Genomic DNA, 55,797 nt, shown 5'->3' on the forward strand with positions numbered 1-55,797 from the left:
GATAGAGAGTCTCATCGATACATTTAAATCGTATTATTTTTATAGAAAGATTAAATGTTAATTAATTACATTTAAAACGGTATGGAGGGGTAGAAGTATGTTTCAAGGGAAATTAAGGAGTAGTAGTTTAAAAACAAAGTTACTTGTATCATTTATTATTATTTTAATTCTTCCAAGTATTGTAATTGGTTGGACGTCTTATCAACAGGCGAAGACGAATTTTAATGAAACGATTTTAAACTCGGCGAAAGATAATATAAAAATTTTGGATAATGTAATTAATAAAGAATTGGATAGTAAAAAAGTAGATGCAACTTATTTTACGAAATTATTCACACAATCAAGTTACCAAGCAGATCAAATTCAAAACATACAAAATAAACTAGAAGAATACAATAAACTGCATCCAGAAATGGAAGCAATCTATACAGGATCTAGTAATGGACAGTTCATTCAATCACCAGCTACTCAGATGCCAGATGGATATAATCCTACAGAAAGAGATTGGTATAAAGAGGCCGTGAAGAAAAGTGGAGAGGTAATTGTAACTGCTCCATATAAGTCCAAAACGACAGGGAATATTGTTATTACACTAGCAAAACAAAACGAGGATAAAAGTGGAGTTCTTGGGATTGACTTAATCATTAATAATATTGTTACTACTTCCAAGATGGTTAATATCGGTAAGGAAGGATATGTAGCGATATTTGATCAAGATAAAAATGTAGTAGCGCACCCGAAAATGAAGCCAGGAGAGAAATTAGAAGAGAAACTTAGTAAAGAATTGTATAAACAGGAAGCTGGAGATTTTTATTATTCATTAGATGGTGAAGATCGCAATATCACTTTTAAAACGAATAAGAAAACTGGATGGAAAATAGCAGGAATTATGCCTTCAAAAGAAATTATCGAAGCAGCTAACCCTATTTTCTATAAAACAATAACTGTTATTGGTATTTCATTAGTAATTGGTGGGATTTTAATTTACTTCATAATTGCTTCTATTATTAGTCCGTTAAAACAACTTGTTATATCATCGAAAAAGATTAGTGAAGGCGATTTAACAGAGTCAATTACAGTTCATTCTAAAGATGAAATTGGACAGCTAGGAGAAAGTTTTAACGAGATGGCTGCATCGTTACAAAGTGTCATTTCCAATATAAACACTTCAGCAAGTCATGTAGCGGCATCTTCAGAAGAATTAACAGCTAGTATGAAGCAGACAAGCGAAGCAACGGAACAAATTACACAGGCGATAGAGCAAGTATCAAGTGGTGCAGAAATACAAACGAAAGAAGTTGAAGAAGGAGCAACATTGTTAGAAGAGGTTACAGAAGGAATTCAGCGTGTTGCAGATAGTTCTTCATTAGTATCTACAGCCTCTATGTATACGAAGAAAAAGGCTGAAAATGGTGGGAAGTTAGTTGAACAAACTGTGAATCAAATGCAATTAATTCATGAGTCTGTTTCGCAGTCAGACAAAATCATTGGTTTGTTAGACGATAAGTCGAAACAAATTGGAGCAATCCTTGAAGTGATTCAACATATTGCTGAACAGACAAATTTATTAGCGTTAAATGCGGCAATTGAGGCTGCGAGAGCTGGAGAGCAAGGAAGAGGATTTGCAATTGTAGCAGATGAAGTGCGAAAGCTAGCAGAACAATCAGGACAGTCTTCTACGGAAATTGGGAAACTAGTGAAAGAGATTCAATTTGATATAAAAGAAACAGTAAGCTCTATGAATCAAGTTGGAGTAGAAGTACAATCAGGACTTGTAGTTGCAAATGAAACGAAGCAAAGCTTTGCCGAAATATTGAAGTCTACAAATGATACAGTTGTACAAATTGATAGCATGGTAGATGTAGCAAAACAAATGACGGTAGATGCAAAACAAGTAAGTGCATCTATTAATGAAATTGCAGCTACGATTGAAGAAAATGCAGCAAGTGTTCAAAATATTGCTGGTTCCTCTGAGGAACAATTAGCTTCAGTAGATGAAATAAATGCAGCAGCAGTTCATTTATCACAAATGGCAGAAGAATTACAAGAGATGATTGGTAAGTTTAAAGTGTAATAACGAATGTTAAGAAACGAGGTAGTAATTTTACTTCGTTTCTTTTTTTATGAAGAGAAAAAGAAAGAAATATAGAGTAACCGTGTTATGATTAAGTATAATTAAAGAGACTGTATATTCTTTAAATTCCATCTTTAATCATGTTAGGGGAATGGTTTTGAAATTTAAAAAATTAAAACTCCAACCGAGAATTACATTAACTATAAGTACACTTATTTTAGTTGTACTTATGCTAACGAGTTATTTATTTTATTACATATTATCTGAAACGGTAGAAGAGCAAATTGGGAAACGAGCTTTGCATGTTGCGAAAACAGTTGCTGCTATACCTGAAATAAAGGAAGCTTTTCAAAAAGAAAACCCAGCTTCTATCATTCAGCCGATTGCAGAAAGAATTCGAATGGATACAGAGGCTGACTTCATTGTAGTTGGAAATAAAGAGGGGATTCGATATGCACATCCTGAGCGAGATAAAATAGGAGAAGCGATGATTGGTGGAGATAACAAAGGTGTTTTATTAGAAGGAAAATCATATGTTTCGAAAGCAACTGGATCATTAGGCCCTTCATTACGTGGAAAAGTTCCAATCCGTAATCAGGAAAATGAAATCATTGGTGTGGTGTCTGTTGGATTTTCAATGGACGATATTCATGGAGCGGTAGACGTGTATGGAAAGCGTGTATTTTGGATTACAATAATAGGGCTATTAATTGGAGTAATTGGCTCTATATATTTAGCGGCAAGTATAAAAAGAATGATGTTCGGGATGGAACCAGAAGAAATTTCATCTTTATATGAAGAGCATAGTACAGTGATTCAATCTGTACGTGAAGGGATTATTGTAATCGATAAAAATGGCATGATTAGTTTAGTCAATCAAGCAGCTTATGATATTCTTTCGCTAGATAAACAAAAAAATATTATTGGGGAATTTATTTTAAATGTAATTCCTAATTCAACGATACTAGATGTACTTCAAACTGGTGAAGAACAGTTTGATCGCCAATTAAATATAAAAGGACAGGCTGTTATTGCGAACCGTCTACCTATTAAAGTAAAGAATAAAGTAACTGGCGTTGTATCGAGCTTACGTTTGAAATCTGAAATGGATCAGTTAACAGCAGAATTATCTCAGACGAAGCAATATACAGAGGCATTACGAGCGCAAGCGCACGAATATAACAATTTATTGTATACGCTTTCAGGTCTTATCCAATTAGAATCATACGAAGATGCTTTAGAGCTTATTCATAAGGAAACAGCGGTATATCAAGATTTTGTTCAATTTATTATGAAGCGGATTCAAAATCCATGGCTAGGTGGAATTTTAATTGGATTTTATAATAGAGCACGAGAGTTGAAGATTGATTTTATGCTAGATAGAGAAAGTGGTTTAGACAAATTAAGTCCACATATTGAGAGTAATTATGTCGTTTCTATTTTAGGAAATTTAATTACGAATGCATTTGAAGCAATTGAAAAAAATGAAGAGAATGATAAGACAGTAAGGATGTTTGTAACTGATATTGGAGAAGAAATAGTAATTGAAGTGGAAGATTCAGGGCAAGGGATTCATGATGAAATAATTACTAGCATATTCTATAAAGGCTTTTCGACGAAAGAAGGAGGAGAGCGAGGATATGGATTAGCAAAAGTGAAAGAGTTAGTAGAAGATTTAAATGGAAGTATTGCAATTGAAAAAGGGGATTTAGGTGGTGCGTTATTTATTATTGCACTACCTAAAGAGAGAGGCGAATAGTAATGGGTGAGGAGATTGAAGTATTAATTGTAGAAGATGATATTCGGATTGCTGACATTCATCGTCGTTTTACTGAAAAAATTGAGGGATTTAAAGTAATTGGAACGGCAACGACTGGAGAACAAGCGAAAGAATGGCTAGAGCTTGTGAAGCCACAGCTTGTGTTATTAGATGTGTACTTACCTGATATGCAAGGAACGGAACTTGTCACATATATTAGGCATCATTTGCACGATACAGATATTATTATGATTACAGCGGCATCGGAAACAGATGTAGTGAGGCACGCCCTGCGGGGCGGAGTAACAGATTATATTGTAAAGCCACTAATGTTTGATCGATTTAAGGCGAGCTTGGAAAGTTATCAAAAAAAGATTGTGCAGCTGAAGAAAAATAATCAATTATCTACGGAACAAATAGAACATTTATGGTCTCAAAGAGGCGTAAAGGGAAATGAAATGGAATATGCCCCGAAAGGGATAGACCCCTTAACTTTAGCAAAAATAAAAAAACATATGTTAACAGTTAATGAAGAAGGGATTACAGCAGAGGTACTAAGTTCAATGGTAGGCGTAAGTCGATCAACTGCAAGGCGCTATTTAGAGTATTTGATATCTGGGAAGAAAGTCCACGCAGAGCTAATATATGGGAGTGTGGGGAGACCGGAGAGACGGTATTTTCTTGTTTCTTCATAATAAAAAACAGTAGAGGATTTATTTCTTCTACTGTTTTTTGCGTCTTATATTGGAATAATCCCAATTACAATGCCAGTAATCAACATCACCATTGTCGTTCCAACTGCCCACAATAAAGTAAAACGTTGATGTTCACCAAAATCAACTTTTGCCATCCCAACTAATAAATAAGTGGATGCAACAAGAGGACTTAATAAGTGAACGGGTTGCCCAAGTAAGGAAGCACGTCCCATTTCAGCTGCACTAATTCCGTAAGTAGCAGCAGCCTTAGTTAAAATAGGTAATACCCCAAAGTAAAATGCATCATTGGACATGAAAAATGTGAATGGCATACTAAGAAGAGCTGTAATAATTGGCAATTGTGGTCCAAGTGCATCTGGTATAAGAGTTACTACACTGTTAGCCATTGCATCTACCATTTTTGTTCCAGATAAAATACCAGTGAAAATACCGGCAGCAAATACGAGAGAAACAACTGCTAATACATTCCCTGCATGAGAAGCAATACGTTCTTTCTGTTGCTCTAAGTTTGGATAGTTAATCATAACAGCAATAGCAAAAGCGACTGTAAATAAAACAGGTAACGGCATAACTTCTAGTATGAGACAGACAAGTAATGTAGCGGTTAATAAAAAGTTAATCCATAGAAGTTTAGGACGTTTATGCACTGCGGCTTCGACAGTTGCAGCTTGCTCATCCATTGTTTGCATTTGTTTTAAATACTGTACATCCATAATTCCTAAACGTTTTCTTTCTTTTTTTCCAAGATAGTAAGCAACGAAAACAACCCAAATTGCACCAGCAATCATTCCTGGAATAAGAGGTGTAAATAATTCGGAAGCCTCAAGTCCAAGTGCGCTCATAACACGAGCTGTGGGTCCACCCCAAGGTGTAAGATTTGTTACCCCCGCCCCTAACATAACAACTCCAGCTAATATGAGGGGGTTCATTCCAAGGCGCTTATATAGTGGATACATTGCGGAAACTGTAATCATGTATGTTGTTGTACCGTCACCATCTAGAGAAACGATAATAGTCAATATAGCCGTTCCGATAACGATTTTTAAAGGATCTCCTTTTACAAATTTTAAAATCTTACTAATGACAGGATCGAATAAACCGCTATCAATCATAATCCCAAAATATAAAATAGCGAACATAAGCATAATACCAGTAGGTGCTAATTTTTGAATTCCCTCTAACATCATAGGCCCCATATTGGCATAGAATCCGCCAATTAATGCAAAAACACTCGGAATTAATATTAATGCTACTAGCGCTGACATACGTTTCGTCATAATTAAAAACATAAAGACAAATACCATCGCAAATCCAAGTAGTGCTAACATGTGATTTCCCCCTCAAAAGAATGATTGCGCTTTCAAAATAGAATAAAAATTCAGAAAAATGTTTTTTATTTATAATAAAAGCATCTATTCAAATGGTAAATAATTTGAAAAATAACATCATTAGAAGCATAATTTTTATTTTGTTCATTTTGTTCACGGTAGTTAATTTGAATTTTTAAAAAGTAAGCTGCTCCTCGTAAGAATGGTAGAATAAGATGAAAATAGTGAAGTGTGAAATAGGGAGTAGATGTTATATGAAAACGAGAATTGAAGAGATTTATAGCTCTTATGAAGGAAAAGTAGAGGAGATTTTTATTAATGAATCTTCTTACGTATATGAATGGGAAAAATTATTGATGATTCGAAAAAATGACGGTGAGCTTAAAAAAATCGCAGTCGGTATTAGTGGAAATATAAGATTGGTAAATGTAGAAGTTGGACAGGAAATTAGTGCGGATACATTATTAGTTAAGTTAGAAGATGATTTGTTAATTACAGGTTGCGAGTGATGAGAGATGTGTAGAAATAACTACACATCTTTGTTTGTTTCCTATATTACAAAAAGCACATTGTTTTTTCACAAATCTCACACAACCTTTTGGTATTCTTTTCGTGGAGTATACGGTTTCTAGGGAGGAATATTGATGAAAGTAAAATATGTCGTACTTGCTATATGTTTATGTTTCGTATTTACGGTAGTCGGGTGTGGGAAAAAGGAAACAGCAGCTGTTGCCATTGATGAGAAACATGATAAATGTGATATTTGCCAAATTGGGGTAACAGATAATCAATTTGCAACAGAAATTATTTTAGAAAATGGAAAAGCGTTAAAGTTTGATGATATCGGTTGTATGTATAAATGGATGGAGATCAACTCAGGTGAAAAGACGAAAGAGAAATTTGTTCGAGATTATGATTCGAAAGATTGGATTTCGTTAGAAGAGGCTACTTACGTATATGATAAAACAATAACGACACCGATGGCTTATAATGTCATTTCATTTAAAAATAAAAAAGATGCAGAGAGCTTTGTATCTAACTATAAGGGTAAAGTTCTTTCGTATAAAGAGCTAGCAGAGCATAAATGGGAAATGAATAAAGAGATGATGGGGAAACCGAAAGCAGGAAATCATGGTGGACATCATTAATAATAGAAAAAGACAACTATATAGTTGTCTTTTTCTATTATTACTCAGGTGCAAATATAGAAAAGGTGTAAAATTTTTAGAAGAACGGTTACAATGGAATATAGTAACCTAAAGCAATCATTTATCCCGCATTAACGGGCAGTAAGATCCCCACCTCAAAATTTAGTGAAAGCAAAGAAGTTAGGTGGAGTCGGGCTGCCCGTAAAAGCCCGATTGGTGTGGGCTAATAATTAGTGGTGGATGAACAAAACCCCCACCAATTAAAGTTTCACTTTATGTACTTTTTAGAAATGTATACAAATGCGGTAAAAACGTGCTAAACTAATTGCTTCATAATGTTAATGATGGGGCCATCAGGCGTATCATTTCAATAGGTTGAGAAACATAGTATAAGCTTAAGATAATCCGATTAAAGAAGGAATCTAAAGGGCTTATGGATAAATGTACTCAAGAAGAGTTATTGTATGTGATGGAGGAATGGTTAAGAAAACATTATCTTTCATAGGAGCTGTAGTTGTGAGAAAACAAAAAATTTTATTATGTATTTTATTAGGACTTTTAATGACGGTAGTGGCTTGCGATAAGCAAGAAGAACCAGAATCGAAACCGGTTCATGTGAAAAATGAAAAGAAAAAAGAGAAGCATAAAGAACAGGAAGAATCTAAAGAAGAGAAAAGTATAAATTTAATGGACAAACAGTTGTTACTTTCAGCTACCCTTGGAGACACAGAGACAGCTATGAAGTTGATTCAGGATGGAGCGAATATAAACGTAGAAGGTGACAACGGAGAAACGCCTGTCCTTGCAGCGACGTACCAAAATCATGTAGAGACAGTTAAAGCATTAATTGGTGCAGGTGCTAATATTGAAATTAAAGATGAGAAAAAAAGTAATCCACTTCTTTATGCAAGTAGAGAAGGATATACGGATATTGTAAAAGTATTAATTAATGCAGGAGTTAATACGAAAGAAACGACTAGGTCAGGTGGGACAGCACTTATTTCTGCATCTGAGCGTGGCCATGTAGAGGTTGTTAAAGAATTATTAGAGCATACAGATATTGATGTGAATTATAAAAATGAACGTGGTGGAACAGCGCTATTAGAAGCAATTGTATTAGGAAATGGTAGTGAAAACCATAAGAAAGTAATTCAATTGCTTATTGATCACGGTGCAGATGTAAATATGGCTAACAAGGAACAGCTGACGCCACTGCAATACGCTGAAAAAAGAGGTTTTAAAGATATTGTAAATATGTTGAGGGTAGCTGGAGCGAATGAAGTAGTACAGCCACAACAGCCAGTAGAGTAAAAAACGAAAAATAATCCCATTTAGATAGACAGAATGAAGAAATCAGTTAGTATGATGGATTCAGTAATGTGTATTTGAATGGGATTTTTATTTTGAACATGAAAAATAGATTATGAATGGATGGTAAATGGAGTAAATAAGGAGGCAACCTTATTTGGCAATTGTAAAAAATGAAAAGGTAGTTTCTGTTTGTTGCAGTGCCAGAAGTACGCCCGTAGCTGCTGAGGCAAGTGTGGAAACTTTAGCGGAGTTTCAAGGGAACGGATATGGTACTGATGGTGTTACAGCCTGGGCGATATCAATACAAGAAGAAAAAAGCATTCCACTTTATAGTACTTCTTGGAATAATTATGCTTCACAAGCCGTTGCGAGAAAACTAAAACTAATTAACTATGGAATGAATTTGCATATCACTTAAATTTTAAAGATAGTTGTTTGCCGTTGGGATTTATTTGTATATCTAGATTAATATTAAGAAAATATGGTGAATATTAACATTCGATTAACACCTAATTAACAATCTATCAAAACTGACTTAATAAATGCGTAATATAGTAAAGGTAACAAAATAAATAGGGTAGAGAACATTTGAGAACACCCACTTACATATAATGTGCCACTTTCTTAGGTGTGCTCTATTCCCTAGAGTTCAAATAAGGAGAAAGGCGTTCTATGTAAGTAGGTGTTTTTAGTTTGGATAAAAATAGAACAGTTAGGTGGAAAAAATGTTTAAAGAACCTTATATTGCGATGATAAAGGATTGGAAAGGATACAAAGCATACAAAAAATTGCCGAAAACAGTTTTTCTTATGACTGGTTCAATGCTGGAATTACCAGAGCGTGTATATGAATTGCAGAAACATGGACATGATGTATTTCTTCATTGTGATTTTATACAAGGCTTAAATACGAATACAGAGGAAGCGCTTTTGTATATTCAAGATGTTATCGGGGCACAAGGTATTATTTCAACAAAGGGTTCAACAATTCGAAATGCTAATAAAATTGGATTGAAAACAATTCAACGTATTTTTATTGTAGATACTTTATCTCTTACTAAATCAATTGAAAATTGTAAAACGACTAAACCAAATGCAGTAGAGATTATGCCGGGGATTATGCCTTCTATTATTAAACAGCTAGTAGAGGAAATAGAGTTTCCTATTATTGCAGGAGGGTTGATTCAAACGCGAGAAGATGCGGAAATTGCAATTCGTGCAGGAGCAAGTGCAATTTCAACAAGTCATTATGAAGTATGGATACAAGAAGAAAAAAGGAGTGCAACCTTGTGATTGAATTGAAAAATGTTTCAAAGGTATATAAAAATGCAGAAGAGACAGCGGTTAAAGGCGTATCGGTTCATATTAAGAAGGGTGAATTTTTTGTTTTAGTTGGACCTTCGGGATGCGGGAAAAGCACATTATTACGAATGATCGCTGGCTTAGAAGAGATTTCTTCAGGAGATTTAATTATTAATGAACGTGTTGCAAATGATCTAGAGCCGAAAGACCGTAATCTATCAATGGTATTTCAAAATTATGCATTATATCCACACTTATCTGTAGAAGAAAATATTTTATTTGGACTTAAGGTAAGAAAAGTACAAAAAGAAGAGCGACAAAAGCGATTAATGGAAGCTATTGAAATGGTAGGACTGAAAGAGTATGTGAAAATGAAACCAGGCCAATTATCAGGCGGACAAAGACAGCGTGTTGCACTTGCCAGGGCAATTGTGAGTCAAGCACCAATCTGTTTAATGGATGAACCACTTTCGAATTTGGATGCGAAATTACGTGCGCAAATGAGAATTGAAATTAGAGAAATTCAGCAGCGATTAGGAATTACGATGATTTACGTTACCCACGATCAAATAGAAGCGATGACTATGGGAGATCGTATCATGGTTTTAAATAAAGGAAGTATACAGCAAGTTGGAACACCACTTGACATATATAACGAACCTGCAAACAAATTTGTTGCAAGCTTTATAGGTTCTCCTTCTATGAATATAAATGATGGGGAAGTAAATAAAGAAAAAGGTGTATTACATATAGGGCAATTGCAAATTCCATTATCTATTAGACAGTTAAAGCAATTACCAGAAGGAACAATTCGCATAGGCATGCGCCCTGAGCATATTGCACTGTCTGAGGAGGGACAAGAAGTGACGTTGCAATCTGTAGAAGTATTAGGGAATGAATCTATATTGAACTTTGCGGTAAATGGAACAACTTGGAGTGCGAAAGTCATCGGACAGTTACTCTTGAACAAAGGTGACAAAGTAAAATTATTATTCTCGCAAGAAAAGTTATGCTTCTTTAATGAAAACACGAATGAACGCTTAAAAGTGGTAGCTGAAGAAGAGTTGAAAGTGGTGGCGAAATAATGATTGGAGTAAGTAAGTTACCAGTTCAAACAAAGGTGTCAAAAAAGAAAAAATTATGGGGGAGAACGAAAGATTTAAGAATAGGATTATTGTTTTTGGTGCCATCTATTTTGTTATTTTCGATTTTTTTGTTCTATCCATTGTTTAGGACGATTTACTATAGCTTTTATTTAACCGATATACATGGGGAAGCTAATCTTTTCGTTGGCTTAGAAAATTATCAATACTTATTCTCTGATCCAGCCTTCTACAAAAGTATAAAATCAACTTTATTATTTGTTTTATATACAGTGCCTACGAGTATTATATTTGCTTTGTTTCTTGCATTGATTGCAAATGGAAAAGTAAGAGGTATTGGGTTATTCCGAGTTCTGTTTTCTTCGACGATGGGAATATCAGTAGCCGCTAGTGCAGTGATTTGGCTATTTTTATTTCATCCAAGTGTAGGATTATTTAATAATATATTAGCCTCTATGAACCTTCCTGCAATCGCATGGTTAACGAGTCCGGACTGGGCACTATTCTCTGTATCAGTTACAACAGTTTGGGTGAATACAGGTTTTGCATTTTTAGTTATATTAGGTGGTTTACAAAATATCGATACGTCGTTATATGAGAGTGCATCTATAGATGGTGCTAGTTATTTATATAAACTTCGCCGTGTTACATTACCGATGCTATCACCAACTTTATTCTTTATTGTAACAGTAACATTAATTAGTGCGTTCCAAAGCTTTGGGCAAATTGATATTTTAACGCACGGTGGACCAAATGATGCAACGAATTTGATTGTGTACTCGATTTACAAAGAGGCGTTTGTGAATCATCAATTTGGAACAGCAAGTGCACAAGCAATGGTATTATTTGTTTTCATTTTCATTGCTACATTACTTCAATTTAAGTTTGCTGAGAGAAAGGTGCATTATAAATGATTGTTAAACAGTGGAAACAAAATTTCCTATTATACATGCTGCTCATTATTAGTGCAGTAATGGTATTTTTTCCTGTACTGTATGCATTTTTAATAAGCTTTATGACACCAGACGATATTCAAATGAGAAGGTTATTTCCGACTCAATTTACTTTTGATAATTTTATTAATATTTTTCAAAAGGTACCGCTTTTTACATACTTATATAACAGTTTAATTGTATCGACAGTCGTTATGATTGGACAACTTATCGTATCAAGTTTAGCAGCTTATGCTTTTGTTTTTCTTCAGTTTAAAGGGAGAAACTTAATTTTCTTCCTGTTTATTTCAACGATGCTTATTCCGTGGGAAGCAACGATGGTACCTAATTTTTTAACGATTCAAAACTTTGGTTGGATCAATAGTTTTGCTGGGATGACAGTGCCGTTTTTTGCAACAGCTTTCGGTATTTTCTTACTACGTCAACATTTTATGACGCTTCCGAATGAACTGAAAGAAGCTGCTTTTATTGAAGGAATTGGGAATATAAAGTTTTTATTTAGCGTCGTAATTCCGTATTGTAAAACGAGTTTTATTACGCTTGGAGTATATAGCTTTTTAACAACATGGAATATGTATTTATGGCCACTTTTAGTGACCACTGATGAAAAAGTAAGAACAGTGCAAATCGGTGTGAAGCAGCTTCAGTCTCAAGAAGTTGCAACTGATTGGGGAAGCGTAATGGCCGGTGTTACGGTTATCGTTATTCCAACATTGATTTTACTATTTTTAGGGCAAAAGCAATTACAACAAGGATTAACAAAAGGTGCAATTAAATAACTAAGAGAAGGTGAGATTTAAATGAGTCTAGTTAAAAAAGGTGCTGCGCTATTAATGGTAGCAACAATGGCATTATCTAGTGCCGCTTGTTCAAATAGTAAAACAGAAGGAAAACCTGAAGCACAGGCAAAAGTAGCACCAGTTGAAAAAAATGGTGATAAAACTGTAATTCGCTTCTGGCATGCGATGGGTGGAAAAACACAAGGAGTACTAGATGGTCTTGTTGCAGACTATAATAAGTCGCAAAATAAATATGAGATAAAGGCAGAGTTCCAAGGAACATATGAAGAGTCTTTAACGAAATTTAGAACGATGTCTGCAACGAAAGAAGCGCCAGCTCTTGTTCAATCGAGTGAAATTACAACGAAATATATGATTGATAGTAAAAAAATCACACCAATTGATAGCTGGATAAAAAAAGATAAGTACGATACGTCAAAATTAGAAAAAGCAATTACAAATTATTATTCAGTTGATGGAAAAATGTATTCTATGCCATTTAATTCATCTACACCAGTATTAATTTATAATAAAGATGCTTTCGCAAAGGCGGGCTTAGATCCAGAGAAAGCTCCGAAAACATATGCGGAATTACAAGAAGCAGCGAAAAAGTTAACGATTAAAGAAGGCGGAAATGTAAAACAATATGGATTCTCCATGCTTAACTATGGTTGGTTCTTTGAAGAATTGTTAGCGACACAAGGTGCTTTATATGTAGATAACGAAAACGGCCGTAAGGATGCTGCAAAGAAGGCGGTATTTAACGGTAAAGAAGGACAGAAAGTATTTGGAATGTTAGATGATTTAAATAAAGCTGGCGCACTTGGAAAGTATGGAGCAAGTTGGGATGATATTCGTGCCGCGTTCCAGTCTGGACAAGTTGCTATGTATTTAGATTCTTCAGCAGGTGTTCGTGATTTAATTGATGCATCTAAGTTTAATGTAGGTGTTTCATATATTCCGTATCCAGAGGATTCGAAACAAAATGGTGTTGTTATTGGTGGAGCATCATTATGGATGACGAATATGGTTTCAGAAGAAACGCAACAAGGTGCTTGGGACTTTATGAAATATTTAACGAAGCCAGACGTACAAGCAAAATGGCATACTGCAACAGGCTATTTCTCAATTAATCCAGATGCATATAATGAGCCATTAGTAAAAGAGCAATATGAAAAATACCCACAGTTGAAAGTAACAGTAGATCAACTGCAAGCAACGAAGCAATCTCCAGCAACACAAGGTGCTTTAATTAGTGTATTTCCAGAATCAAGAGATGCAGTTGTAAAAGCATTAGAAGCGATGTATGACGGGAAGAATAGTAAAGAAGCGTTAGATGAAGCTGCCAAAGCAACAGATAGAGCAATTAGCATTTCAGCTCGTACGAGTCAAAAATAAGAGAAAGCCGTATCCTTAAAAGGGATACGGCTTTCTTTATAGGGAGATAAGGGATCAAAGAAATGATGAAGTCTTATCTCTTTTATATGAGTAAAGGGTCTAGAGTGAATGTTGTCCTTTTCATTATTTATTTAACTCCATTGCCACTTGTTTACCATTTACGAAAACCTCTACTACCGCTACTACAACTTCCATTACTTTTTTCATCGCTCATCTCTCCTTATTTTTTGTTTCATTTCTTACTCTCAGTATAAGGAAATACAGTAATTACAACTATCGAATTGGATGACAAGAGACTTACATTGTTGTAAGTATAATAGTTTAGTTTGTAATAAAGTGAAACTGTAATCAGTGGGGGGCTTACTGCCCGTTAATGCGGGATAAATTTGATTTAAGATTAAGATTCGGAAGTTTCTGTTGTTTTGAACTATAATTAGAAAGAGGGGGGATAATATGAAAAGAATTCTTGTTATTAGTGATATTCATGGAGAGATAGAAAAGTTCGAACAGTTATTGGAAGAAGCACAATATGATGCGAAACAGGATCAATTAATCTTACTGGGAGATTATGTAGATCGTGGTCCAAATGCGCGTGCTGTAATTGAAAAGGTAAGAGAATTGAAAGAAGAGGGAGCACTCATTTTAAAGGGAAATCATGAAGATATGATGATTAAGGCGTTAACGACAAATGAGGAACGTTCATGGAACCATTGGGTAAAAAGAAATGGTGGAGATAAGACATTATATAGCTATGGATTTGTAGAAGAGGATATTGCGGTTAATGACAAAGACTTCCAAAAACCGATTTTACACTCTCGTGTATTAGAGGAACATATAAAGTTTATTCAAGAATTAGATCATTACATTGAAACAGAAGAGTATATATTTGTACATGCTGGGGTTGAACCGATGAAACGAGTTTCTGAATCTGAACCATATACGTTAATGTGGATCCGTAATGAATTTCATAATGGATATAGCGGTGAAAAGGTTGTTGTATTTGGGCATACGGAAACAAAAACGCTTCATGGTAGTGAGGATTGCGGAGTGTATTTTGGTAGTAATCGTATTATTGGAATTGATGGCGGGGCTGTGTACGGTGGTCAGCTAAATTGTTTGGAATTGCCGAGTAAAAAGGTATATGTAATAAAAAATTGAAAGAGATAAGAGGAATCTTATTTCTTTCAATTTTTTATTAAGCTAAATTTAAGACAAAGTTTTTATAATAAAACTTCAAAATTTTAGAAGGAAATAGTTAAAAATGAAACGTAATGTAACTACATTCTTTTGTTATGAAGAGAAGAAATGTAATAATAAATAGAATTGAACTATTTGATGGAAGGTGAGAGCATGCGCTTACTTGTAGTAGAAGATAATGCCTCGTTATTAGAGTCTATCGTACAAATTTTGCGTGATGAATTTGAAGTAGATACGGCAATAAATGGAGAAGATGGATTGTTTTTAGCTCTTCAAAATATATATGATGCAATTTTACTGGATGTGATGATGCCAGGGATGGACGGATTTGAAGTAATTCAAAAAATACGTGATGAAAAGATTGAAACACCAGTCCTGTTTTTGACAGCGAGAGATTCTTTAGAAGATCGGGTGAAGGGATTGGATTTTGGTGGAGATGACTATATCGTTAAGCCATTCCAGGCCCCTGAATTAAAAGCGAGAATTCGCGCTTTACTACGCAGAAGTGGTAGTTTAACAACGCAGCAAACGATTCGTTATAAAGGGATTGAATTGTTCGGAAAAGATAAAGACGTTCAAGTAGATGGACAAAGTATTAAGTTGACATTGAAACAATATGAGCTGCTAGAGTATCTCATTCAAAATAGCGGGAAGATTTTAATGCGTGAACAAATTTTTGATCGTGTTTGGGGATTTGATTCAGATACGACAGTAGCCATTGTGGAAGTGTATGTGCATCATTTGCGTAAAAAATTAGAACCATTCGGTTATCAGAAAGATATTCAAACCGTTCGAGGTATTGGATATATATTAAAAGAACAATGAAAAAGGGAAGTATGTTTCAAAAGACACGCATTCGTTTGACTATAGTGAATTCATTAGTATTTATCCTATTAATAGGTATATTAGGTAGTATTATTTATTCATACACATATAAGCGTATTTATAATGAAGTGGATCAATCTATAAAAATGATGGCTCAGTATAGAGAAAAATTAGATGTTAAAATACCACCAAGAAAACGTATGGAGAATATCCAAATTGGAGATCCGCGAGTAACTAGAATAACTTGGAATGGGAAAATAGTGAAAATAGAGGGCGATAACCGTAAATTCCGTTCTATTTTTGAAGAGAATTTGGAAAAGTTTTCTCCGGAAAAAATAGGGGAGTTACAAGATATCAAAGTACAAGGACGATATTTTAGAGCATTTTCGCTTCAAAAAGATGGAGAAATAGTTCAAATCGTGCGAGATATAACAGCGGAAGAAGGAATGTTAAATACTTTATTTTTAATCCTCGTTATAGGTTGTAGCATAGGAAGCCTCTGTGCGATAGGTATCGGCTTTTTCCTAGCTGGCAGAGCACTCGTACCTATTCAAAATTCATGGGAGAAACAGCAGCAATTCGTTTCTGATGCATCACATGAACTCAGGACACCACTTGCAGTTATTCAATCAAAAACGGATGTTTTATTTCAGTCACCATCCGCTACGATAGAAGAAAAAGCGATGGATATTTCTACAATTTCAAAAGAATGTAGGCGGTTATCGAAACTCGTTAGTAATTTATTATTGCTAGCACGTTCTGATTCTAATCAAATTGAGATGGATAAGAAAATATTTGAACTTGATAAATTGTTAGAAGAAATAGTAGCTCCATATAAGGAGATTGCTTCTTATCAAGAAAAAGAAATGATGCTAAAAGTAGAACGTGGTGTATCTTTTATGGGGGATAGAGAGCGGATTCATCAAATGATGGTCATACTGTTGGATAATGCGATGAAGTATACAAATGAAGGTGGGCATATTCAAATTGATTGCACGCAAACGAGTAGTTCAATTCGTATACAGGTGAAAGATGACGGGATAGGAGTGAAAGAAGAAGATATTCCAAAATTATTTGATCGTTTTTATCAAGGGGATAAAGCAAGAAGTACGTCAGAAGGAGCTGGATTAGGTCTTTCAATCGCAAATTGGATTGTAGAAAAGCATTACGGAAAAATATCAGTAGAGAGCAAATGGGGAGATGGCACTTGTTTTGAAGTGATTTTCCCTAAAAACCAAAAAATATAAGTAAAAAGACGACCTTGTTTTTACACAAGGTCGTCTTTTTTTAAGGTAAAGTTAAGAAACTATTTATATTATGTATGGCATAAAGAAAGTTCGTTACATGAAGAAGAGACTAGGTGTATGTGAGTGGGGTTTATCAATCATAATGTTATCTCAAGCAGCGATGAGATGTATGTATAGTATTAAAAAAACTAGGGGAATGATGGGAAAGAAAGTATAAGAGGGAGGAATTAATTTTGAAAAAGAAAATGATGACGGTATTCACTATTGGAGTAATGAGCTTAAGTATATTAGGGGGTGCCTCTCCTTCTGAAACACAAAAAGGAAAGACTGATTACACGCAGCGCAGTAAAGAACAATTAAATAATGGTAAGATACATGCAGTGCATACAGAAGAAAAAGCAGAGAAACTAGGTATTGAAACGGAAGGAAAAGAACAAATTACACTAGAAAAAGAAATTCATGAAACAGAAGTAGGAAGGGAAGCAGAGCAGTTAGGCATATCGATTGAAGGAAAAGATGTTGGGACGTTGTCAGAAGAAATCTATGAAACAAAAGTGAAGCAAGAAGCGTTAAAACTAGGCATATCTATAGAAAATACATCAATTGTAAATTTAATTAATCAAATTAATATGATTAAAATTAATGATGAAGCAGATAAATTAGGTATTTCGACAAATGGAAAAGAAATAGAGGACATTGCAGAAGAAATCTATGGAAAGAAAGTAAGAGAAGAAGCAGGGAAGTTAGACATTTCTCAAAAGGGAAAAGAAATTGAAGAATTAGCACAAGAGGTGTACGAACAAAAAGTGCAGGAAGAAGCAAAAAAATATCATATTGATTTGTATGGGAAAGATATATATCAAGTATTAAGAGAAATTAATGAACAAAAGGTGCTACAATTGGCAGATGAGCTTAATATGGACAAAGCGAACATGAATATTCAAGAGCTAACAGAAAAAATAAAAAAAGATCAACCTGAGAGAGAAAAAGAACTAAATTTTGTACCAGTGATTCGAACGGATGCTGACGCATTTTATTCTTATTTAACGAACTAAAAAGGGCGTGAGAGTGATACGGAGGTTTAAGTGGTATATATGTATAGCATTACTAGCTATAGCGGTATGGAGTGTATATACAAATGGAGTTACAAAGTATGTGGAGAAGTTGACATTCTTCAATATACAAAACGGAAAAGAACCGGAATTTAGTAATAATGATGAAAAGGTCATTTTATCAAGTGTACCATTAATTCAGCAACTACCAGAGCTAGATCGAGGCTGTGAAGTGACAAGCTTAGCGATGATGTTACAATACGCTGGTGTTTCAGTGGATAAGATGACATTAGCAAATGAAATAAAAAAAGTTGATTTTATAGATGATGGTGTGCGCGGGAATCCAAATGAAGGATTTGTAGGTAATATTTATACATTTTCTGAATCAGGATACGGTGTATATCATGGGCCACTTTTTCAGTTAGCGGAAAAATATTTACCTAATAAAGCTGTAGACTTAACAGGGAAGAATATAGAAGAAATTTATAAGAGTGTAAAAGCAGGACAACCGGTAGTCATGATCACAAATGCAACATTTGCACCATTAGATGCAGATGAATTTACTACATGGGAAACAAATAGTGGAGATGTTTCAATTACGTATAATGAACATTGTGTAGTGCTTATTGGATATGATAAGGAATTTGTATATATTCGAGATCCTCTTAATGAAAGTTTAGATGTAAAAATACCGAGAGAAAGTTTTGAAAAGGCATGGATGCAAATGGGGAGTCAGGCGATTAGTTATGTGAAAAGCTCTAAATGAATGAGTAAGGAAAGAGATGTAAGGAATTGTAAGAGGAGTTTTTGTGGGGGTTTTTTGTTACGAAATAAGAGAACTTGAACTTATTATATAAGCTGAAGTTCTCTTATTTTTTTATGATTACATCTTTAGAAGGAGTGAATATGTAAAAATGCATAATTGACGAAAAATTTACATGTTATCATTATATATTGTTTTATATATGTTAATTGTATAAAATGACACAAGTATCCACATTACATAAAGGAGGCTTATTATGCAAAAAATATTTAACGGGGTTAAATGTATGAGTATCAATAAAAAATTAATCATTTCATTTTTTATTATTTTAACTATACCAGGAATTATTATCGGTGGTGTTTCATATCAAACTGCCAAAACAAATTTTGAACATCAAATGACAGCTAAAGCAAAGGAGAATATTTCGATTTTAAATACTGTTATTTCTCAAAATATAGAAGAGAAATTTGTTGATGCGACGTACTTTGCAGACATCTTAACAGAGGATACCTATCCAAATGGACAGGAAGAAATAGTAAGAACGAAGCTAGCGCAATATATAAAACTTCATCCAGAAGTAGAAGGTATTTATATTGGAACAGAGACGGGAAAGTTTATAAGAGAACCATTTATCAAAATGGATGACGGGTATAATCCAACAGATAGATCTTGGTATAAAGAAGCACATGAAAATAAAGGGAAAGTAATTGTTACTGCACCATATCAATCAGCATCTACAAAAAATATGGTAGTAACAATTGCAAAAGAAGTAAAAGATGGTAAAGGTGTTATAGGAATTAACTTAAATTTAGATAACATCTTGAAAATTTCCAAAATGATTAACATTGGTGAAAAAGGTTATGCAGTTATTTTAGATCAAAATAAGCAAATTGTTAGTCATCCATCTAGAAAACCAGGTGCAAAAGTTACTGATCCTTGGATTAAACCGATTTATGAAGAAAAACAAGGAAATGTCTCTTATACAGAACAAGATGATAAAAAGAATTTAATCTTTGCAACAAATGAGAAAACGGGCTGGAAAGTAGTTGGAGTTATGTTTGATGAAGAAATTACCCAAGCTGCGAATCCAGTATTTTATAAGACTTTGATTGTTATTGCTATTGCTATTGCATTTGGTAGTATATTAATTTATTTCATTACAAAGTCTATTACAGGGCCATTACGAAAAATAGCTGAATCGGCATATAAAATTAGTAAGGGAGATTTAACAGAGAAAATTACAATCCATTCCAAGGATGACATAGGGAAATTAGGGAATTCATTTAATGAAATGTCTACGTCTTTACAAGATGTTATTACCCAAATTAGCTTTTCAGCAGAACATGTTGCAGCATCGGCTGAAGAGTTAACAGCGAGCGTACAGCAAGCAAATGATGCGACAGATCAAATTACAATTGCGATGGAACAAGTATCAGGTGGGGCTGAGTCACAAAGTCAAGGTGTTGAAGAAGGTGCTGCTACATTACAACAAGTAAATACAGCAATTCAAGATGTAACCGGAAGCGCAGAGTCAATTTCTATTTCCTCATTACATGCCCGTGAAAGAGCTGAAGAGGGAGAAGATTTAGTTAAACAAACCGCAAAACAAATGCAGTCTATTTCTAGGTCGGTATCCGAGTCAGATGCTATTATTAAACTTCTTGATGAGAAATCAAAGCAAGTAGGAGCTATTTCTGAAGCAATTCAAAACATTGCAACTCAAACAAACTTATTAGCTTTAAATGCGGCTATTGAAGCAGCAAGAGCAGGTGAACAGGGACGAGGATTTGCTATTGTAGCAGATGAGGTTAGAAAATTAGCAGAGCAATCAGGAGAGTCATCTGGAGAGATTGCAAATTTAATTGCAGAAATTAAGGCGGATATTGAACATACTGTTAAGGCGATGGATAATGTGAATGGAGAAGTTCAACAAGGCCTTGATGTTGTAACAAAAACGAAAGTAAGTTTTACGGAAATTTTAAGTTCTACTACACATATTGTTTCTCAAGTTAATCAAATGGTAGAAACAACGAAGAGAATTGCTGGAGATGCAAATGAAGTGACAAATGCTATTGATGAAATTGCAGCTGCTGCAGAAGAAAATACAGCTAGTATGCAAAGTGTTGCAGCTTCAACAGAAGAACAGGTTAATTCCATGGAGGAAATTAGTTCAGCTTCGCAAAACTTAGCTGAGATGGCAGAAGAACTACAAGCGATGACTAGTAAATTTAAAGTATAATAACAGCAGATAAGTAAGGTGAAAATAATATCACCTTACTTATTTTTCTATTCAGCAATTAGGGGAGTCATTAACAGGATGAAAAAAAGAAAAAGACTATGGAATTTATGGAAAACGATTACATTGTTAGTTTGTACAGTTGTAATTTTTTCTTTACTTGTGACAGATATATTAATTAGTCATAATGTAGAACGGACGACGGAGGATAGCCAAGCAGAGAAAGCAAAAACAATTGCACACATTGTGGCGAATGATTCGATTGTAATCGATGGTTTGGTTGGGAAAGCAGATACCTCTGCAATCCAAACGTATACAAATAGAATATTACAAAACACAGGTGTTCAATTTATTGTAGTTATGGACATGAATGGAATAAGAAAGTCACATCCAAATCCTCAAAAAATAGGGCATCATTTTATTGGGGGAGATGAAGGGCCTGCATTGAAAGGAAAAGAACATGTATCGTTAGCAGAAGGAACTTTAGGTATTTCCATGCGAGTGTTTGTACCAATATTTTCTGAAACAGGTGAACAACTTGGAGCAGTGGCTGTTGGTATTTCAGCAGATAATGTAAAAGAGAGAGTTAAGGAAAGTAGACATATCATTTATATTGGTGTCGGAGTGGGTGTATTAGTCGGAATTATAGGAGCAATATTGCTAGCTAGACATATAAAGAAAAGTTTATTCGGTCTTGAGCCGCACAGGATAGCAAAAATTCTTGAAGAAAGAAATACGATGCTACAATCTGTAAAGGAAGGTATTATTGCTGTAGATAAAGAGGCTAGAGTAACGTTAATTAATAATGAAGCGAAACGTCTATTTAAAAAAAGCGGACTTGAAGAAGATTTTATCGGTAAAGATGTTGAGTTGTATATGCCAAATTCACGTATAAAAGAAGTATTGCAAACGGGAGAAGTACAATTAAACGAAGAACAAAATATTTATGGAATTACGATTGTGACGAATCGAGTTCCTTTATATGTAAAAGGAGAAATAGTTGGTGCAATTGCAACATTTCGTGATAAAACAGAGATTAGAAAACTAGCAGAGGAACTAACTGGTATTAGACTATATGCAGAAGCATTACGGGCACAATCTCATGAGTTTATGAATAAGATGCATGTCGTATTAGGGCTTACACATATGAAACAGTATGAAGAATTACAGAAGTATATAAGCGGCATGGTATCAGAGCATCAATATGAAATTGGTGGAGTTATGAAAAGAATAAAAAGTCCAGTATTTGCTGGTTTTTTACTAGGTAAGCTCAGCTATGCTAGAGAGAAAAATATAAAATTAATTATAAGTGAAGATTCTTATATGCCGGAAATAGATGATGAAAGTATTACTCATGAACTTATTACGATTGTCGGAAATTTAATTGATAATGCATTAGAAGCAGTGACGAATTGTGAAAAGAAGCAAGTTGAAGTTGAGATACAACATGGGGATATACTAACTATTACAGTACAAGATACGGGAAAAGGTATACAAGAAAAAGAAATAGAGGAATTATTTACGAAAGGTTATTCCACAAAGGGAGATAACCGCGGTTATGGTTTGTATCTTGTAAAAGAAAGTATACAGCGAATAAATGGGGAAATTCATATGCATTCATTAGTAGGAAAGGGAACAACGATAACAATTGAAATACCTAAAGGTAGGGATGAGAGGCAAATATGATTAAAGTTTTAATTGTAGAAGATGACCCGATGGTAGCAATGTTAAATACGCATTATTTAGAACAAGTAGGAGGGTTTGAACTTGTTCAAGCAGTTAACTCAGTAAAGTCAGCGATAGAAGTATTAGAGAAATCACGAGTAGATTTAGTATTACTTGATATTTTTATGCCTGAAGAGACTGGGTTTGAGCTTTTAATGTATATCCGGAACCAAGAAAAAGAAATCGATATAATGATGATTTCAGCTGTACATGATATGGGGAGTATTAAAAAAGCATTACAATATGGAGTTGTAGATTATTTAATTAAACCATTTACATTTGAACGATTTAAAGAGGCATTAACTATATATCGAGAAAAATTTACTTTCATGAAAGAACAACAAAAAATTAGTCAATCGGAATTAGATTCGTTAATTTTACAAAAAGAAAAAAGAGAGCCTACTGTCACTAAAGAGCTTCCGAAAGGTTTAACGAAGCAAACGTTGCAATTAATTTGGCAGAAGATCGAGTCTCTGAATGGAAGAGTATTTACAACAGATGAAATGGCACAATTAGTTGGAATTTCAAGAGTTTCTATTCGAAAATATGTAATGTTTCTGACTGACATTGGGGTGTTAGAAAACGAAATGATGTACCAACATGTGGGAAGACCTGTAAGTAAATTAAGATGTGTTGATCAAAAGAAAATAGAGTTTTACGTATAAGCGACTTAATATAAGTCGCTTATACTTTTTTTAATTACAAAATCAATTACAAAACTTACAAAAACTATTTTTACTATTGAAAGCGTTTTAATATTGTTATTAAGAAAACGAGGGGGTGCCATATGGGAATTCAAAAGAATGTGGAAGCGGTATCATTTTCTGAAGGAAATGAAGTACAAAGAGAATCTTTCGCTTCTAAAATTATGAATGTAAAAATCGGTGTTATACCTTTACCGTTATATGTAGTATTGGCTGCTATTATTTATGGGGCATCTGTATATAATAAATTGCCAGCAGATATGATTGGTGGATTTGCAGTTATTATGATCATGGGGATTTTCTTAGGTGATATTGGGATGAGAATTCCAATTTTAAAAAATATCGGCGGTCCAGCAATACTTTCGTTATTTATTCCATCATTACTTGTATTTTTTAACTGGATGAATCCAGCTTCAATGGAAGCTGCGACTATGTTAATGAAAAAATCGAACTTTTTATATTTATATATTTCTTGTTTAGTAGTCGGAAGTATTTTAGGAATGAACCGTAAAGTGTTAGTACAAGGTTTCGTTCGCATGTTTATTCCTTTAGTAGTAGGGACGTTAGCTTCTGTAGCAGTAGGATTATTGGTCGGTTCATTATTTGGATTTGAAATGAAGCACACATTCTTCTTTATCATCGTACCAATTGTGAGTGGTGGTATCGGGGAAGGGATTTTACCATTGTCGCTAGCTTATAGTGATATTTTAAATGAATCATCAGCAACGTTTGTATCACAGCTTATTCCAGCAGCTATTATTGGAAATATGTTCGCAATTGTAAGTGCAGGGTATATGAAGCGTTTAGGTGAGAAGAAACCGGAGCTTAGTGGTAACGGTGTATTAGTGAAAACAGACAATCAAGCAGAATTATTAAAAGAACAAAATACAGAGAAGCCAATTGACTTCTCATTAATGGGAGCAGGTTTATTAATTGCGTGTACGTTCTTCATCTTCGGAGGATTTGCTTCTAAGTTCATCGGTATTCCTGGGGCAATCATTATGATTTTCTCAGCAGCGCTTGTGAAATACTTTAAATTAATGCCAGCAAAAATGGAGCAAGGAGCATTCCATTTATATAAATTTATTTCGAAGAATTTAACTTGGCCTTTAATGGTTGGATTAGGATTGCTATATATTCCGTTAAAAGACGTAGCAGCAGTTCTTTCAGTAGGATATGTTGTTGTGTGCGCATCGGTTGTTCTTACAATGGTAGCATCAGGTTTTCTTGTAGGGAAAGTGATGAAGATGTATCCAGTTGAATCGGCGATTGTAACTGGATGTCATAGCGGTTTAGGTGGAACTGGAGATGTTGCTATTTTATCGGCTTCAAATCGTATGGAATTAATGCCGTTCGCGCAAATTTCGACTCGTTTAGGCGGGGCGGCAATGGTTGTAACGGCGACAATATTATTAAAGATGTTTTCATGATCAAACAAGCTAGCTATATTCATATAGCTAGCTTGTCAAATTAAGGGGAGATTATAAGTATGTTAGCAAATCAAATTAATGAAAGATCATTGTTATTGCATAAAGAATTAGTAGGGAAAATTGAAATTACAAGTAAAGTAGAAGTAAATTCAGCGGATGATTTAAGCCTGACGTATACACCAGGTGTAGCGGAGTCTTGCAAAGCAATTGCGGCAGATGAAGAAACGGTGTATGACTATACAGCACGTGGTAATATGGTGGCAGTTGTCTCAGATGGAACAGCGGTACTCGGTTTAGGAAACATTGGACCGAAAGCGGCTATGCCTGTTATGGAAGGAAAAAGTATTTTGTTTAAGAAGTTTGCGAATGTAGATGCTTTCCCATTATGTTTAGGCACAACGGATGTAGATGAAATCGTTACCCTTGTAAAAAATTTAGAGCCTACATTTGCAGGGATTAATTTAGAAGATATTGCAGCACCGCGTTGTTTTGAAATTGAAAAACGATTAAAAGAAGAAACGAATATTCCTGTATTCCATGATGATCAACATGGAACAGCTATTGTCGTTTTAGCAGCTGTTATTAATGCATTAAAAGTTGTTAGCAAACAAATGGATAATGTGAAAATCGTTATTAACGGTGCGGGTTCGGCAGGAATTGCAATTGGAAAATTATTATTAAAGGCTGGTGCAAAGCACATTACGCTAGTTAGCCTAGAAGGTATTGTTTGTGAAGGTGAAACATGGATGAACGAAGCACAAATTGAAGTTTCAAAAAAGACAAATCGTGAACATGTGCGTGGAACGTTAAAAGAAGCGATTAACCAAGCTGATATTTTTATTGGCGTATCTGCTCCTAACGTATTAACGAAAGAACTTGTACAGACGATGAATGAGAAAGCAATTGTGTTTGCAATGGCGAATCCAATTCCAGAAATCTTCCCTGAGGATGCATTAGAGGCTGGGGCAGCTGTAGTAGGAACTGGGCGCTCGGATTATGCGAATCAAGTAAATAATGTATTGGCGTTTCCCGGAATATTCCGCGGTGCGTTAGATGTGCGCGCAACTGATATTACAGAAGAGATGAAATTAGCGGCAGCATATGGGATCGCTAACATCATTACTGATGAAGAACGTAATGCGAATTATGTAATCCCGAATCCATTAGATAAAAGAGTTGTTCCAAGTGTTGCGGAAGCAGTAGCGAAAGCAGCTATTGATTCAGGCGTGGCACAAATTACGAAAATACCACGTTATTAATAGCTAAAAGCAGTGCCTAAAAGGCACTGCTTTTTTGAGATAAGAAATCAAAATAATGAAGAAGTGTAGAATTATTTATGTTTCTTCACTATTTATTTAATTCCATTGCAACTTGTTTACCATTCACTAAAACCTCAGTTATTGCTACGATTACTTCTATCATTTTTTTCATCTCTCATCTCTCCTCATTCATTTCTTACTTTAAGTATAAGAGAAGAGAGATAATTCAACTATCGAAGTACATGACGTAGAAATTACATTGTTGTAAGAAAGTGGTTTATTTTTGTCACTTTACTCAGCGGTGATTACAAACTGATCATAATATTTTTCATTCACATATATATTTAATAACCATAATCCAGATGAAGGTAGTGACATAGCGAGAGGGAGTTCGCTTGTAGTAGAATTGATTGTATTTGAAGTAGTCCAAGTTTGTTTGGAAATTTCTTTTTGAAAGAGTACTGGTGTTGGCGTTACAGATCCTTGTTTTAGCGCAATAATAGACAATTTTCCAGTTGGTATTTCAGAATCTAGAAAGTACCACATTATTTCATTTTGTTCATTTGCTATAATAGGACTATCAGCCATTGCGATTTTTCCTTCGATGCCTTTTAAAGGTATTTTTCCGTCTATGAATGAGGGTGCTTCTTCCCAATTTACATCTTTTAAAACACTAAGATGAAAGAAGGAAGGTGCGTTCACTTGATTGGACGTTGCGACAGCTTCAGTTTTAGATGCTTTTGAATCAGGTTGTGCTTGTGTGCATCCAGTGATGAGAAAGGAGAGAAGTAGCATAGTTCCGATTTTTTTCATGGTGCCACACTCCTAGTTTTTATTGTTAGTGTAATTGTATTTGCTAGAAGGCGGGACAATTCCTTTAAAATGTCAAAAGAGGTCGTAAGTTTTGTACGACCTCTTTTGACATTTTGTATCCCGTAAAAGCCCGATTGGTGTAGGTTAATAATCAGTGGGAGATAGCCCCACTAATTAAAGTTTCATTTTATATTTGTTCCGTTGTATAGGTTGGTTCGGTTTCTTTTTGGGGCATCGTCAAAAAAATAACGGATAGAACGATACATATGCCGCCTAATAATTGATATGCTCCAAAAGATTCACTTAGCCAAGTGATTGAAACGATGGCAGCTACAAGGGGTTCAATGCTAGATAAAATGCTTGTTTCTGTTGCTGCTAAATATTTAAGACTACCGATATACAGAAGGAAAGAAAGGGTACCACTAATAATGATAAGAATAAGCATAGAAAAAGTTTTTAGTGTAAAGGTTTGTGAAAATTGATTCCACCCGAATGAATGATTATAAATAAGTAGTGCAATTCCTCCGATTAACATCCCCCAACCAATTACTATAGTTGTTCCGCATGCTTTAATAAGCGAAGCTGGATGAAGGGTATAAAATGCAAATCCAATTGCTGTTAATAGTCCAAAAATAATAGCTTCTTTAGATAAAACAATATTTTCAATTGAGCCATTTGTAATAATAAAGTATGTTCCTATTAGCGCGGCTATAATTGCGAATAGTTGCATGGAAGCAGGGAATTTTCTTTGTTCAAATGCAACATACATGGTAATAAGAACAGGACCTAGAAATTGAAATAGCGTTGCTGTGACCGCGTTACTAATATGAACCGTTTCGATAAAGGCGTATTGCGCACCAAGCATGCCGAGAATAGAGAAAATAATAAGTTGTATAGAATATCTAGGGTGTTTCCAAATTTGAAATATGTTTTGTTTCTTTATAAGTAAGAAAGACAAAATAAATATTCCTGCAAGTAACAATCGAATTGTTAAAAAATCAATTGAGGATACATTAGTATGCTGAAATAGCCACTGAATCATTGGACCAGATAATCCCCATAATGTAGCCCCTGTAATAATCATAATGAGTCCGATACGTCTACCATTGTTCATTATCATGTTTCTCCTCTCCGGTATTTGATTTTTGATGTGTGACATGATAAAAGGAATTATATATAAAATCTGGTACTGTAAAAAGTATCAGATTTTAGTTTTATTAAGGGGTCAGATATTATGTTAGAATTAACGCCTAATTTAAATGTGAATAGTAAAAAGGCATTATATGTGCAATTGTATGAGTATATAAAAAAAGAGATTAAAGATGGATCGATTGTCCCTTTTACGAAATTACCGGCTAAGCGAAAGTTAGCGATACATTTACAAGTAAGTAAAAATACAGTAGAGGCAGCCTACGAACAATTACTTGCAGAAGGTTATATTGAATCGATATCGAGAAAAGGTTATTTTGTATGCAAGATTGAGCAAATGGTTCATGTAGAGGATAGCGAAGAGAGGATAGAAGAAGTCCCGTTTCAGGAGAAGCGTTATAAATTTGACTTTACACAAACAGGAATTGATACAAATGCTTTTCCATTTAATATGTATCGGAAAATTGTAAATGAAGTATGGCAACCGCATAATAACGAACTTCTCTTTCTAGGACACCCTCAAGGGGAAGCAAGCTTAAGAGAAGAGATTACGAATTATTTGTATGAATCTAGAGGTGTGCGTTGTTCAGCTAGTCAAATTGTATTAGGAGCGGGAACACAAATATTAGTGAAACTATTGTTTCAATTGTTAAAGGGAAGCAATTATGCAGTTGAAAACCCAGGGTATCATAGAAAGATGGTTGTTTTTGAACAGGGAGAAGCAAGAGTCCAAATGTTATCTTTAGATAGAGATGGAATTTGTATTGCAGATTTAGAAAATAGCAATGCGAATGTTGTATTTGTTACACCTTCCCATCAGTTTCCATATGGAATGATTATGCCTATTACGAGAAGGATGCAGCTTTTACAGTGGGCAAAGAAAGAAGAGAGCAGGTATATTATTGAAGATGATTATGATAGTGAATTTCGTTATTCTGGAAAACCTATACCGGCGCTGCAAGGGTTAGATACAGAGGGGAAAGTTATTTATATGGGAACGCTATCTAAAGCATTATTGCCATCGCTACGGATGAGCTATATGGTGTTGCCGAAGAAATTAATTAAAAAGTATCAACAGCAATATTTATTTTATACACAAAGTGTTTCAAGAATAGATCAAGAAGTGATTAGAAGATTTTTAAATGAAGGATATTGGGAAAAACATATTCATAAAATGCGTGTTGTCTACCGAAAGAAGAGAGATAGACTTGTTTTTGAAATAGAGAAGTATTTCTCTAATCGTGTTGAAGTGATAGGAGAAGATTCCGGATTACACATTTTATTAAAAGTGCATAATGGAATGCAGGAAGAAGAATTAATTCAAGAAGCTGCGAAATATAGTATTAAAATATATCCTGTGTCTACGTACTATAAAGACGGTACGGCGCCTGAGAGTGTAGTTTTACTTGGGTTTGCGATATTATCAGAGGAAGAGATTGCGAGAGCGATTCAATTATTACACACGGCATGGTTTACAAGAAAGTAAAAAACATCCTCCAAACATGAGGATGTTTTTTATTATTTATTTTCATCTAAGAATAAGACCATATGCTCTTCGTCCCAATATTGTCCGTTATATTTTAATGAACGTTCTTGTACACCGAATGTTTTAAAACCTAATGATTCATAAAGTTTTTTCGCTCCATCGTTGCCAACAACAACATCAAGCATAACTTGTTCTACTTCTAAAGATTTAGCAAGCTCAAGACATTCTTTAATAAGTGCTTTTCCTGCTCCAAGTCCGCGTGCTTTTGGAGATACATATACAGAACCGATTTTAGCTTTATGTTCTTGTTTTACATATGGTTTCGTTTCCAGTGTTGCAACCCCGATTAATTTTCCATCTTTAAATGCACCTAGCGTATAGTTTTCATCTTGTGCTAATTTTTGTGCTTTATATTCAATCGCACACTCTTTATTAATAATATCTTCATAAGAAGAGCTGAATGCTTCAGGGTTTTGCTTTAATCCTTCTACGCGAAGTTCTAAGTAAATTTCTGCTTCGTCTTTTGTTAATACATGGATATCCAATTATATCACCCTCCAAATCTTTGCAAATGTACCTTTATTTTATATTGAAATAAGAATAATTTCAAAAGCTTAGCTTATATGAGCTGTTTTTATGAACAAAATAACACCAGTAGTGTTTACTACTACTGGTGTTTTCACACGCATATTATTCAAAAGGTAGCTTGATTATAAAGTTTGTTCCCGCTCCTAATTGGCTTGTTACTAGAATAGAACCGTTATGCAATTCTACAATTTCCTTTGCAACAGCTAGCCCGATGCCTTTTCCGCCTGTAGCTCGTGTTCTAGATTTATCAACACGATAAAAACGGTCAAAAATATGCGGGATATCTTCTTCAGGAATACCTTCACCTTCATCTTGTACACTTATTGTAAAAGAATCTGTTTCCATGAGTACACGTATCGTAATGGATGTGTTTTCTGGCGAATGTTGATAAGCGTTGTGTAATAAATTTAACATAACTTGTTCCATACGTCTTTCGTCTATACAAACTTCTAAATCATCTTTGCAATATACATGAAGTTGCATTTGCTTATTCGTTAATGTTGTTTTTGTTTTTTCAACCATTCGTTCTAAAAATGGCTGAAGAAGCACTTTTTGTTTTTTTATAACAAATTGGTGTTGTTCTAATTGTACAAGCATAAATAAATCTTGGACGAGATCGGTTACACTATCCGTTTCATCCTCAATGATTTGTAAGTATTCTTCTCGCTCCTCTTTTGTTAAAGAGTCTCTCTTTGCTACCTTTGCATAACCTTTCATATAGGTCAATGGAGTTAATAGTTCATGAGCGACACTAGCGAGAAATTCATTGCGCTCTTTTTTCATATACGTAAGTTCACTCGATAAATCTTCAATTGTTTTTGCTAAACTTCCGAGTTCATCATTCCGTTTAATACCTAATTGAATTGGCTTATTTAATTTTGACATTTTTTCTGTCGCTCTCTTCATTTTTACAAGTGGTTCTGTAATAACGCGTGAAAAAACAAAGACAGAAATTGTTGTTAAAATAATTGTTAAAACGCTAATGATAAGAAATTGGTTCATGAGTTTAAGTAACATATTTTCTAGGAAAGATGTTTTTAATAGCATATATAGCTTTCCTTGAAACTTTGTTGTGTTAAGTGGGCTTACTGTTGTGATGAACTTTGATTTTTTCCAGTTCCTTTCAACGACCAATCCGCCGTCTGGGACAGTTTCTGTTTTACAAGTAAGTTGTTTTTGCATATCTTTTGTTACGGGTTCTGAGGTGGAAATAATTTTGCCGTTATGGTCAGTAATAATGATAGCTATATCGGAGTTAGAAATTGATTCCGATTCAACTAAGTGTGCAGCCTCATTCGTAATATCGAATTCAGGATACACAGGGCGTTTAGGACTTTTATTATGTTCAGCGTGTTTCATTTCTTTATAATATTCATCCCGTCTCTCGCGGCTTTTAATTTTTTTACTATAGCGATTACCTTTCTCTAAAAGAGCATCTGTTTCCTCTACAATACGCATTTTTGAAAGGCTTTTATAAAAAGATACGAAAGCAATTGTTTCAATACATAAAGCTAATATTAAAAAGTATGTCCCAATTTTAAGGGAAAGTTTACTCATTTTTTCACCATACCTTATTCATAATAAAGAGTCAGTGGTATACGATTTCCCACTGACCGAAGTAATTATTCACTTTTCCATTTATATCCGACTTTATAGACCGTTTCTAGGTAATCTTCAATTGGAAATCCTTTTTTGCGTAGTTTATCACGGATATTACGAATGTGTGAATCAATTGTTCTATATTCGATATCTGTTTCATAGCCCCAAATTTTTTCGATTAAATCATCTCGGCTATAAGCACGGTTTGTATTTTGCAAAAATAGTCCGAGTAACGAAAATTCGATAGGAGTTAATGAGATTTTTTCATCATAAACTGTGACAGTATGTTTCGTTTTATCCCACTCAATACCATTGAAACTAACAAAGCCATCTTTTTTTGTACGGCGTAATATAGCCTCGATTCGTGCGACTAATACATGCTCATCAAATGGTTTTGTAATATAATCATCTGCGCCCATCGTGAGGCCTTTCACCATATCGTAGTTTTGATTACGAGCTGTTAACATAATGATAGGAACATTGGAAATTTGACGAATTTGATAGCAAGTATCCCATCCATCCATATTTGGCATCATAACATCTAATAAAATAATATCGAATTCTTTTTGTTCGATTAAATTTAGTGCTTCAAGGCCAGAGGTAGCTTTCATGCAAAAATAGCCGCGAGGGCTTAAGAACAGATCTAATAATCGTAACATACGTTCTTCATCGTCTACTAATAAAATTTTTACCATAATCTTGTGCACCCCAAACTGTTCATTCTACTTGTATAGTTTACATGAAAATAATAAAAAACTCTTTTTATGTGATTGAGTGGAAGAGTTATTTTTCGCTCAGAGTAATTGACATAAAAAATGCACTAGTTTTGCACAACTATTTTTTATAATAGAAAACGTAGCGACACAAAATACCCTATGTTGCGACATAACGTCATGTCATTTTATTTATAAAATGACAATTCCATTCTATTGTGTATGTGAGATAGAGAGGGTTTTCGTATTCACCTCGCATCGGATAAGAAAAATTTCCTATCTCACACTTTTTTTAAAAGGAGATCATACACATGAATTCAAAAGAAGAAATTTCAAAAAAAGAAAAGCAAGATCGTAATACGGTTGTCATGTGCGTTGCCGTATCTATGGTTATTATTATAAGTTGCGTAAATAAAATTTTGGGGATTTTATAATATAAAAAAAGCTGATTGCTTCTTAAGAAGCAATCAGCTTTTTTCATTGTTAGGGGAGTATTCCTATATGATAAACCAAGGTAAAATTGCTAACCCAGAAGTTACAATTGCTGTAGTAAATATTAAAAGCATAGCTCGTTTGTTTTGTTTCATTTCATGTCACATTCTCCTCTACATATCAAGTACATGCGATCAGCGTGGGATGTAGTTCCCCACTGAGTAAAGTTTCACTTTATATTTTTAGTATAATAAATGGTAAGGATTGGTACGATCGATAAAGGTGACATGAAGATTACATTGTTGTAATGCAAAAAAACATCTTTCTTATTAAGAAAGATGTTTTTGGAAAACTACCCCGCAAAAGCCCGATTGGTTCAGCTAATACTCAGTAGGGGATGGAAAAATCACCCACTGAGTAAAGTTTCACTTTATATTGAAGTATTAATCATTTAAGAACAGAACCATATGTTCCTCGTCCCAATATTGACCGTTATGTTTTAATGAACGCTCTTGTACGCCGTAAGTTTGGAAACCTAATGACTCATATAATTTTTTTGCTGCATCGTTACCAACTACAACATCGAGCATAAGTTGTTCTACATGTAATTTATCGGCATTTTCAATAATTGCTTTAATTAGAGCTCGTCCTGCTCCAAGGCCACGCGCTTTTGGAGAAACAAAAACGGAACCGATTTTTGCTTTATGTTCTTGTTTAATAAATGGTTTTGTTTCTAAAGTAGCGATACCAATTAAATCATTATCTTTGAAGACACCTAGAGTATACTTATCCGGATTGCTTAATCGTTTAGCCATAGCAGCCACAGGATTTTCATGTTTAAGAACATCTTCATAAGAAGAGCTAAAAGCTTCCGGATTCTTCGTTAAACCTTCCATACAAACTTTTAAATATATTTCTGCGTCCTCTGTTGTTAATAAGCGAATTTCCATAGTTGTAACCTCCCTGGTGGATTTCAAATAAATCCATTACTTTTATAAGATTGAGTATATGTTTTGTTAGTATTCTCTTTTAATTTGTAAAAGAATGAAAAGATATATGCTACAATGTTTTGTTTTAATTATGTAATGAAATTATATATTAACTTTGTTAACTATTCAAGTGTTTAATATGTTACATTTTTATAACTAAAATAACTCCTCGATTGAGGAGTTATTTTTTAAACATTGGATTGATAGCCATCAATTCGTTTTGGATGTGTGTAAATATTACAAGATTCATTTCTAATAAACCCTACGACTGTAATGCCTAAATCATGGGCAAGTTGCAATGCCAGTTTTGTTGGAGCGGATTTAGATAGAACAATTTCACATCCGATTTTTGAAACTTTGAGTAAAATTTCGGATGAAATACGTCCGCTAAATGCGATGATTTTTCCTTTAATGGATATATCGTTACGCAAACAATGACCATATATTTTATCTAATGCATTATGTCTTCCAATATCCATTCTTGATAGGAGGATATTGTTTCGATCACATAGCGCGGTATTGTGAACACCGCCAGTTTGGCGAAATGTAGTAGAAGATTGTTGCAAGGTATTCATTAAGTGAAAGCATTCTTCAGGAGTAATTTTTACATGTATATCATGTAAGTCTTTTGCTTTTGCTGCGTCGTTTACGAAAATAAAACCTTGTCTACCTTTTCCACAGCAAGAAGTGATGTATCGTTTATTATATAAAGTTTGATAGAGCGGATTCACTTTTGATGATTTTACATGGACAATTCCGTTATCTTTTTGAACCCATAGTTCTTCAACATCTTTATAGGAAGAAATAATCCCCTCAGAAATTAAAAAACCAATTACCATATCTTCAATATAATTTGGTGTGCATACGACTGTTACATATTCTTCACCATTCAACTTAATAGTAATAGGAGATTCTGTAACAATCTCATCAAGCTGTTTTGAAAATGTACCAGATTGATAGCGTACAATTGTATAAGTCTCTTGCGTAGGCCCCATATTAAATTCCCCTTTTATATGTATTTCTCTCCCACATTTATCATAAAACAATGGGAAAAATAAAAACACCTATTAACAAGAAGAGCACAGATTATTTTGGTTATTATTGTATATGTACGATATAATAGAACTGTAGAATAGTGATAATTTCAAGCTTTCGTAGTTATACCTTATAACATCTAGAATCGACTTCATAAGAAAGTATTTGGGTAGAGCGTTTCAAAAATATGTACAGTAATGCGATTTTGAAAACGGATTCATAATTGTGTTGTACAGTTGGTTGTAAGGAGAGGGGAAACTATGGCAGAACAGACAGTCCGTGTAACCGTCGATGGTAAAGAATTTTCTGCATCAGGTGAAAAGATGATACTACAATTATTTAACGAGAGTAATTTGGAACATCCTCAAATTTGTCATGTACCAGAAGTAGATCCAATTCAAACTTGTGATACGTGTATTGTAGAAGTAAATGGGAAGTTAATGCGTGCTTGTTCAACGAAATTAGAGAACGGTATGCATATCGAAAGACAGTCCCAGCGTGCAAAAGAGGCACAGACTGAGGCAATGGATCGAATATTAGAGAATCATCTACTGTATTGTACCGTTTGTGATAACAATAATGGTAACTGTAAAGTCCACAATACAGTACATATGATGGGAATTGAGGAACAGAAATATCCGTATGAGCCAAAAGTAAGTGCGTGTGAAGTGGATATGTCACATCCGTTTTATCGGTATGATCCAAATCAATGTATTGCTTGTGGGCAGTGTGTAGAAGTATGTCAAAACTTACAAGTGAATGAAACTATATCGATTGATTGGAGCTTAGACCGTCCACGTGTTATATGGGACAATGGTGTAAGTATAAATGACTCATCTTGTGTAAGTTGTGGGCAGTGTGTAACAGTATGTCCATGTAATGCGTTAATGGAAAAAACAATGCTGGGTGAAGCTGGATTCATGACAGGATTGAAACCGGATGTGTTAGATCCGATGATTGATTTTGTAAAGGATGTAGAACCTGGATATAGTAGTATTTTAGCAGTTTCAGAAGTAGAGGCTGCGATGCGTAAGACGAAAGTGAATAAAACAAAAACAGTTTGTACATTTTGTGGTGTAGGTTGTTCATTTGAAGTATGGACGAAAGACCGCCACATTTTGAAAGTACAGCCTGTTTCAGATGCGCCGGTTAACGGTATTTCCACATGTGTAAAAGGCAAATTTGGATGGGATTTTGTAAACAGTGAAGATCGTATTACAAAGCCATTAATTCGCCAAGGAGATATGTTTGTTGAAGCTTCATGGGAAGAGGCTCTTGAAGTTGTTGCATCCAATATGCAGCATATTAAATCAGAATATGGAAGTGATGCATTTGGATTTATTTCTTCTTCGAAAGTAACGAATGAAGAAAATTATCTTATGCAAAAACTAGCCCGTCAAATATATGGAACGAATAATGTAGACAACTGTTCCCGTTATTGTCAATCTCCAGCAACAGACGGTTTATTTAAAACTGTCGGTATGGGCGGGGACGCTGGAACAGTGAAAGATATTGCGGAAGCAGGCCTTGTCATTATCGTTGGAGCAAATCCAACAGAAGGACATCCTGTACTTGCAACGCGTGTAAAACGTGCACATAAATTACATGACCAAAAATTAATTGTGGCAGACCTTCGTAAACATGAAATGGCAGAGCGTGCGGATTTATTCATTCATCCGCGCCAAGGAACTGATTACGTATGGCTCGCTGGTATTACGAAATATATTATTGATCAAGATTGGCACGATAAAAAGTTCATAGCTGAAAATGTGAAGAATTTTGATGAATATAGCAAAATGGTAGAAAAGTATACGCTTGATTATACAGAAGAAATCACGGGGATTTCGAAAGAAAATCTGAAAGAAATGGCTCGTATGGTATATGAAGCAGATGGTACTTGTGTACTTTGGGGAATGGGTGTAACTCAAAATACTGGAGGAAGTACAACTTCAGCAGCAATTTCAAATCTATTGCTTGTTACGGGTAACTATCGTCGTCCTGGTGCAGGAGCATACCCATTACGCGGACATAATAACGTACAAGGCGCTTGTGATATGGCAACATTACCAAACTGGCTTCCAGGTTACCAAGCGGTTTCAGATGATGCGCTCCGTGCGAAATTTGAAAAAGCATACGGTACTACAATTCCGAAAGCACCAGGCTTAAATAATATTGCAATGTTACTTGCGGCAGATGAAGGAAAACTGCGTGGTATGTATGTTATGGGTGAAGAAATGGCTTTAGTAGATTCGAATGCCAACCATGTACAACATATTTTAGCGAATTTAGATTTCCTTGTTGTTCAAGATATGTTCTTATCGAAAACAGCTCGTTTTGCTGATGTTATTTTACCAGCGGCACCAAGCTTAGAAAAAGAAGGAACGTTTACAAATACAGAGCGCCGCATTCAAAGATTATATGAAGTATTGAAGCCGCTTGGTGATTCAAAACCAGACTGGTGGATTTTACAAAAAGTTGCTCGTGCACTAGGTGGGGATTGGAATTATGAAAGTCCAAGTGAAATTATGGACGAAATCGCGTCACTTGCACCGTTATACTCTCAAGCAACGTACGACCGTCTAGAAGGATGGAATAGTTTATGTTGGGGTAGTCATGATGGTAGCGATACACCGCTATTATATGTAGACGGATTTAACTTCCCAGATAAACTCGCTCGTTTATCATTAGATGAATGGGTACCACCAGTTGTAGCACCAGATGAGTATGATTTACTTTTAAATAATGGTCGTATGTTAGAACATTTCCATGAAGGAAATATGACGAATAAATCGGCTGGTATTTTATCTAAAGTATCTGAAGTGTTCGTTGAAATCTCCCCGGAACTTGCCCTAGAGCGCAATGTGAAAGATGGTGGTCTTGTAGAATTAGCATCACCATTTGGGAAAATTAAAGTACAGGCACTTGTTACAGATCGTGTAACGGGGAAAGAGTTATATTTACCGATGCATGCAACGGTAAATGAAGAGGCAATCAATATTTTAACTGGAACGGCGACAGATCTTTATACGTGTACACCAGCGTATAAACAAACGATGGTAAAGATGCGTGTACTACGTGAAAAAGGGAATCGTCCGTTACCATCTTCAAACCCGAGAGATAAAAAGCGTAATCCGCAAAATGGTGTTGAAATCCAGCAAAAATGGCAAAGAAAACAATACGTATCACTTGTGGACTAGGGGGCGGAGATAGTGGCGAAAGAAATTACTGTAATTAAAAAGAAAGTTGTAACAGAGGAAGAACAGAAACAGCAAGTAGCAGATGAACTTCTAAATGAGTTATCTAATAATCGTGAAGCAGTAGAAGAAACGATGCAGCTTTTAGCACAGTTGCAGAAGGCTGGTATATTAGATGCAGCAATTAGTTTACTTGCTGCGAAGGAAGATGTTTCAAAAATCGCTGTGGAGCAATTAAATCGTGAACCAGTTAAAAATGCACTCAACAATATGATGGGGGCAGGAGAAGCGTTATCTTCAGTTGATCCAGAAATAACGAAGCAAATTACGTCAAGTTTAGTTACAGGATTGCAATTTGCAACAGATGAATTAAATAGTGGTAAAAAAACAAAAGTAATGGATTTCTTTAAAGTATTAAAAGATCCAGATATCAATAGAGCTATTACATTCGGTTTTAGCTTTTTGAAAGCATTTGGACAAGGCCTAGAGAAAAAATAGAATAAATGAAAAAGTGATGGGAAGTAGCCATCACTTTTTTCATTATATGTATAAGAGTGTTCATGTTAAGCGGAATATATTATTATTAAAAAGATGGATTAGAACTTGAAATATGGAATCCATCTCAAATACCGTTTTAGAATTTGGAGGAATATATGCAACACCGTAAAAAACTATCTATACCAGGAGTAATGAGACATTCCTTTCAAACAGTTAAATTTGCTTTTTGGAATGTATTAACTTTTCAACTTGCTTATAAATTATTAGCAGCGATTGTGTTTGTTCCACTATTTGGAATCATTTTTAATAAGTTATTGTATTTTGCTGGTTATGCAAATGCGACAAATGATGAATTATTAGCGTTTTTAAAGACGCCTTATGGCATCTTAGCAATCGTAATTTTATCATTGTTAGCACTGTTTCTTATCTTTACAGAATTTGCGGTGCTTATTATTATTTCGTATTTCGCTCATAAAAGACAGAAGGTGAAATTACGTCCGATTTTATATAAAACGGTAACGTATTTACCTACTCTTTTCACATATTGCTTACCAGGATTTATTTTATATGCTGTCGTATTGTTGCCTCTTTTAAATATGGGATATGAAACGGCATTAATCCCGCAAATTCAAATTCCTAACTTTATTACAGGAGAACTGTTTAAGACAACGATGGGACAAGTTGGTTATTACACGTTCTTTGCTGTAGTCGCGTATTTGAATCTTCGATGGATTTTCGTTCTACCCATTGTTGTTTTAGAGCAAAAACCATTTCGCGTGGCAGCACGTAAAAGTGCAACTTTAGTAAATGAAAGCTTTTTTAAAGTACTATTCTTTTTAGTAGGGTTTTTTATTTCAATTGGAATTGTATATGTCGTGTTTTTGGGAATATATTTATTGTGCCTATGGGGTGTTTATGAATTTACAAACCCGAAAGGAACATTTGCATTATTAGCTGAATCAACGATTTCTGTATTTTTAACGAGCACATTGTATTTATTCAGCTTTATCGTGACGCCATTTTATATTATGGCGATTACGCGATTATACTTACAAAAGGTACCGGTTGAGGATGTTTTATTAGAAGAAGGATTAGATTATTCGAAAACGAAAGCAGATAAATGTTTTTTCCAAAAACATCGTTGGAAATTCATTGGCGTATACATTGTAGGAATTATTACTGCCGGAATGGTCGTTGCCTTCATTGTAACGTTTATTTCAAATTCGTATAAAGAACCGATTATTATGGCGCACCGCGGGTATATATCAAAAGGCGTAGAAAATACGAAAGAAGCTGTGCAAGGTGCTATTGATGCAAAAGCAGACTACGCTGAAATAGATGTATTACAAACGAAAGACGGTGAACTAGCGGTTATACATGATTTGAAGCTGAAACGTCTCGCAAATGCCAATGTGCATGTGTCAGATTTAACGATGGCTGAGTTAAGGCAGCTTACCCTTAGTCAAGATGGACTTTCAGGACAAATAAGTACACTTGATGAAATCATTAAGCTAGCAAATGGCAAAATCAAACTTAATATAGAAGTGAAGCTTCATGGGGGCGAAAAAGATTTTGTAAACAAAGTCTTAAAAACGATTAAAGATAATGAATTTGAGAAGCAATGTGTAATTCAAACGTTACACTATCCACTTATTAAAGAGTTTAAGCGTGCAAATCCAGATATAAAAGTAGGGTATATATTGTATGCAAGTAGAGCTAACTTAAAGAATGTGAAGGCTGACTTTTACGTAGCAGAAGAATATATGTTAAATAAGAAATTAGTAAAAGAAGCAAGGAAGTTAAACAAACCAATTTACGTATGGACAGTAAATGATATGGAAAATTTAAAGGCATATTATAAGTTGAACGTAGATGGTATCATAACCGATTACCCTGAAGATGCACGTGAAACAATTAAGATGTTAAAAGAGCAAGAAGCGGAAGAAAGTGATCTGTTTGATAAAATTACTGAAACGACAGATGATTTATTTTCTAAGTTATTTATAAGTTACCCAGCTGCTAGCTAAATGCTAGCAGCTATTTTTTTTGAAAAGAATATATCTCTAAAGTATTGAGTAAAATAATAACTGTATATGTATACGTTATCGCTTAGGTTTCTTACAATGTTAAATTATTGTCAAATAATAAAAGGTTACTGTTTATTTTGAAGAGGTATAATAAAAATAGAGTGATAGATAATGAAATGACACGAAACCCCTAATAGAATCAATGTTTTATATATTTACACTATTCTAAATATAAAAACTTTAGGAAAATGGTATGTTAGCGTTTTCATAACTTTTAAGTTATGCTAGAATAAGGACATAAGTTATTAATTATTACAAAAAGAAAAAAGAATCTCTTTTTTCTGTTAATTATAAGGGGGCATTTCATTATGCGTATTGGGGTACCAGCAGAAATTAAAAACAACGAAAACCGTGTGGCAATGACACCAGCAGGTGTTGTACATTTAATTCGTAACAATCACGAAGTATTCATTCAAAAGGGTGCAGGTTTAGGGTCTGGTTTCACAGACGCTCAGTATGTTGAAGCGGGAGCAAAAATTGTTGATACAGCTGAAGAAGCTTGGAACATGGAAATGGTTATGAAAGTTAAGGAACCAATTGAAAGCGAATACAAACACTTCAGTGAAGGCTTAATCTTATTCACATACTTACACTTAGCTCCAGAGCCAGAATTAACAAAAGCTTTAATCGAGAAAAAAGTTGTTTCTATCGCATATGAAACAGTACAATTAGAAAACCGTTCATTACCATTACTTGCACCTATGAGTGAAGTAGCTGGTCGTATGGCTGCACAAATTGGTGCACAATTCCTTGAGAAAAACAAAGGCGGTAAAGGTATCTTACTTGCAGGTGTTCCAGGGGTTAAACGTGGTAAAGTAACAATCATCGGTGGTGGACAAGCTGGTACAAATGCTGCTAAAATTGCAGTTGGACTAGGTGCGGATGTAACAATCATCGACTTAAGTGCAGAACGTCTTCGTCAATTAGATGACATTTTCGGAAACCAAGTAAAAACTTTAATGTCTAATCCTTACAATATTGCAGAAGCTGTTAAAGAGTCTGATCTTGTAATCGGTGCAGTATTAATCCCAGGTGCAAAAGCTCCAAAACTTGTAACAGAAGAAATGATTAAATCAATGGAACCAGGTTCTGTTGTTGTAGATATCGCGATTGACCAAGGTGGTATTTTCGAAACAACTGATCGTATTACAACTCATGATAACCCAACTTATGAAAAACACGGCGTTGTTCATTATGCAGTTGCAAACATGCCAGGTGCGGTTCCACGTACATCAACTCTTGCATTAACAAACGTAACAGTACCATATGCAGTACAAATTGCTAACAAAGGCTACAAAGAAGCTTGCCTAGGTAACACTGCATTACTAAAAGGTATTAACACATTAGATGGCTATGTAACATTCGAAGCAGTTGCAGAAGCTCACGGTGTAGAGTACAAAGGTGCTAAAGAATTATTAGAAGCAGAAACAGTATCTTGCTAATAGAAGCATTATACAAAACAAAATCGAACAATATATAAAACAACATGATAAGAGCTAAGAGTGAAGATCTCTTAGCTCTTCTTGGCAAAAGGGGGCATACATCGTGGCCAACCTATTTAAAAAGAAATCCGTTACGCAATTGTTAGGGGAAAGTAAAAGTAAAACTTTGACGAAAACGCTAGGGGCATTTGACCTAACAATGCTAGGGATTGGTGCGATAATTGGTACAGGAGTTCTAGTATTAACTGGATTAGTAGCAGCAAGAGATGCTGGTCCAGCAGTTATTTTTTCATTCATGATTGCAGCCATCGTTTGTGGATTTGCAGCATTATGTTACGCAGAGGTTGCTTCTACACTTCCTGTTTCAGGTAGTGTGTACACATACTCATATGCAACAATTGGTGAGTTTGTAGCTCATTTAATGGGATGGACATTACTATCCGTATATGTTGTAACGACTGCCGCAGTAGCTGGCGGATGGACTGGTTACTTCCATAACTTAGTGAGTGGATTAGGGCTTGAAATTCCAAAAGCACTGCTAACGATTCCGTCTCAAGGTGGTATAGTGAATTTACCAGCAGTTATCGTTACATTAGTTATAACTTGGTTATTATCAAGAGGTACGAAAGAAAGTAAACGAGTGAATAACATAATGGTATTAATTAAAATTGGTATCGTTGTTTTATTCATTGCAGTTGGTGTATTCTACGTGAAACCAGAAAACTGGATACCATTTGCACCGTATGGTTTAAGTGGAGTTTTCGCGGGGGGAGCAGCAGTATTCTTTGCTTTCTTAGGATTTGATGCATTAGCAACTTCTGCTGAAGAAGTAAAAAATCCGCAACGTGATCTACCGATTGGTATTATCGCTTCGTTAGTCATTTGTACAATCATTTATGTTGTAGTTTGTCTCGTTATGACGGGTATGGTTTCATATAAAGAGCTAGATGTACCGGAAGCGATGGCGTATGTGTTAGAAGTTGTAGGACAAGATAAAGTAGCTGGTATAATCGCAATTGGAGCTGTAATTGGTATTATGGCAGTAATTTTTGCTTACATTTATGCAACGACACGTGTATTCTTCGCAATGAGCCGTGACGGTTTATTGCCAGAATCTTTCGCGAAAATTAATAAAAAGACAGAAGCACCAACATTTACAGTTTGGTTAACAGGAATTGGTAGTGCTTTAATTGCTGGATTTATCGATTTGAAAGAATTGTCGAATTTAGCGAATATTGGAGCGTTGTTAACATTTGCGATGGTTGGTGTGTCAGTTATTATTCTTCGTAAAACACATCCAAAATTACAACGTGGATTTATGGTACCACTTGTACCGATCTTGCCGATTATTTCAATTGCATGTTGTCTATTCTTAATGGTAAACCTACCATTAAAAACATGGATGTATTTCGGTGCTTGGTTAGCAATCGGAGTAGTTGTATACTTTGTTTATTCGAAAAAACATAGTCATTTAAAAGACGATGGAAGTTCGCAGGATAATTTAGAACAAGCTAATTAAAGGGATATAAACACAGTAAGCCTTGTGCGTCTAGGGAGCGCGCAAGGCTTTTTCTTTTGTTGAAATAAAGGGAATGTATATTATTTTGTCGAATTTTTCTGTCGGAATATGAAAAAAGGTGGGAGCGAAATGGAAGAAACAAAAGTTGTTGTTGGAGCAGAGGGTTATAATAATAACCCTGGTTGGTTACATACGAATGAAGAAGAATTAAATTTATTACGGAGAGAAACTTGGCTTGATAAATTTCAACCTAATTCTTTATCAGTAATTTTGGCAGAACATGTATGGGAGCATTTATCATATGAAGAAGGAATTGAAGCTGCAAAAATTTGTTATGAGTTTTTAATGGAGAATGGATATATTCGTTGTGCAGTACCAGATGCATTTTTTCCAGATGAAGAATATCAGCAAGGGGTACAAGTAGGTGGACCTGGTCCATTAGATCATCCTGCAGCAAGTCATAAAATTGTTCATAGCTATAAAACAATCACGTCCATGTTTGAATCAGCAGGTTTTCAAGTAAGGCTCTTAGAATACTGTGATGAGAATGGTAAGTTTCACTATAATGATTGGAATGAGAAAGATGGATTTATTTATCGTTCGAAACGTTTTGACCATAGAAATCGGGATAATCATTTAGGATTTGTTTCTTTAATTGTGGATGCGGTGAAAAATGAAAAGTAAGTAAAAAGGGGTGTGCGAATTGTGCATCCTTTTTTGTATGAGAATATAGAGAGTGCGGAAAATATGTATACGACTTATTAAAATGTGAACGGAATGTTCATAAAAAAAATTCAGATTTCATTGACACATATGAGTGGGCGCTCATATAATAAGAGTATAAGATATATGAATGATTGTTCATATGTTCAATTAAAGAGGTGAGCTATTATGGCTGGAAATAAAGTAGAAACACCACAAGAGACATGTTCTCAAACGATAATTCATGAAGAAGTTGTAGAGCAAGTAAAACAAACAATTCCAACTGATGAAAGTTTAAGTAAAGTAGCAGAACTATTTAAAGTATTAGGTGACCGTACACGTACGAGAATATTACATGCGCTATTTGAAGCTGAAATGTGCGTTTGTGATTTAGCTTATTTATTAGGAATGACACAATCATCTATTTCGCATCAGCTTCGTGTGTTAAAGCAAGCGAAACTTGTGAAGAATCGTAAAGAAGGAAAGGTTGTTTATTATTCGTTAGCTGACCAGCACGTAATTCATATCTTCGAGCAAGCGTTTGAACACGTAAACGAAGAAGAATAAAAAGAACGCGAGGAGGGAGAACGATGGCTGAAGCGTTAGTGAAAAAGAAACTGATGTTAGAAGGTTTAGATTGTGCGAATTGTGCAATGAAAATTGAAAAAGGTGTTGGGAATATAGAAGGAGTAAATTCTTGCTCTGTAAACTTCGCAACAAAGACAATGATCTTAGAAACAGCACAAAATAAAGAAAACGAAGTTGTTACGGAAGCAAAACAACTCGTTACAAAATTAGAACCGCATATTAAAGTGCAAGAAGAGCAAAAAAATAAAATTTCTAAAGAAGTATTTATATTAGAAGGTTTAGATTGCGCGAACTGTGCAATGAAAATTGAAAATAAAGTGAAGGAAATGCCAGCTGTCTCAGAAGCAACTGTTGATTTCGTATCGAAGAAACTACGAGTAGAAGTTGCGAATAAAAGAGAACTAGAAGCAACTGTAGCAAATATAACAAATGTCGTTCAAAAGTTAGAACCAGATGTGAAAGTTGTTCGTGAAGAGAAGAACGGTCATGACCACGGACATAGTCACGATCATGGTGAAGCAAATGTGAAAAAGATGGTAGGGAGATTAGTGGTCGGCGGAATTTTGACAGCAATTGCTGCATTAGCGGGCTTACCACAAATGGTAACAATTCCGTTATTCGTCCTTGCTTATTTATTAATAGGTGGAGATATCGTTTGGAGAGCGATAAGAAACATAACTCGTGGCCAAGTATTTGATGAAAACTTCTTAATGGCAATTGCAACTGTAGGAGCTTTTGCAATTCAACAATATTCTGAAGCTGTAGCAGTAATGCTATTTTATCAAGTAGGAGAACTATTCCAAAGTATTGCGGTAAACCGCTCCCGAAAATCAATTACTTCATTAATGGATATTCGTCCTGATTATGCGAATGTAAAGATTGGAAATGAAACGAAGCAAGTATCACCAGAAGATGTAAAAATTGGCGATTATATTATCGTTAAGCCAGGTGAGAAAGTGCCGTTAGACGGAAAAGTAATTGAAGGAACATCAATGGTAGATACTTCAGCATTAACAGGTGAATCTGTACCACGTGAAGTAGAAGTTGGAAATGATGTATTAAGTGGCTTTGTGAACCAAAATGGTGTGTTGACAATTGAAGTTACAAAAGAATTCGGTGAATCCACTGTATCAAAAATTTTAGATTTAGTTCAAAATGCAAGCAGTAAAAAAGCACCAACGGAAAACTTTATTACGAAGTTTGCACGTTACTACACTCCAGTTGTAGTTATTACAGCGGCGATCATGGCGTTTATTCCACCACTTATTTTAGAAGGAGCTACATTCTCTGAGTGGATTTATAGAGCTTTAGTGTTCTTAGTAATCTCTTGTCCATGTGCGTTAGTTGTATCCATTCCTCTTGGATTCTTTGGAGGTATCGGTGGTGCATCTAAAAGTGGTGTGTTAGTAAAAGGTAGTAACTATTTAGAAGCTTTAAATGATGTAAAATATATTGTTTTTGACAAAACAGGAACATTAACAAAAGGTGTTTTCAAAGTTACAAAAATGGAACCGAGCGAAGGTACTACAAGCGAAGAGTTATTAGAGTATGCGGCATTTGCTGAAGTGTATTCTAACCATCCAATTGCCCAATCTATTCGAAAGGCATATGGAAAATCAATTGATGAAAAAATAATCGATGATTATAACGAAATTTCTGGTCACGGTACAGTCGTAAAAGTACAAGGAAAAGAAATTTTTGCAGGTAATGCAAAATTAATGAGAAAAGAAAATATTGAATTTAAACAACCAGAAACAGTAGGTACATTAGTTCACGTTGCTGTAGATGGAAAATATGCAGGTTATATTGTTATTTCTGATGAGGTAAAAGAGGATTCGAAACAAGCGATTCAAAAGTTAAAAGAACTAGGTATTAAAAAGACAGTAATGTTAACTGGTGATGCAAAAACAGTTGGTGAAGCTGTCGGTAAAGAATTAGGCTTAGATGAAGTTCATGCGGAATTACTACCGCAACAAAAAGTAGAAGAGATTGAAAAAATTGATACAGCGAAGCATGGAAAAGAAAAAATTGCCTTCGTTGGTGACGGTATTAACGATACACCAGTATTAGCCCGTGCAGACGTTGGTATTGCGATGGGTGGTTTAGGATCAGATGCAGCAATTGAAGCGGCAGACATCGTTATTATGACTGATGAGCCTTCAAAAATTGCGACAGCTGTAAAAATTGCAAAACGCACAAGAAGTATAGTGTGGCAAAATATCATCTTTGCTTTAGGTGTAAAAGGGATCGTTCTATTACTTGGTGCCTTTGGTATTGCAACAATGTGGGAAGCTGTTTTCTCAGATGTTGGTGTGACACTACTTGCAGTGTTAAATGCAATGCGTGTATTACGAGTGAAAGATTTATAAAAAAGAGGACGCAACCTGCGTCCTCTTTTTTATTGGTTATTTTGTTGAAATTGATTTAATAAAATAATATCAAATATTATTTTACTTTTAAATAATATAATATTAAAATTTACAAATAAAAAACATTCGTCGTATTATTTTAATATATTTTTTACAAATATCCATATAGTATTGAAAAAACAGAGAAGGAGAAACTTCTCTGTTTACTTTTGTATGTTTTTTTCAACTTGTTCTCGAACAGTTTGAATGTAATTCATTTTATGATCCCAACATTCTTGGCTTAAATCGACAGGATACTCTTCGGGATTTAAAGTTCGCATGTATTCTTCCCAAAATAGAGCGAGACTCTGTTCATTATATTGTTGAATATCTAATATACTTGGTAGTTCATATGTTCTTTCACCGTTAACGAAAATGTCTTTATGGAGTTCACGGGCTTCAAAGTTTGTTACGAATTTACTTATATATGTGTGAACTGGATGGAACATTTTTAAGCGCTCTTCTTTTCCAGGTTCTTCAGAATCTAATGCAATATAATCGCCTTCTGCATGATCGTTTACCCGATTGATAATACGATAAATTCGTTTCAGTCCTGGAGTGGTAATTTTTTCAGGGTTAGATGAAATTTTAATCGTATCATTTAATTTTCCGTCAGTATCTTCAATCGCAACTAGTTTGTAAACAGCCCCCAATGCAGGTTGCTCAAAGGACGTAATTAATTTTGTCCCAACACCCCATACGTCAATTTTTGCTCCTTGAGATTTAAGGTGCATAATTGTGTATTCATCTAAATCGCTAGAAGCGATAATTTTTGTATTTGTAAACCCTGCTTCATCTAATAGTTTTCGTGCCTTTTTCGATAAATAAGCCATATCACCACTATCAAGACGTATGCCATAGAAATCAATACGATCCCCAAATTCTTTTGCAACACGAATCGCATTTGGAACACCAGATTTCAATGTGTCATATGTATCAACGAGAAAGACGCACTTTTTATGAGTTTCAGCGTATTTTTTAAACGCGACGTATTCATCGCGATATGCTTGAACGAAAGAGTGAGCGTGTGTGCCAGCTACAGGAATCCCAAAGCGTTTCCCAGCACGAACGTTGCTTGTAGAGGAGAAACCACCAATAAAGGCAGCACGCGTCCCCCAAAGGGCAGCATCGAACTCATGGGCACGTCTTGTGCCGAACTCTAAAAGCTCATCATTACTTGCAGCATGTTTCATACGTGCTGCTTTTGTGGCAATTAATGTTTGGTAATTCACAATATTTAAGAGGGCAGTCTCAATAATTTGTGCTTCACCAAGTGGTGCATCAACACGTAATAAAGGTTCGTTATTAAATACAACTTCGCCTTCTTGCATACTGCGAATCGTCCCAGTGAATTTCATATTTTGTAAATAATGAAGGAATTCTTCTTCAAATTGTAATTCTGCTAAATAAGCGATATCGCTTTCAGTAAAACTGAAATTTTCTATGTACTCTACAATTTTCTCAAGGCCAGCAAAAACAGCGTAGCCGTTCTCAAATGGAAGCTTTCGAAAATATAAATCAAAAACAGAACGGCGATTATGAATACCATCTTTCCAATATGTATAAGCCATGTTGATTTGATATAGGTCTGTATGTAAGGCATAACTATCGTCTTTATAATGAGTCATCGCGAGAACACCTCCATAATTTGGTTATAGTATACCAATTTTTCACCATTCGTAGCAAAGAAGAGATATTGATGTGAAGTCAAGAGAGAAAAAAATGAAATTATGCATATTTTTTAGAAAATTTATATTTATCAATTTATATTTCTCCAGATTTTATGTATTATTAGAGTAATGGGGGTAATGAGAATGGAGGAGGACAATGCAACAAACATTAGAAAAAATAGGCAAACAAGTCTTTTATAAACGGCTACAGCAAAAAATGACACAAGAAGAATTATGTCAGGGCATTTGTTCTGTCTCATACTTAAGTAAGATTGAAAATGGAAAGATTGAAGCATCAGAAGAAATTCTACAATTGCTCTGCGCAAGATTAGAAATTGCCGTGACGGATTTGAGGGATGTAGAAGAAGATGTGAAGGGGAAGCTGGATGAATGGTTGAATGCACTAGTTCATTTAGACAAGCAACAAGTAGAACGTATATATGAAGAGTTGCAAGGTGAAATGAAGCATGTGTTGGATTTTGAAATTATAAATTATTATAAACTGCTGTATACACGTTATTTAATTATGAAAAGGGATTTTCCTGCTGTCGAAAAAGAGTTAGAGAGCTTAAAGAAGATGTACAAAAAGTATTCACCATTCCAAAAATTATTATATACGTATAGCAAAGGGTTATATTATTTTTTACAACATAGATATAAGAAGGCATTGGAGTATTTGACTCGAACAGAAGTAATGGCAAAGGAACAAGGTTATCATGAGAATGGAATATATTTCAATTTAGCTCTTGTTTATAATGAATTAGAAGTTGAACATATGACTTTACATTTTGCTAATGTAGCAATGGAAGGATTTAAGAATGAATATAAATTCCGTTATGTGATAAATTGCCAGTTACTTATTGCGTTGAGTTATATACAAAAAAAGCAATATAATGAAGCACTATCTATTTATAATAATATTTTGAGGGAAGCAAATTCTTTTGCTGATAAAGAAAGTATAACAGCTATTGCTTTAAATAATTTAGGCTTTTTGTACTATAACTTAAAAGATTATGCAAAAGCAAAAGATTATTATTTACAATGCCTAAAGTACAAAAAGGAAGAGGATTTAAATTATATTGATGCAGTGTATGAGATCGCTTTGCAGTGTATTGAATTAAAAGAATTTGAAGAAGCGAAAGATTGGATTAATAAAGGGATAGATGTTGCCAAGAGGGATGAAAAGTATAAAAGTATGCTATATATACTTTCAATGCTTAAGAATAAATACTTTGAAACGAAAGATGTTTATAAAAGATTTTTAGAAGTTGAGGCAATCCCATTTTTTAGAGGCGAAGAAAATAAAAAGGAATTAAAAATGGTGTATTTAGAACTAGCAGGATATCACGAGGAATTACTAGAATTTAAGGAAAGTAATAACTACTATAAATTAGCAATTAATTTATTAGAAGAAAAGGGAGGAAAATAATATGAAAAAAATAATTATTGGTGCTTTGGCTTTGGTAGCTGTATTAGTGGTATTGGAACCGCAATATGCTTGGACATCGGATATTTATGGTCAAGGAGAAAAAGTAGTAGAATTAATAAATTCTTAACAGAAACCCCTTTCCAACAGGAAAGGGGTTTTTCAATATTTGTTCCTCAAAATTCTACAAAACTTGAGAAAAAAATTATTTGAATTTTTAGTATATTAATAGTGGAAACATAATGCTAATATGAAACTACTCTTTTTCAAAAAAAATTTTATTAGGGGGAAGGTTCATGAAAAAGAAAAGTTTAGCATTAGTGTTAGCGACAGGAATGGCAGTTACAACGTTTGGAGGGACAGGCTCTGCATTTGCGGATTCTAAAAATGTGCTCTCTACGAAGAAGTACAATGAGACGGTGCAGTCACCTGAGTTTATTTCTGGTGATCTAACTGAAGCAACTGGCAAGAAAGCAGAATCTGTTGTGTTTGATTACTTAAACGCAGCAAAAGGTGATTACAAGCTAGGGGAAAAGAGTGCACAAGATTCTTTCAAAGTGAAACAAGTGAAGAAAGATGCTGTAACTGATTCAACAGTAGTACGTATGCAACAAGTTTACGAAGGAGTGCCTGTATGGGGTTCTACTCAAGTAGCTCACGTAAGTAAAGACGGTTCTTTAAAAGTATTGTCTGGAACAGTTGCACCTGATTTAGACAAAAAGGAAAAGTTGAAAAATAAAAATAAGATTGAAGGCGCAAAAGCAATTGAAATCGCGCAGCAAGATTTAGGGGTAACACCGAAATATGAAGTAGAACCAAAAGCGGACTTATATGTATATCAAAACGGTGAGGAAACAACATATGCATATGTTGTAAATCTAAACTTCTTAGATCCAAGCCCAGGAAACTACTACTATTTCATTGAGGCAGACAGCGGTAAAGTATTAAATAAGTTTAATACAATTGATCATGTGACGAATGATGATAAGTCACCAGTTAAGCAAGAGGCTCCTAAACAGGATGCGAAAGCTGTTGTAAAGCCTGTAACAGGAACGAATAAAGTAGGAACTGGTAAAGGTGTATTAGGAGATACGAAGTCGCTTAATACAACGTTATCTGGATCATCTTACTACTTACAAGATAATACACGCGGGGCAACGATTTTCACATATGATGCGAAAAACCGTTCAACATTACCAGGAACATTATGGGCAGATGCAGATAATGTTTTCAATGCAGCGTATGATGCAGCAGCAGTAGATGCTCATTACTATGCAGGTAAAACATATGATTACTATAAAGCTACGTTTAATAGAAATTCTATTAATGATGCAGGAGCACCGTTAAAATCGACAGTTCATTACGGAAGTAATTATAACAATGCATTCTGGAACGGATCACAGATGGTATACGGAGATGGTGATGGTGTAACGTTTACTTCATTATCTGGTGGAATTGATGTAATTGGTCACGAGTTAACGCATGCTGTTACGGAAAATAGTTCAAATCTAATTTATCAAAATGAATCTGGGGCTTTAAATGAAGCGATTTCTGATATCTTTGGTACTTTAGTAGAATTCTATGATAACCGTAACCCGGATTGGGAGATTGGTGAAGATATTTACACACCTGGTAAAGCAGGAGACGCACTTCGCTCTATGAGTGATCCTACGAAGTATGGTGATCCAGACCATTATTCTAAGCGTTACACTGGTTCAAGTGATAACGGTGGTGTGCATACAAACAGCGGCATTATTAATAAACAAGCTTATTTATTAGCAAATGGTGGTACGCATTATGGTGTAACTGTAACTGGTATCGGTAAAGATAAATTAGGTGCGATTTACTACCGTGCAAATACACAGTATTTCACGCAATCTACTACATTTAGTCAAGCTCGTGCTGGTGCAGTACAAGCTGCTGCAGACTTATATGGTGCAAATTCTCCTGAAGTAGCAGCAGTTAAGCAATCATTTAGTGCTGTTGGTGTAAACTAAGGCTTTAAGGAAGAGCTAGTAATAAAATACCTCAAAAATAAAGAAGGAGCATAGGCTCCTTCTTTATTTTTTTCTCCATTTTTTCCACAAATAAAACAATCCAATAACGCCTGCGATTGTTACAACCCACTTCGCTTCATTTGTTCCGTTCATGACTTGGTATGCCGAATATACTTCAATCAATAAGGCCGGTATTTTACCTATTGTACTGGCAATACTGAAGGAGAGTAATGACATTTTCCCTAGAGCTGCAAATAAAGTCACGATACTTGATGGGATGAAAGGTATCAATCGAAACGATAGAACGAGTAGAAAGGCCTCTCTACCTTCTACATAAAGAAGACGCTCTACCTTTGGGTACTTATTTACTTTATCGTGAGTGAACTTTTGAAGGCCCAGGCGGTAAATATAAAACGAGATAATAGCCCCTAAGGCCTCACCTGCGATCGAAATGATTGTGCCATTTGTTACACCGAAGAGCTGTATATTAATGGCGGTTAAAAAGATGCTAGGAATAACACCTAAAAGACTAATGATGATGTTAATTAAGATACTAAGTGGAATTGCGATTGAATAGTATTCTGTTAAGAAATTTTGAATCGTTTCAGCCATTGTTTAAAATCCTTTATCTTTTTTTGCATTACACCATATTTCGATTGTATAGGCAAGGGAAAATTTACATAATGTAGAAAAACGTTGATAAGAAGGGGTATTTATACCTTATATGGGTATTAGGTATATAAAAATAGGGGTATTTTAAATCATTTTGAAAAACAGTATAAAAACCTTTGTGTAAAAGAGTTTTATAATTATATTATTTTTGATTTTATTCGGGAAATAATTATAAAATATAGGGGGTATATATTATAAAAGGCGAAAAATAGAGGGTTGATGAAATTGCGCGGGTAAATATGGAAAAATAGATGAAAAAAATGAAAACTGATAGATTTTTTCGTTGTGAAATTGACTTTTAGTGAAGTTGCGATAATAATCATGGAAGAGGTGATATGATGAAACGAATAAGCAGTCTTTTCTTCAGTAGTTTATTGGCATTACTGCTAATCTTAAGTGGATGTGCAGGAAAAGAACAAAAAACAGAGAAACAGACAGGTAATCAAGCTACATCGGTAGAAAAAATTAGTGATAATATTTTAGATGAAATGGAAGGACCACCTAAAAATGGTCATACGATTGAAAGACATGTAGGCAAGTCAGAAGAGGATTTGAAGAATCGCTTGAAGACAGATAAAGTGTCAGCCGCAAGTACATACTATGATAAAGAAACAGCGACGAAAGCTGTAAAAGATAGCTTGAAGCAACATGACAAGGAAATTCAAGATTGGTTAAAAAATTCTAAAGAGGCTCGTCTCGTAATAAATACAACTCATTCATTCCCTGTTGGAAAAACGGTAATAAAGAAAAATATGAGTGTAAAAGACAAATTGGTAAAAACTGTTACTGTTTTAGCAAGAGATAAGTCAGGGGAATTAGGGTTTAAGATTATTACTTCTTATCCATCTGATAAATAAGAAGGGGGAGTACATTATGTATACGACATTACAATACTTTCTTAAATCGTACTGTACGTTAAGTATTCATGAGGATGAAATAGTAAGCGTGATGGAAGAGTTTATTGAACAAGAAGACGAAGAAATTGTTTTGAAATTACGTGATGAATTAATAAATATGAAGAAAAAGAACGCGTGGGAAGAGGCGTGTGTATTAGCTGCGAAGCAAGGAAACCGTATGTGGTCTTTAGAAGAAACGAAAGATCATCTTGAAACTTTTTTACTATTACTGCAAAAGAAAAAGGCGTGATTTACTCACGCCTTTTTCTTTATGCTATTTGGTTGATATTATCTATTCTTTTGGAGCGCTTTTATATACGCTTTTTGAAATTTGTCCATTTGATATTACTTCCCCGTTTTGTGTTACTTTTTTATACGTAACCGCTGTGATTTTATCACTAGTCCTACTAATTACTTGAGAAGAAACTTCAACATTTTTACCAGTATTTGTACCGAAAATGCGTGTAGTAATACTACCTCCATTTGAAAATGCTTGAATATAAATATGATTGCCTGTATTATTTTTAAATTTTAAATCTGGACCATAATCTGCTACTGCTGCATCTTGCCCAAGTGGTAAATAATTTACTGGCATAGAATGATTGCTTCGAGAAACAATTCCTAAATCAGCCCTTAAAGCTGCGCTGTATAAAGTACTACTGACTTGGCAAACTCCTCCGCCTGCACTTTGTATTACTTTACCTTGTGAATATACTGCTGCAGATTTGTAACCATGTGCAGCATCAGTTACGCCAACGCGGCCGTTAAAACTAAATGTTTCATCAGGTGCGACAATAACCCCACTTAAAGTATTAGCTGACTTATTTACGTTAAATGATTGATTTCCGTTACGGCCAGCCATTGGAGTAGAATATTCAGCAATGACTTCTTTAATACCCATTTTCTGTATATCTTCTGTAGAGCGTTCTGGTTTTATGAATGTAACTGGTAATGTAACATCTGATTTACCAGTAGTAATAGCTTCGTTTGTTAAACTGTTTAGTTTTCCTTTATCAATTTTTTCTCCGTTTTGGCTTTGACTAACATTTACTGTTGAGCCTTCAATGCTTAATTCTGCATTAACAGGATTTTTTAATGTTTCATTATATTTATCTTTTATAAAGGTTTCGTAAGCTGTTGCATTTAATTGTGGTGTTAATTTATAGTCACGTTTTAATTCACCGTTTTCAGCTTGCTTACGCATTTTGTAACGATTCATTACGTTTCCTTCTTGTTCTTTAAAGATTTTGTCAATAATATCTTTCTCTTTATAATTTACTCCTAAATCTTTCCATGTGTAAGTTTGTTTATCGTTTTGGAATATGTAGGTAAGGGATTTTTGATCTAATTCAGTTAACCTTTGATTAATAATTGCTTGAATATCTTTCTTATTTTTTCCATCGAGAGAAATACCTTCAAATGTAGTATTTGGTAATGCAGTAGTATCTAATTGATTATTTAATTTGGATACATATTGATATCCCCCAACACCGCCTACACAAAGTAATATGCCCCCAGCAATTGCAGAACCAATCAGTATTTTACTTAGCTTCATTTATTTCCCCCCAGAAATTTATGTATAAATA

At 34.7% G+C, this 55,797-nt stretch carries 48 protein-coding genes and 3 pseudogenes; 40 read left to right on the top strand and 11 right to left on the bottom strand.

The genetic code is table 11. The features are described from left to right. Positions 1 to 97 precede the first annotated feature (97 nt). From GBN78_RS31140 to GBN78_RS12945, 4 genes and pseudogenes are all read left to right on the top strand, one after another. Positions 98 to 1,132 (top strand): annotated as a pseudogene (locus tag GBN78_RS31140) (HAMP domain-containing protein); the annotation flags it as partial. Positions 1,133 to 1,213: 81 nt separating this feature from the next. Continuing rightward, positions 1,214 to 2,074, top strand: a complete 861-nt coding sequence (locus tag GBN78_RS31145; RefSeq protein ID WP_372476520.1) for a methyl-accepting chemotaxis protein — start codon at positions 1,214 to 1,216, stop codon at positions 2,072 to 2,074. A gap of 151 nt (positions 2,075 to 2,225) precedes the next feature. Beyond that, positions 2,226 to 3,833 (top strand): ATP-binding protein, encoded by a 1,608-nt coding sequence (locus GBN78_RS12940; RefSeq protein ID WP_080008911.1) that lies wholly within the window; start codon positions 2,226 to 2,228, stop codon positions 3,831 to 3,833. A 2-nt stretch (positions 3,834 to 3,835) separates the two neighbouring features. After that, positions 3,836 to 4,528 carry a response regulator gene (locus GBN78_RS12945; RefSeq protein ID WP_000503463.1) on the top strand — a complete coding sequence of 231 codons (693 nt, stop codon included), beginning with the start codon at positions 3,836 to 3,838 and terminating at the stop codon, positions 4,526 to 4,528. A 44-nt stretch (positions 4,529 to 4,572) separates the two neighbouring features. Here the strand turns inward: GBN78_RS12945 and GBN78_RS12950 are convergent, their stop codons facing one another. After that, entirely contained in the window at positions 4,573 to 5,877 is a 1,305-nt protein-coding gene (locus GBN78_RS12950) for a CitMHS family transporter (RefSeq protein ID WP_000880467.1), read from the bottom strand. Between the two features lie 254 nt (positions 5,878 to 6,131). Here GBN78_RS12950 and GBN78_RS12955 point away from each other — a divergent pair, with 254 nt between their 5' ends. The 20 genes and pseudogenes from GBN78_RS12955 (at position 6,132) to GBN78_RS13045 (ending at position 26,308) form a co-directional block, all read left to right on the top strand. After that, positions 6,132 to 6,386: a hypothetical protein gene (locus tag GBN78_RS12955; protein WP_000857376.1), complete on the top strand. Its 255-nt coding sequence runs from the start codon at positions 6,132 to 6,134 to the stop codon at positions 6,384 to 6,386. 135 nt (positions 6,387 to 6,521) lie between these two features. Continuing rightward, a complete protein-coding gene (locus GBN78_RS12960) occupies positions 6,522 to 7,025 on the top strand; it encodes a nitrous oxide reductase accessory protein NosL (RefSeq protein ID WP_000865667.1) in 504 nt (167 codons plus the stop codon). A 441-nt stretch (positions 7,026 to 7,466) separates the two neighbouring features. Then, positions 7,467 to 8,336 carry an ankyrin repeat domain-containing protein gene (locus GBN78_RS12965; RefSeq protein ID WP_000287337.1) on the top strand — a complete coding sequence of 290 codons (870 nt, stop codon included), beginning with the start codon at positions 7,467 to 7,469 and terminating at the stop codon, positions 8,334 to 8,336. A 142-nt stretch (positions 8,337 to 8,478) separates the two neighbouring features. Then, positions 8,479 to 8,754: pseudogene (locus tag GBN78_RS12970) on the top strand (GNAT family N-acetyltransferase); the annotation flags it as partial. Between the two features lie 307 nt (positions 8,755 to 9,061). Next, positions 9,062 to 9,628, top strand: a complete 567-nt coding sequence (locus GBN78_RS12975) for a glycerol-3-phosphate responsive antiterminator (RefSeq protein WP_000472003.1) — start codon at positions 9,062 to 9,064, stop codon at positions 9,626 to 9,628. Next, positions 9,625 to 10,722, top strand: a complete 1,098-nt coding sequence (locus GBN78_RS12980; protein WP_152127460.1) for an ABC transporter ATP-binding protein — start codon at positions 9,625 to 9,627, stop codon at positions 10,720 to 10,722. The genes GBN78_RS12975 and GBN78_RS12980 overlap by 4 nt, the downstream gene beginning before the upstream one ends. Next, positions 10,722 to 11,654 carry a carbohydrate ABC transporter permease gene (locus GBN78_RS12985; protein ID WP_152127461.1) on the top strand — a complete coding sequence of 311 codons (933 nt, stop codon included), beginning with the start codon at positions 10,722 to 10,724 and terminating at the stop codon, positions 11,652 to 11,654. The genes GBN78_RS12980 and GBN78_RS12985 overlap by 1 nt, the downstream gene beginning before the upstream one ends. Next, positions 11,651 to 12,472 carry a carbohydrate ABC transporter permease gene (locus tag GBN78_RS12990; protein ID WP_098616469.1) on the top strand — a complete coding sequence of 274 codons (822 nt, stop codon included), beginning with the start codon at positions 11,651 to 11,653 and terminating at the stop codon, positions 12,470 to 12,472. Before GBN78_RS12985 ends, GBN78_RS12990 begins: the two co-directional genes overlap by 4 nt. A gap of 21 nt (positions 12,473 to 12,493) precedes the next feature. Further along, positions 12,494 to 13,870, top strand: a complete 1,377-nt coding sequence (locus GBN78_RS12995) for an ABC transporter substrate-binding protein (RefSeq protein ID WP_000060602.1) — start codon at positions 12,494 to 12,496, stop codon at positions 13,868 to 13,870. Between the two features lie 453 nt (positions 13,871 to 14,323). Continuing rightward, a complete protein-coding gene (locus GBN78_RS13000) occupies positions 14,324 to 15,028 on the top strand; it encodes a metallophosphoesterase family protein (protein WP_000821967.1) in 705 nt (234 codons plus the stop codon). Between the two features lie 192 nt (positions 15,029 to 15,220). After that, positions 15,221 to 15,892 carry a response regulator transcription factor gene (locus tag GBN78_RS13005; protein WP_001238623.1) on the top strand — a complete coding sequence of 224 codons (672 nt, stop codon included), beginning with the start codon at positions 15,221 to 15,223 and terminating at the stop codon, positions 15,890 to 15,892. Next, entirely contained in the window at positions 15,889 to 17,139 is a 1,251-nt protein-coding gene (locus tag GBN78_RS13010) for a sensor histidine kinase (protein ID WP_000715829.1), read from the top strand. Before GBN78_RS13005 ends, GBN78_RS13010 begins: the two co-directional genes overlap by 4 nt. Positions 17,140 to 17,372: 233 nt before the next feature. Next, complete coding sequence (locus GBN78_RS13015; RefSeq protein ID WP_000728589.1) at positions 17,373 to 18,194, top strand: hypothetical protein; 822 nt, start codon at positions 17,373 to 17,375, stop codon at positions 18,192 to 18,194. A 13-nt stretch (positions 18,195 to 18,207) separates the two neighbouring features. Further along, positions 18,208 to 18,957: a C39 family peptidase gene (locus GBN78_RS13020; protein ID WP_002004381.1), complete on the top strand. Its 750-nt coding sequence runs from the start codon at positions 18,208 to 18,210 to the stop codon at positions 18,955 to 18,957. A gap of 394 nt (positions 18,958 to 19,351) precedes the next feature. Further along, positions 19,352 to 20,254 (top strand): annotated as a pseudogene (locus GBN78_RS31150) (HAMP domain-containing protein); the annotation flags it as partial. Between the two features lie 120 nt (positions 20,255 to 20,374). Continuing rightward, on the top strand, positions 20,375 to 21,193 hold the full coding sequence (locus GBN78_RS31155; protein WP_436628049.1) for a methyl-accepting chemotaxis protein: 819 nt from the start codon (positions 20,375 to 20,377) through the stop codon (positions 21,191 to 21,193). Between the two features lie 78 nt (positions 21,194 to 21,271). Then, positions 21,272 to 22,876 (top strand): sensor histidine kinase, encoded by a 1,605-nt coding sequence (locus GBN78_RS13030; protein WP_000746420.1) that lies wholly within the window; start codon positions 21,272 to 21,274, stop codon positions 22,874 to 22,876. Beyond that, positions 22,873 to 23,580: a response regulator gene (locus GBN78_RS13035; RefSeq protein ID WP_000598689.1), complete on the top strand. Its 708-nt coding sequence runs from the start codon at positions 22,873 to 22,875 to the stop codon at positions 23,578 to 23,580. Before GBN78_RS13030 ends, GBN78_RS13035 begins: the two co-directional genes overlap by 4 nt. Positions 23,581 to 23,702: 122 nt before the next feature. Further along, positions 23,703 to 25,049 carry a 2-hydroxycarboxylate transporter family protein gene (locus tag GBN78_RS13040; RefSeq protein ID WP_000512722.1) on the top strand — a complete coding sequence of 449 codons (1,347 nt, stop codon included), beginning with the start codon at positions 23,703 to 23,705 and terminating at the stop codon, positions 25,047 to 25,049. Between the two features lie 59 nt (positions 25,050 to 25,108). Then, positions 25,109 to 26,308, top strand: coding sequence for an NAD(P)-dependent malic enzyme (locus GBN78_RS13045; RefSeq protein ID WP_000880782.1), 1,200 nt, complete (start codon positions 25,109 to 25,111; stop codon positions 26,306 to 26,308). 291 nt (positions 26,309 to 26,599) lie between these two features. On the opposite strand, the gene GBN78_RS13050 is transcribed toward GBN78_RS13045, so the two are convergent. Next, the gene (locus GBN78_RS13050; RefSeq protein ID WP_000719682.1) at positions 26,600 to 27,121 is read right to left on the bottom strand and encodes a DUF4871 domain-containing protein; all 522 of its coding nucleotides are present in this window, start codon (positions 27,119 to 27,121) and stop codon (positions 26,600 to 26,602) included. 187 nt (positions 27,122 to 27,308) lie between these two features. Then, on the bottom strand, positions 27,309 to 28,235 hold the full coding sequence (locus tag GBN78_RS13055) for a DMT family transporter (protein ID WP_001059051.1): 927 nt from the start codon (positions 28,233 to 28,235) through the stop codon (positions 27,309 to 27,311). 120 nt (positions 28,236 to 28,355) lie between these two features. Between GBN78_RS13055 and pdxR the strand changes: the two genes are divergently transcribed. Continuing rightward, a complete protein-coding gene (pdxR, locus tag GBN78_RS13060; RefSeq protein WP_152127463.1) occupies positions 28,356 to 29,756 on the top strand; it encodes a MocR-like pyridoxine biosynthesis transcription factor PdxR in 1,401 nt (466 codons plus the stop codon). A 32-nt stretch (positions 29,757 to 29,788) separates the two neighbouring features. Here the strand turns inward: pdxR and GBN78_RS13065 are convergent, their stop codons facing one another. From GBN78_RS13065 to GBN78_RS13075, 3 genes are all read right to left on the bottom strand, one after another. Further along, positions 29,789 to 30,301, bottom strand: coding sequence for a GNAT family N-acetyltransferase (locus GBN78_RS13065; protein WP_000351212.1), 513 nt, complete (start codon positions 30,299 to 30,301; stop codon positions 29,789 to 29,791). Positions 30,302 to 30,446: 145 nt separating this feature from the next. Continuing rightward, positions 30,447 to 31,901 (bottom strand): HAMP domain-containing sensor histidine kinase, encoded by a 1,455-nt coding sequence (locus GBN78_RS13070; protein WP_000041027.1) that lies wholly within the window; start codon positions 31,899 to 31,901, stop codon positions 30,447 to 30,449. A gap of 65 nt (positions 31,902 to 31,966) precedes the next feature. After that, on the bottom strand, positions 31,967 to 32,638 hold the full coding sequence (locus tag GBN78_RS13075; protein WP_000238959.1) for a response regulator transcription factor: 672 nt from the start codon (positions 32,636 to 32,638) through the stop codon (positions 31,967 to 31,969). Between the two features lie 329 nt (positions 32,639 to 32,967). Here GBN78_RS13075 and GBN78_RS30880 point away from each other — a divergent pair, with 329 nt between their 5' ends. Both GBN78_RS30880 and GBN78_RS30205 read left to right on the top strand, forming a co-directional pair. Next, positions 32,968 to 33,090 (top strand): hypothetical protein, encoded by a 123-nt coding sequence (locus GBN78_RS30880; RefSeq protein WP_001085006.1) that lies wholly within the window; start codon positions 32,968 to 32,970, stop codon positions 33,088 to 33,090. Positions 33,091 to 33,157: 67 nt separating this feature from the next. Further along, positions 33,158 to 33,298, top strand: a complete 141-nt coding sequence (locus GBN78_RS30205; RefSeq protein WP_193224738.1) for a hypothetical protein — start codon at positions 33,158 to 33,160, stop codon at positions 33,296 to 33,298. 233 nt (positions 33,299 to 33,531) lie between these two features. Here GBN78_RS30205 and GBN78_RS13080 read toward each other — a convergent pair whose 3' ends face one another. Next, the gene (locus GBN78_RS13080; protein WP_000405883.1) at positions 33,532 to 34,038 is read right to left on the bottom strand and encodes a GNAT family N-acetyltransferase; all 507 of its coding nucleotides are present in this window, start codon (positions 34,036 to 34,038) and stop codon (positions 33,532 to 33,534) included. A 227-nt stretch (positions 34,039 to 34,265) separates the two neighbouring features. Beyond that, positions 34,266 to 35,072 (bottom strand): formate dehydrogenase accessory sulfurtransferase FdhD, encoded by an 807-nt coding sequence (gene fdhD / locus GBN78_RS13085; RefSeq protein ID WP_000529230.1) that lies wholly within the window; start codon positions 35,070 to 35,072, stop codon positions 34,266 to 34,268. Between the two features lie 300 nt (positions 35,073 to 35,372). On the opposite strand from fdhD, the gene fdhF reads away from it, so the two are divergent. From fdhF to GBN78_RS13125, 8 genes are all read left to right on the top strand, one after another. After that, a complete protein-coding gene (gene fdhF, locus GBN78_RS13090) occupies positions 35,373 to 38,309 on the top strand; it encodes a formate dehydrogenase subunit alpha (RefSeq protein WP_000840638.1) in 2,937 nt (978 codons plus the stop codon). 12 nt (positions 38,310 to 38,321) lie between these two features. Continuing rightward, positions 38,322 to 38,804 (top strand): helical membrane plugin domain-containing protein, encoded by a 483-nt coding sequence (locus GBN78_RS13095; protein ID WP_001040540.1) that lies wholly within the window; start codon positions 38,322 to 38,324, stop codon positions 38,802 to 38,804. Between the two features lie 155 nt (positions 38,805 to 38,959). Next, a complete protein-coding gene (locus GBN78_RS13100) occupies positions 38,960 to 40,831 on the top strand; it encodes a glycerophosphoryl diester phosphodiesterase membrane domain-containing protein (protein ID WP_152127464.1) in 1,872 nt (623 codons plus the stop codon). 368 nt (positions 40,832 to 41,199) lie between these two features. Next, positions 41,200 to 42,333: an alanine dehydrogenase gene (ald, locus tag GBN78_RS13105; RefSeq protein WP_001219744.1), complete on the top strand. Its 1,134-nt coding sequence runs from the start codon at positions 41,200 to 41,202 to the stop codon at positions 42,331 to 42,333. A gap of 103 nt (positions 42,334 to 42,436) precedes the next feature. Continuing rightward, positions 42,437 to 43,852, top strand: coding sequence for an amino acid permease (locus GBN78_RS13110; protein ID WP_001284887.1), 1,416 nt, complete (start codon positions 42,437 to 42,439; stop codon positions 43,850 to 43,852). 129 nt (positions 43,853 to 43,981) lie between these two features. After that, positions 43,982 to 44,536 (top strand): class I SAM-dependent methyltransferase, encoded by a 555-nt coding sequence (locus GBN78_RS13115; protein WP_000393178.1) that lies wholly within the window; start codon positions 43,982 to 43,984, stop codon positions 44,534 to 44,536. A gap of 207 nt (positions 44,537 to 44,743) precedes the next feature. Further along, entirely contained in the window at positions 44,744 to 45,121 is a 378-nt protein-coding gene (locus GBN78_RS13120) for an ArsR/SmtB family transcription factor (RefSeq protein WP_000918378.1), read from the top strand. Between the two features lie 23 nt (positions 45,122 to 45,144). Next, entirely contained in the window at positions 45,145 to 47,511 is a 2,367-nt protein-coding gene (locus tag GBN78_RS13125; RefSeq protein WP_152127465.1) for a heavy metal translocating P-type ATPase, read from the top strand. A 203-nt stretch (positions 47,512 to 47,714) separates the two neighbouring features. Here GBN78_RS13125 and GBN78_RS13130 read toward each other — a convergent pair whose 3' ends face one another. Further along, the gene (locus tag GBN78_RS13130) at positions 47,715 to 49,178 is read right to left on the bottom strand and encodes a nicotinate phosphoribosyltransferase (RefSeq protein WP_000150186.1); all 1,464 of its coding nucleotides are present in this window, start codon (positions 49,176 to 49,178) and stop codon (positions 47,715 to 47,717) included. Positions 49,179 to 49,377: 199 nt separating this feature from the next. Between GBN78_RS13130 and GBN78_RS13135 the strand changes: the two genes are divergently transcribed. From GBN78_RS13135 to GBN78_RS13145, 3 genes are all read left to right on the top strand, one after another. Next, positions 49,378 to 50,649, top strand: a complete 1,272-nt coding sequence (locus GBN78_RS13135) for a helix-turn-helix domain-containing protein (protein WP_001187937.1) — start codon at positions 49,378 to 49,380, stop codon at positions 50,647 to 50,649. 1 nt (position 50,650) lies between these two features. After that, complete coding sequence (locus GBN78_RS13140; protein ID WP_000720172.1) at positions 50,651 to 50,776, top strand: NprX family peptide pheromone; 126 nt, start codon at positions 50,651 to 50,653, stop codon at positions 50,774 to 50,776. Positions 50,777 to 50,942: 166 nt separating this feature from the next. Then, entirely contained in the window at positions 50,943 to 52,643 is a 1,701-nt protein-coding gene (locus GBN78_RS13145; protein ID WP_152127466.1) for a M4 family metallopeptidase, read from the top strand. 63 nt (positions 52,644 to 52,706) lie between these two features. On the opposite strand, the gene GBN78_RS13150 is transcribed toward GBN78_RS13145, so the two are convergent. Beyond that, positions 52,707 to 53,255 carry a TVP38/TMEM64 family protein gene (locus GBN78_RS13150; RefSeq protein WP_000852232.1) on the bottom strand — a complete coding sequence of 183 codons (549 nt, stop codon included), beginning with the start codon at positions 53,253 to 53,255 and terminating at the stop codon, positions 52,707 to 52,709. A 398-nt stretch (positions 53,256 to 53,653) separates the two neighbouring features. Here GBN78_RS13150 and GBN78_RS13155 point away from each other — a divergent pair, with 398 nt between their 5' ends. Together GBN78_RS13155 and GBN78_RS13160 are read left to right on the top strand one after the other, a co-directional pair. Beyond that, on the top strand, positions 53,654 to 54,172 hold the full coding sequence (locus tag GBN78_RS13155; protein WP_152127467.1) for an RNase A-like domain-containing lipoprotein: 519 nt from the start codon (positions 53,654 to 53,656) through the stop codon (positions 54,170 to 54,172). A 16-nt stretch (positions 54,173 to 54,188) separates the two neighbouring features. Then, entirely contained in the window at positions 54,189 to 54,461 is a 273-nt protein-coding gene (locus tag GBN78_RS13160; protein ID WP_000288803.1) for a hypothetical protein, read from the top strand. Positions 54,462 to 54,503: 42 nt separating this feature from the next. Here GBN78_RS13160 and GBN78_RS13165 read toward each other — a convergent pair whose 3' ends face one another. Beyond that, complete coding sequence (locus GBN78_RS13165; RefSeq protein ID WP_152127468.1) at positions 54,504 to 55,766, bottom strand: VanW family protein; 1,263 nt, start codon at positions 55,764 to 55,766, stop codon at positions 54,504 to 54,506. Positions 55,767 to 55,797 lie beyond the last annotated feature (31 nt).

This window comes from Bacillus sp. B2-WWTP-C-10-Post-4 (genome assembly GCF_009183805.1).
GTDB lineage: Bacteria > Bacillota > Bacilli > Bacillales > Bacillaceae_G > Bacillus_A > Bacillus_A cereus.

What these genes read in the sequence shown, in the direction of transcription:
- GBN78_RS31145 (WP_372476520.1), top strand. Translation starts at nt 1,214, where the DNA reads ATGAAGCAGACAAGCGAAGCAACGGAACAAATTACACAGGCGATAGAG.
- GBN78_RS12940 (WP_080008911.1), top strand. Translation starts at nt 2,226, where the DNA reads ATGGTTTTGAAATTTAAAAAATTAAAACTCCAACCGAGAATTACATTA.
- GBN78_RS12945 (WP_000503463.1), top strand. Translation starts at nt 3,836, where the DNA reads ATGGGTGAGGAGATTGAAGTATTAATTGTAGAAGATGATATTCGGATT.
- GBN78_RS12950 (WP_000880467.1), bottom strand. Translation starts at nt 5,877, where the DNA reads ATGTTAGCACTACTTGGATTTGCGATGGTATTTGTCTTTATGTTTTTA.
- GBN78_RS12955 (WP_000857376.1), top strand. Translation starts at nt 6,132, where the DNA reads ATGAAAACGAGAATTGAAGAGATTTATAGCTCTTATGAAGGAAAAGTA.
- GBN78_RS12960 (WP_000865667.1), top strand. Translation starts at nt 6,522, where the DNA reads ATGAAAGTAAAATATGTCGTACTTGCTATATGTTTATGTTTCGTATTT.
- GBN78_RS12965 (WP_000287337.1), top strand. Translation starts at nt 7,467, where the DNA reads ATGTACTCAAGAAGAGTTATTGTATGTGATGGAGGAATGGTTAAGAAA.
- GBN78_RS12975 (WP_000472003.1), top strand. Translation starts at nt 9,062, where the DNA reads ATGTTTAAAGAACCTTATATTGCGATGATAAAGGATTGGAAAGGATAC.
- GBN78_RS12985 (WP_152127461.1), top strand. Translation starts at nt 10,722, where the DNA reads ATGATTGGAGTAAGTAAGTTACCAGTTCAAACAAAGGTGTCAAAAAAG.
- GBN78_RS12990 (WP_098616469.1), top strand. Translation starts at nt 11,651, where the DNA reads ATGATTGTTAAACAGTGGAAACAAAATTTCCTATTATACATGCTGCTC.
- GBN78_RS12995 (WP_000060602.1), top strand. Translation starts at nt 12,494, where the DNA reads ATGAGTCTAGTTAAAAAAGGTGCTGCGCTATTAATGGTAGCAACAATG.
- GBN78_RS13000 (WP_000821967.1), top strand. Translation starts at nt 14,324, where the DNA reads ATGAAAAGAATTCTTGTTATTAGTGATATTCATGGAGAGATAGAAAAG.
- GBN78_RS13005 (WP_001238623.1), top strand. Translation starts at nt 15,221, where the DNA reads ATGCGCTTACTTGTAGTAGAAGATAATGCCTCGTTATTAGAGTCTATC.
- GBN78_RS13010 (WP_000715829.1), top strand. Translation starts at nt 15,889, where the DNA reads ATGAAAAAGGGAAGTATGTTTCAAAAGACACGCATTCGTTTGACTATA.
- GBN78_RS31155 (WP_436628049.1), top strand. Translation starts at nt 20,375, where the DNA reads ATGGAACAAGTATCAGGTGGGGCTGAGTCACAAAGTCAAGGTGTTGAA.
- GBN78_RS13030 (WP_000746420.1), top strand. Translation starts at nt 21,272, where the DNA reads ATGAAAAAAAGAAAAAGACTATGGAATTTATGGAAAACGATTACATTG.
- GBN78_RS13035 (WP_000598689.1), top strand. Translation starts at nt 22,873, where the DNA reads ATGATTAAAGTTTTAATTGTAGAAGATGACCCGATGGTAGCAATGTTA.
- GBN78_RS13040 (WP_000512722.1), top strand. Translation starts at nt 23,703, where the DNA reads ATGGGAATTCAAAAGAATGTGGAAGCGGTATCATTTTCTGAAGGAAAT.
- GBN78_RS13045 (WP_000880782.1), top strand. Translation starts at nt 25,109, where the DNA reads ATGTTAGCAAATCAAATTAATGAAAGATCATTGTTATTGCATAAAGAA.
- GBN78_RS13050 (WP_000719682.1), bottom strand. Translation starts at nt 27,121, where the DNA reads ATGAAAAAAATCGGAACTATGCTACTTCTCTCCTTTCTCATCACTGGA.
- GBN78_RS13055 (WP_001059051.1), bottom strand. Translation starts at nt 28,235, where the DNA reads ATGAACAATGGTAGACGTATCGGACTCATTATGATTATTACAGGGGCT.
- pdxR (WP_152127463.1), top strand. Translation starts at nt 28,356, where the DNA reads ATGTTAGAATTAACGCCTAATTTAAATGTGAATAGTAAAAAGGCATTA.
- GBN78_RS13070 (WP_000041027.1), bottom strand. Translation starts at nt 31,901, where the DNA reads ATGAGTAAACTTTCCCTTAAAATTGGGACATACTTTTTAATATTAGCT.
- GBN78_RS13075 (WP_000238959.1), bottom strand. Translation starts at nt 32,638, where the DNA reads ATGGTAAAAATTTTATTAGTAGACGATGAAGAACGTATGTTACGATTA.
- GBN78_RS30880 (WP_001085006.1), top strand. Translation starts at nt 32,968, where the DNA reads ATGAATTCAAAAGAAGAAATTTCAAAAAAAGAAAAGCAAGATCGTAAT.
- GBN78_RS30205 (WP_193224738.1), top strand. Translation starts at nt 33,158, where the DNA reads ATGATAAACCAAGGTAAAATTGCTAACCCAGAAGTTACAATTGCTGTA.
- GBN78_RS13080 (WP_000405883.1), bottom strand. Translation starts at nt 34,038, where the DNA reads ATGGAAATTCGCTTATTAACAACAGAGGACGCAGAAATATATTTAAAA.
- fdhD (WP_000529230.1), bottom strand. Translation starts at nt 35,072, where the DNA reads ATGGGGCCTACGCAAGAGACTTATACAATTGTACGCTATCAATCTGGT.
- fdhF (WP_000840638.1), top strand. Translation starts at nt 35,373, where the DNA reads ATGGCAGAACAGACAGTCCGTGTAACCGTCGATGGTAAAGAATTTTCT.
- GBN78_RS13100 (WP_152127464.1), top strand. Translation starts at nt 38,960, where the DNA reads ATGCAACACCGTAAAAAACTATCTATACCAGGAGTAATGAGACATTCC.
- ald (WP_001219744.1), top strand. Translation starts at nt 41,200, where the DNA reads ATGCGTATTGGGGTACCAGCAGAAATTAAAAACAACGAAAACCGTGTG.
- GBN78_RS13115 (WP_000393178.1), top strand. Translation starts at nt 43,982, where the DNA reads ATGGAAGAAACAAAAGTTGTTGTTGGAGCAGAGGGTTATAATAATAAC.
- GBN78_RS13120 (WP_000918378.1), top strand. Translation starts at nt 44,744, where the DNA reads ATGGCTGGAAATAAAGTAGAAACACCACAAGAGACATGTTCTCAAACG.
- GBN78_RS13125 (WP_152127465.1), top strand. Translation starts at nt 45,145, where the DNA reads ATGGCTGAAGCGTTAGTGAAAAAGAAACTGATGTTAGAAGGTTTAGAT.
- GBN78_RS13130 (WP_000150186.1), bottom strand. Translation starts at nt 49,178, where the DNA reads ATGACTCATTATAAAGACGATAGTTATGCCTTACATACAGACCTATAT.
- GBN78_RS13135 (WP_001187937.1), top strand. Translation starts at nt 49,378, where the DNA reads ATGCAACAAACATTAGAAAAAATAGGCAAACAAGTCTTTTATAAACGG.
- GBN78_RS13140 (WP_000720172.1), top strand. Translation starts at nt 50,651, where the DNA reads ATGAAAAAAATAATTATTGGTGCTTTGGCTTTGGTAGCTGTATTAGTG.
- GBN78_RS13145 (WP_152127466.1), top strand. Translation starts at nt 50,943, where the DNA reads ATGAAAAAGAAAAGTTTAGCATTAGTGTTAGCGACAGGAATGGCAGTT.
- GBN78_RS13150 (WP_000852232.1), bottom strand. Translation starts at nt 53,255, where the DNA reads ATGGCTGAAACGATTCAAAATTTCTTAACAGAATACTATTCAATCGCA.
- GBN78_RS13155 (WP_152127467.1), top strand. Translation starts at nt 53,654, where the DNA reads ATGAAACGAATAAGCAGTCTTTTCTTCAGTAGTTTATTGGCATTACTG.
- GBN78_RS13160 (WP_000288803.1), top strand. Translation starts at nt 54,189, where the DNA reads ATGTATACGACATTACAATACTTTCTTAAATCGTACTGTACGTTAAGT.
- GBN78_RS13165 (WP_152127468.1), bottom strand. Translation starts at nt 55,766, where the DNA reads ATGAAGCTAAGTAAAATACTGATTGGTTCTGCAATTGCTGGGGGCATA.